Origin of the sequence: Jiella sp. M17.18 (assembly GCF_041027365.1) — a bacterium.
Classification (GTDB): domain Bacteria; phylum Pseudomonadota; class Alphaproteobacteria; order Rhizobiales; family Rhizobiaceae; genus VKMB-3413.
The window spans coordinates 1-55,176 of the sequence record NZ_JBFTEH010000012.1 but is presented as its reverse complement, the minus strand read 5'-3'; the positions used below and the strand labels follow the sequence as shown (position 1 = coordinate 55,176).

Below are 55,176 nucleotides of genomic sequence, written 5' to 3'. Positions count from 1 at the left end.
GCGCAGGGCATGGACCTGCCGACGACGGTCGCGCCCTTCATCCTCAGGGGGGTGTCGCTGCTCGGCATCGATTCGGTCATGGCGCCCAAGGCGCAGCGCCTCGACGCCTGGGCGCGGCTCGCCGAGGATCTTCCCGACGAAACGCTCTCGGCCATCGCCTCCGGAATCGGCTTCGACGCCATCATCGACACGGCGCGCGCCATCGTCGACGGCCGCATTCGCGGACGGGTGGTGGTGGACATGCAGTGAACAATCGAGAGGCGGCCTCATTGTCCATTTGACACAAATGCGGGCATACTGGGGCCGTCCAGTCACGAAACCGTTGCCGAATATTCGTAGTTCTTGGCCGGCCACAGATTGTGGCGATGGAGGGTAGAATGGGTGCACAAGGCGTTGAGCAGGGGCAGCCGACGCGTTTGATGCCTGTCACGCGCGACTTCGGCGGCGTCGTCCTGCGTTTCGTGCCGGCAAAGATGCGCCACATGGCGCGCCGCTTCGATCCGACGCTCCCCGCGCTGGGCCGGCTCGGCCAGATGGAGGTGCGGCTCGCGCGCAACGCCGCCGAGGTGAAGGCCGCGCAGCAGCTGCGCTACCGCGTCTTCTACCAGGAAATGGCCGCGCAGCCTTCCAAGCTGCAGAAGATGACGCGGCGCGACCGCGACGGCTTCGACCGCTGGTGCGACCATCTGCTGGTCATCGATCACGGCCTCGGCGGGCCGCTCGCGCGGCGCATCGTCGGCACCTACCGGCTGATGCGGCAGGAGGCGGCGGCGCTGGCCGGCGGCTTCTATACCCAGCAGGAATTCGACATCGCGCCGATGCTCGCCCGCCACCGCGGCAAGCGCTTCCTGGAACTCGGCCGCTCCTGCGTCCTCAAGGAATATCGCGGCAAGCGCACGGTCGAGCTGCTCTGGCAGGGCATCTGGGCCTATGTCCTGATGCACGACATCGACGTCCTGTTCGGCTGCGCCTCGCTCGCGGGAACGGATCCGGAGGCGCTCGCGGTGCCGCTGTCCTTCCTGAAGACCAATGCGCCGGCTCCGGCGGAATGGCAGGTGCGGGCGCACGACCATCGCGGCACCTTCGTCTCCGACTCCGCCGAGAGCGTCGATGCGCGCCGGGCGCTCGCCGTCATGCCGCCGCTCCTCAAGGGATATCTGCGGCTCGGCGGCTATATCGGCGAGGGGGCCGTCGTCGACCATCAGTTCGGCACGACGGACGTCCTCGTCGTGCTGCCGCGGGTGAACATCAAGACCCGTTACATCGACTATTACGGCGCCGACGCCGGCCGCTTCGCCGCCTGATCGGGTCGCCGCTGGCTGGCGCCGGGGGCGAATTCCCGCCAGACCGACACGTAGAGCCGGGCCGTCTGATCCGACAGCGCTGCCGGATCAGACGCTGCCCAGGCGCTTCTGCAGAAGCTTCATCCAGCTCTTCTCGTGCATGTCGCGGCCGAGCGGCAGCGGCCGTTGCGGCGCGCCGTCCGGGCGCGGCATCGAATCGGGGATCCAGCTGTAGCGGTCGGTGATGCCCCAGGCGATCACCGCCTCCGGCGGCTTCCAGGCGAAGACCGCGTCGAGCAGTTCGGAGACCACCTTTTCGGCCCGCTTGTCCTGCGCGGCTGCCGCCGGCGATCCGTTCCGGTCGATGACGTCGAGTTCCGTCACGAGGATGCCGAGGCCGAGCTTGTCGAGCTCGCGGTGGAAGGCGAGGATCGCATCGCCGTCGATCCGGTGATCGTCGGTATAAAGATGCCCCTGCATGCCGACGGCATCGACCCTGACGTTGTGGTCCTGCAATTGCCGGACGATGGAGAGAATGACGGCGCGCTTGGCATCGAATTCCGGGCCGGCATATTCGAGGTCGTAGTCGTTGATCACCAGCCGCGCGGAAGGATCGGCATTGGCGGTCGCCTTGAAGGCGATCGGGATGTGGCGCGGCCCGAGCTTCTGCATCCAGACGGTGTCGCGCAGAGAACGCCCGTCGTAGATCGGGTCGTTGGCGGCGACCTCGTTGACGACGTCCCAGCTGCGCAGGCGGCCCTTGTAGCGGTCGGTCACCGTCTCGATGTGCTGGACGAGCGCCGCCTCGGCCTCGGCCGGCGTTTCGAGTGCCGCCACCCAGTCCGGCGTCGAGTTCCACCAGACATGGCAGGTGCCGCGGCTCAGCCGGCCGTGGCTCCTGGCGAAGTCGACGAGCTTGTCGGCCGGCTCGAAGTTCCATTCGCCCCGCTGCGGCTGGATCTGCCCGAACTTCAGCTCGTTCATCGGCATGATCAGGTCGCAATAGGTCAGGAAGGCCTGCCGGTAGGCGGGGTCCTTGTCGATATACTCGGCCTGGATCGCGCCGCCGAAGGGCACAGCGTGCCTGGCGCGGGCACCGGTCGCGGCGCCGGCCGCCCGGGGAGAAAGGGCGAGGCCGGCCCCTGCAGCGAGGAACGAACGACGCGTTAAGGTTCTCGCGCTATCTGATGGGTTCACGTGACGCCCGGACGTGCCGGCGAGGCGGTCCGGACGGGCCGGCGGAAACAGGGTGGGACGATTACCGTATTCGGTCGTCATCAGCCGCCTTCTCCTCGGGATCATGGCCATGCCGCAGACCGCATTCTGGATCGAAAGGCTTAAGGGCAACCTAAGCGTGATCCGCGATTACGCATCGCTGCTCGGCGGCTCGGCCGGCCGGCTGGTCCTCTCGCTCGCCTATTTCGTCTGCGTCGCCAACAGCCTGTCGGTCGGCGATTTCGGCCTGTTCGCCACCGCCTCGGCGACCGGCGTCGTCCTGTCGCGCATCGCCGGCTTCGGCTTCGTCTCGCCGCTGTATCGCATCGCCACCGCCCGCCGCCGCCTGGTTGGCGCCTACACGACCGGGTTCCTCCTCGCGCTCGCGGCATCGCTGCCGGTCGTCGCGATCGCGGCCGCCGGCTTCTACTACGCCTTCTTCGCGTCCGACATGCCGGTGCCGGCCTATGTCATGATCGTCGCAGCCGAGGTCCTGTGCTGGCGCACGCTCGAGGTCGTCGTCATCGTCAACAACGGCCTCGGCCGCTTCCTGCAGGGCGCGATCATCGTCATCGCCGGCTCGGCCTTCCGCGCCTGCGCGGCGATCTCCTTCGCCTTCTTCGGCAACGACACGCTGACCCTCTGGGCCTTCGCCTATCTCGTTGCCAACGCGGTCGCGGCGCTGGCCGCGATTCTCGTCTACTATCCGCGCCAGCGGCTGCGCTTCACGCCGCATCTTTACGCCGCACGCTGGCGCGACAGCGCCTCGGTGGCCGGGGCCGAGATCATTTTCTATCTTCAGTCCGAGCTCGACAAGCTGCTGGTCCTGTCGCTCGGCGGTCCCCAGACGGCCGGCATCTACGCCATCCTGATGCGGCTGATCGACCTGACGGCGCTGCCGATCCGGTCCTTCAACACCATGATCGTCCAGAAGCTGATGAGGGCGCCGCAGTGGCTGGCCACCTGGCGCATGCGCTGGGGCTTCGAGCTGGGCGTCGCGCTCGTTTCGACCGCCGGGCTCGCCTTCCTCGGCGGCGTCCTGCACGTCTTCCCGCGCGCGCTCGGCAACAACGTGGCGGATGCCGCGCCGCTGGTGCTGGTGCCGCTGCTCGTGCCGGCCTTCCGCAATCTCGTCGAATACGAGAGCGAACTCCTCTATGCGCGCGGCAAGACGACGCTCCGGGCGCTGATCCTGGCGATCGTCGGGCTGATCAAGGCGGGGCTGATGGTCGTCCTGTTCCGGGCGATCCCCGGCGGCACCAACTGGATCCTCGGCCTCAACGGCCTGTTCCTGACGCTGTGGATCGTCTCGGCGGCATCGACCTATGCCGCGCTCGACTGGTCGCGCGCCAGGACGCGGAGCGCGCCGGAGCCGTTCAGCCCAGTCCCGCAGCCCGGCGAATGAGGGCAGGGTCGGTCGCGGTGAAGGACTGGATGCCGGCCGCCACCTGATGCGGCGCCAGCGTCGCCGCGAAATCTTTGAGCGCGTCGGCGCCCATCGCCGCGCCGAACCAGTACATCTGGCACAGCGACACATCGCTCGGCACATGCCAGTCCGGCCGGTTCTCGACCTCGTCGACGAAGCGGCCATAGATCGTGCATTCCGACAGGCTGCGGGTCCCCGCCAGCACCGACATCCAGCGCCGACCCGCCGTCTGCTCGATGTGACGCACCATGGCGCGGACGGTGTCGCCGCGCCAGGCGATCAGCGTCGCGATGTAGCCGACATCGGTCGTGGCCGGCGCGGTGATGCCGAGGATCTGGCCGGTCTTCTTCGACCAGCGGCGGTGTTCCTCCCGCCGCATCGGGTCGAGCCGCGGGATCGCGCCCGGCGCGCGGTAGAACCTGACGCGGCCGTCTTCGACGAACCAGGAGACGTCGAAGTCCCGGAAGAACACGACGTCCGAATCAATGGAGATCATCACCTCTTCCGGCATCGCCGCGGCGAGCGCGATGCGGCGGAGCTGCTGGACATGCCAGCCCCGTAGCGGCGGGCCCTTAGGGGAGAGCCAGATCCGCCGGCGCCCGCGCGAGAGCGGATCGGGAAAGGGCCTCAGCCAGACGGGCAGGAGTTCGCGCTCGTCGATGATTTCCCGTCGGGGACCCGCCAGGCCGCGAAACAGCGGGACATCGGCGGCTTCGACCAGGATCAGATGCCGCGTGTGGCCCGTGACGCGACGATCGATGCTTTCGCAGAGCAGGCGGCAGCGTTCGAGGTCGCCGCGATAGCTCGCGGTTGCGATAGCCGACTGCACCCTGGTCCGTCTCCCCTTGCCGCTGGCCGTTTGCCATTCCCTTGCTAGAGCCGATGACGCAAAAACGGGAGCGTCATTCTGAGCGCCCGCCGAATTCCCCGACGCCGCACGGTCACGTCGCCGTGAACTAGCTCCCGGTGCAGCGACTGAAGCGCTCGCGCAGGATGCCGAGCAGGAACTTTGGGTTCCCCAGGATGTAGCGCCGCCAGAGCCGGCCGGGCTCCAGCGCCAGCCGCCACACCCATTCGATTCGCAGGGCCCGGATGGGCTTGGGTGCCCGCACCACCTCGCCGGCGAGGAAATCGAGCAGCGCGCCGACGCCGATGAACAGGCGTCCGTGGGCCGAGGTCAGGTGCTCGGCGATGAAGCGCTCCTGCGCGGGGACGCCGAGCGCCACGATGACGATGTCGGTCCCGGCGGCTGCGAGCCGCGCGAGAACCTCGTCCCGCCCGTCCGCGCCGAAATAGCCGTCGGAGACGGCGATGTAGCGGTGTGCAGGGATGTCGCGCGCCAGCCGCCCGGCAGCCCGCTCGGCGACGCCCGGCGCGGCCCCGATGAGCGCGACGCGCAGCGGGCGCCGCTGCAGCGCGGACAGCAGGCGCGGCACGAAATCGGTGCCGTTGAGGTTCTCGCGGAAGGGCGCGCCGTGGAGCAGTTTGCCGGCGATGTCGACGCCGACCCCGTCCGGCAGAAGTAGGAACCGCTTCAGGGCGGCGTGGTAGTCCGGGTCCTTGCGCGCGACATTGACGCAATGGGCGTTGACGAAGGCGAGGCGGGTGACCCGCCCTGCGGCCAGTGCGGCGGAAAGCTCCGCGATGACCGTCCCGCCGTCGGTATCCGCAATCCTGATCCCGGCGATCAGGCGACTGCCGGCAGGCAGGCACGCCCCGGCTGCCGCACTCGTCTCGGGGCCGGCCTCCGCCCGCATCATCCCTGCCTCGCCGGGCGGGCCAGCGTCATCTCTGCGGACGGCGCAGGTCTCGAGCCGCCGGCAGACTGCAGCGCGCGATGATCCGCATAGCGCGCCTCGGCGGCGAAGCGATCGAGCCCCGCCCGGATCGCGGCGTCCAGCGCCTGCCGTTGCGACGCGGCAAAGGCGCTGCCGTCGATGCGGTCGACGCGGCTCTCCCGTTCGGCGGCGACGAGATCGACAAGGGCGGCCGCGAAGGCCTCCGGCTCGTCGGCGACGCGGATGTTTGCGGGAAGCGCCGAAATCCCGCGCATGGCGAGCGTCGTCGCGACGGCGGGCAGCCCCTCTTCGAGCGTCTCGATCGTCTTCAGCTGCACGCCGGTCCCGGCCTTCGTCGCGAGCGCCACGACGCGCGAGGCCCGCACGAATGCCTGCGCGTCGTCAACGCGCCCGAGGAACCGGACGTTGGCGGGCGCCGCGGGGGCCGGGCCGTCGATCCGGCCGGCAATCGCGATGCTCATGTCCGCGGGAAGACGAGGCGCGACAGCCTGGACGAACCAGTCGAGGCCGACGCGGTTCGGCGCCCAGCTCCAGGTCCCGATCAGGCCGACGTCATGGCTCCGAACGCCATCGTCCGGCGACGCGGTCTGCCCGATCGTCAGAGCGAGGGGCAGGCATTTCTCCGCGCCGGAGAGGCCGAGGCCCTGGTTGTCGTCCGGGTTCAGCGTGTGGACGACGAGCGCGTCGCGGCAGACCGCCTCCTCGGCGCGGCGCAGGAGCGCCGACTCGCGCCGGTAGAGCAGGCGGGTGAAGCGGCTTCTTGCGTTCTTGGCGTTTTCGGCCGCGGAGCGATGCTCGACATTGTGCGCGATGAAAATCGTCGGAAAGTCGCGGGCGAGGCCGGGATAGGCGGCCGGCATCTGGATCGAGTTGAGGATCAGCCCGTCGATGGACCCTGCCTCGGCGAGACGCGCCGCGAGGCCGTCTTCGTGGAAGCGCGCGACCTTGGCCGCGGAGACTGGCCGACCGCCGGCCAGGGCTTCCACGAGCCAACGCGCCTTTTGCGCGCGGCTCGCACCGGCGTTCTCGATCGCGAGCTCCCCGAGCGAGATGGCGTCGCGGGGGATGCGGGCGCCGGGCCGACGGAATCCGGCAAAGGTCAGCCGCACGCCCTGCCGCCGATAGGCTTCCACAATCGCGCGGTTGGCGATCTCGTAGCCGGTGGACGGGCTGTCGTCCGGCAGAAGCGAGGACAGGAAGAGAAGATGCATGTTCGGACCGGATACCGACTTGCGCGCCGCTGCATCATGCCGCCAAGCCGTTGACGCGGACCTAACGACAGTGGGGAAATCCGATACGAGCAACAGGACGGACGAAACCAAGGCCTCGAGACCGTCCCGCCGGGTCGGTCTACCCGACGCGAGATTTGCGCGCGGACCGCAGGACAACGGGTGGGGGATCGGCGGCGGATCGCCGCAGATGAGACGATGCCCCGGTAGCGCTTGACCGCGACGGGCAGGGCCGCACCGCTCCAGGACGAGTCCAGGGCTCGATCGACGCGGGCGAGAGAATCTTCACCTTTCTCTGCTTTGGTCCGAACGCGCTCTGCCGCCGCCTGAGGAACGGTCATGACCGACCCCATCACGATTGCCTGCGTGTCGCCCGGCCTCGATGTCCAGCGTTTCGAAGCTGTGGTGACGCTGCCGACCTTCCGGCGGCCGGAGCATCTCCTCTTGACGCTCAGCTCGCTGCGCGACCAGAAGACCGACCGACCGTTCGCAGTGATCGTCATGGAGAACGACGCCGGGGGACGGGCCGGGCTTGCAGCCGCCGCCCCGCTGTTCGAAGGCGGCGCGTTGCAGGGCCTCGTGCTGATCGCGCACGAGCGGGGCAATTGCGCGGCCTATAACGCCGGCTGGACGACGGCGCTGGAGCGATTTCCGGCCATGCGCAACCTCCTCGTCATCGACGACGACGAGGTCGCGCACGAGGAGTGGGTGGAGCGGATGTGCCGCACCGCCACGGAACTCGGCGTCGATCTGGTGGGAGGCCCGCAACTGCCGCGCTTCGAGCCGGATGCGAAGGCAGGCTTCGGTCGGCATCCGGTGTTCACCCCGCATTACCACGCCACCTCCGCCGTCCCGATCCTGTTCTCGTCGGGCAACGTCCTGATCACCCGCAGGGTGCTGGAGACGATGGGCGCGCCGTTCCTCGACACCGCCTTCAACTTCGTCGGCGGCGGCGACAGCGACTTCTATTCCCGCTGCCGGGAGAAGGGGTTCAGCTTCGGCTGGTGCGCCGAGGCGCCGGTCTACGAGACGGTGCCGGCGCGGCGCACCGAATTCTCCTGGCTCAACGCCCGGAGCCTGCGCAACGGCGCGCTCTCGACGATGATCGAGGCGCGCCGCAGAGGCGGGCCGAACGCGCGGGCGCGGAGGCTCGCCAAGAGCGCCGCGCTTCTCGCCGCCTCGCCGCTGCGCTCGCTGGCGCTCGGGGTGAAGACTCGCTCGGCGGTGATCGGGCTCTACCACGTTCAGGTCGCGCTCGGCCGCTTCTTCGGTGAATTCGGACAGGTCAATGAACAGTATCGCCGCCCCGAACAGAACTGACGGCGGCGCATTCACCGGGCCGGACGCCCGGATCGATCTCGTCCGACTGCTGCTGGCGGCGGCGGTGATCGCGGCGCTCGTCATCACCTTCACGCCGTTCACGGTCACCTTCAACGGCAATACCGACAACGGCAACGTCATCAATCAGCTGGGCTATTCCGGCCTGGCGGCGATCGTTCTGGCGGGGCACGTCCTCTTCACCGACCGCTTCGTCCTGATGTCGCTGATGCGCCCGACCTGGATGCTGATGCTGGGATGGCTGACCGCCAGCGCCCTCTGGGCGCCGGATCCCGAGAACGCCTTCCGCTCGGGCCTGTTCACCGTGCTCGCCATGGTCTCGGTGAGCGGGTTTCTCTGCTTTCCGCGCAATCCCAGGCACTTCCGGATCGCCCTGACGATCGGCGTGCTCGCCGCCGTGCTCCTGTGCTATTTCGGCGTCATCGCCCTGCCGGGCCTCGCCATCGACGACGGCTCCGACGAGGGCGGCGCCCATCTCGGCATGTGGCGCGGCATCTACTCGCACAAGAACATCGCCGGCGCGGTCATGGGCGCCTTCTTCTTCTGCGGCGTCTATCTCTGGCGGTGCGGCGACCGCATGATGGGGCTGGCAGTCGCCGCCCTCACAGCCGTCTTCGTCCTCAAGACGGGGTCGAAGACCTCGACGCTGCTGCTGCCGATCGTCGCGATCATGATCGTCTTCCTGCGGCTGATCGCCGGCCGGAGGCTTCTTGCGATCGGCATCGCGGCGATGCTGGTGGTGATGGGCCTCTTGACGGTCGGAACGGTGCTATCTCCGGCCCTCAACGACATCCTGCAGGCGATCGTGCCCGGCACGACCTTCACCGGCCGAATGGACCTGTGGCGCTTCGCGCTGGAAGTGTTCCGCGGCCACGAATGGACCGGTTTCGGTCTCAACAGCTTTTGGCAGACGCCGGTGGTCGGAGGCACGGAGAAGAACTTCGAGCTGTCATGGGATCCCCGCGGCAGCCCGAACGCCCATAACGGCTATCTGGACCTCGCGATTTCGCTGGGCTGGCCGGGTCTCGGCTTCGCCCTTCTGGTGCTCGTCGTCATGCCGCTCCTCGACTATCAGAAGGTCGGCCGGGACGACGAGAGCCGGCGGCTGGGCGACCTCTTCCTGATGATCCTCACCTATCTGCTGCTCGGCTCCTTTCTCGAGACCTTCCTGTTCGAGCGGGCCAATCCGATCTGGATGCTGGTGTGGATGTCGGTCGCGGGGCTGCGGCTGCTGGCCGCCAACAACGTTCGGGGCGCGGCCGCGCCGGCGCCGGACTGAGACCCAGTGGCCCAGCGCTCTCTCGGCCTCTCGACCCGCTCAGGCCGGCGCCTGTTCCCGTCGTCCGCTGGCGCGGGTGCGCCGTTCCGCCAGCCGGCGGCCGAGGTCGATGCCCGGCGCCTCGATGAAGCGATAGGTGAGGGCGCTCATCGCCAGCGTTCCGGCGACGATGATCCCCAATGCAAGCAGCGCCTGTGCGTCGTTCGCGCCGATCAGTCGCTTGCCGTCCGCCGCATGCGAGAAGAACGCATCGCCGAACCGGTTCTGAAGCACCGTCGCGACATTCTCGGCCCGCGAGAGGATGAAGGCGTGGGTCATGTAGATGGAATAGGAGACGGTGCCGAGAAAGGCGATCGGCCGTGACGTCAGCAGCCGGCTGACATGGCCGCCTTCATGCGCGAAGACATAGAGCGCATAGCCGAACACGAAGGGCGCGCCGAGCGCCAGAACGGAGCTGCCGAGTTCGGCGACGAACATGCCGACCATCGCCACCGCCGACAGCTCCGCAGCCGTCCAGGCGAGGCTCGCGCCTGGCAGCTGGCCGTTCATCCGTCCCGTCCACAGGCGGCGGCGGATAAGTGAGCCGAGCGAGAAGCCGACGAGGCAGCGGAGCCAGCCGAGGTGAAACGTCGTGTCGATCGTGCCGTCCATCCGCAGGATCGCGGCCAGGCCGAGCGGGATCACCAGCGCGGCCAGCGGGACGAGCAGCCGCGGCCGGACGACCACGACGAGCCCGAACAGCGCATAGGCGACGAGTTCGGCCGAGATGCTCCAGCTCGGATAGTTCCAGCTGAGCGTATCCAGGAAGCCGAGCGCCTGCGTCATCAGGAGGTTGTGGACGAGTTCCACCGGCGTCGCGCCGGCCTGGAAGGCCGCGCCCGGTCCGCGGGTGACGAGGAGCAGGCACTCGAAGGCCACGAACAGGGCCAGCATGAAGAGATGCAGGGGATAGACCCGGAAGAGCCGCGCCACGAAGAAGCGGCCGAAATCGCGCTCGTTCGCGAGGCGCTTGTAAAAGGCGTGGGTGATGACGAAGCCGGAGAGGACGAAGAAGAAATCGACGAACAGGAAGGCGTGCCGGAAGAACGGGCTCGTATGGACGATCCCGGCGACCGGGGCATGGAAGCAGACGATCAGGAGCGCGCAGACCCCGCGCCAGCCGTCGAGCGCCTGGAACCGGACGGGCAAATGGCGATGCTGGCTTCCGGGGGCCGGGGTGTTGGACATTGATCCTCCAGGAGCCCGAGAGATGAGCGCTTCGATGGACAGGATACGCGGATCCAGCGCCCATTATGCGCAAGGAGCGTAAACCGATCCTTCCGGCATCGGATCGATTTCGAATCGCCGCTGCGCAGCGGGCGCATCACGCGCCGCGCGCTTGCGTTCGCAGCCGCGCCACCTACTTGCGTCGCCTGGACCAACCTTGCCGAGAAAGAGATCCGTTCGAGATGGACCGCCTGCGCCTTCTTGCCGTCGACCCCGACGACCTCGCGATCATCTCGGCGCATTGCCAGGACGCCACCGTCAAGGTGAAGGACCTGATCTTCCGGCAGCGCGAGAAGCAGTTCGTGCTGGAGATGAACCGCTTCGTCTGGGAGGGCGCGGTCCGCAAGTCGCGCTTCCCGCTGTTCCGCCGGCGCGAATTCGAGCGGCGACGGGCGATCCTGCATTTCGACCGTGTCCTTCGCGCGCAGCGGTTCGGCTTCGAGGCGACGGCCGAGGACCAGGTGCTCGTTCTCCTGGCGATCCGGTTCACCGGGACGGAGGCGCCGTCCGGCGTCGTCGAACTTGTCTTTGCCGGCGGCGCCGCGATAAGGCTCGACGTCGAGGTGGTCGAGGCGCAGCTTGCCGATGTCGGCGGCGCCTGGAGCACGACGGCGCTGCCGGATCACGAGCGGCCGGATCGCTGAGGCATCGCCTCCGGTCATCGTGCGAGGCAGGCGACGGCTCGACGGACCTGACCAGGGAGAGGATTCGGCATCGTGCCAAGGCGGCTGACGACGGCGGACGACGCGTTCGAGACGGAATTCCAGGCGCTGCTCGGCGCCAAGCGCGAAGCGGCGGCGGATGTCGACGCGGCGGTTCGCGCGATCGTCGCGCGGGTGCGCGAGGAGGGGGACGCGGCCGTCATCGAGCTGACGGCGAGGTTCGACCGGCTGGAGCTGACGCCGGCGACGATGCGGGTGTCGCAGGGCGAGATCGACGCCGCCTACGACGCGACGCCGCCGGAGACGCTCGACGCGCTGAGGCTCGCGCATGACCGCATCCATGCGCACCACGCTCGCCAGAAGCCGCAGGACGACCGCTATGTCGACACCGCCGGCGTCGAGCTCGGCAGCCGCTGGACGGCGGTCGAATCCGTCGGCCTCTATGTTCCCGGCGGCACGGCGAGCTATCCGTCCTCGGTGCTGATGAACGCCGTTCCCGCCAAGGTGGCCGGGGTCGAGCGGATCGCCATGGCCGTGCCGGCGATGCGCGGTGAGTTGAACCCGCTGGTGCTGGCCGCCGCCAAGCTGTGCGGCGTCTCCGAGATCTACCGCATCGGCGGCGCACAGGCGGTGGCGGCCTTCGCCTACGGCACGCAGACCATCGCTCCGGTCGCCAAGATCACCGGCCCCGGCAACGCCTATGTCGCGGCCGCCAAGCGTCAGGTCTTCGGCACGGTCGGCATCGACATGATCGCCGGCCCGTCGGAGATCCTCGTCATCGCCGACGGCGACAACGATCCGGACTGGATCGCGGCCGACCTCCTCAGCCAGGCCGAGCACGACGAAGCGGCCCAGTCGATCCTGATCACCGACGATGCCGCCTTCGCCGACCGGGCGGCGGACGCCGTCGAGCGGCAGCTGGCGCAGCTGTCCCGCGCCGAGACGGCCGCGGCGAGCTGGCGCGACCACGGCGCGATCATCCGCGTCGCCTCTCTGGAAGAGGCGCCGGCGCTGTCCGACCGGATCGCGCCGGAGCATCTGGAACTCGCCGTCGAGGAGCCCGAGCCTCTGCTCGCCAGGCTGCGCAACGCCGGCGCCGTCTTCCTCGGCCGCTATACGCCGGAGGTGATCGGCGACTATGTCGGCGGCTCGAACCACGTCCTGCCGACGGCGCGCTCGGCGCGCTTTTCCTCCGGTCTCTCGGTTCTCGATTTCGTCAAGCGCACCTCGATCCTGAAGCTCGGGCCCGAGCAGCTGCGCGCGCTGGGCCCGGCGGCGATCGAGCTGGCGCGGGTCGAGGGGCTCGACGCGCATGGCCGGTCGGTGGCGATCCGGCTCAATCTCTGAAAGGCGAGGGGGATGGCCGAAGAGAGCGGACAGGCCGGCGGCCGCCTCGTCGACGTCGAGCTCGACGAGACGATCGGCCGCGCGACGCCGGACATCGAGCACGAGCGCGCCGTCGCGATCTTCGACCTCATCGAGGAGAATGTCTTCGATCCCGTCGGCGCCCCGCCGGGCGGCCGGTTCAAGCTCAAGCTGTCGCTCGCCGACAAGCGGCTGGTCTTCGACATCTCGTCCGAAGACGGCACGCCCCTCGTCCGGCACATCCTGTCGCTGACGCCGTTCCGGCGGGTGATCAAGGACTATTTCATGATCTGCGACAGCTATTACGAGGCGATCCGGTCCGCCACGCCGCAGAAGATCGAGGCGATCGACATGGGCCGCCGCGGCATCCACAATGACGGGTCGCGGACGCTGATGGAGCGCCTGGAGGGCAAGATCGCGGTCGATCTCGACACCGCCCGCCGCCTCTTCACGCTGATCTGCGTCCTCCACTGGCGGAGCTGAGCGGGCGATGGCGCGGGCACCGGCCGGAACTGTCGCCGCTGCGGAGGGCCGTGTCGCCGTCCCTCGGGTGGCGCGGCCGGCGAGGCGCGTGAAATGAACGCTGCGGACGCTTCAGGCCCGGTACCCCGACTTGGCTCCGTCCTGTTCCTGTGCGGGATGAACGCGATCCGCTCGCCGATGGCCGAGGCGATCGCGCGCGCGATGCTGCCCGCGTCGATCTACATCGCCTCCGCCGGCGTGCGCACCGGCCAGCGCGATCCGTTCGTGGACACCGTCCTTCGGGAGCACGGGCTCGATCTCGGCGAGCGCCGGCCGCAGCGCTACGAGGACCTCGCCGACGGCTATTTCGACCTGATCGTCACCATGGCGCCGGAAGCCCATCATGCGGCGCTGGATGCGACCGGCACCAGTTCGGTGGAGGTCGAGTTCTGGCCGATGCCGGATCCCTCCGCCACGGAGGGCACGCGCGAGCAGATCCTCGATGCCTATCGCGACGTCTATGCCCGGATCGAGCGGCAGATCCGTGAGAGGCTGCTGCCGTCAGCCCGCTGACGCCTCTCCTCAGGCGCAGAGGCCGAGGATCTCCGCCTTCAGCTCGTCCAGCCCGACGCCCTTTTCGGACGACGTCGCGATCAGGCTCGGAAAGGCGGCCGGCCGCCGCCTGATCGCCTCCAGCGTCGCCTCGGCGAGCTTCGGCACGGCCGGCGCCTTAATCTTGTCGGTCTTGGTGAGGACGATCTGGTAGGACATCGCCGCCTTGTCGAGGAGATCCATCACCTCGGCGTCGTTCGCCTTGATCCCGTGCCGCGCGTCGATGAGCACGAACACCCGCTTCAGGCTGGTGCGGCCGCGCAGATAGTCGAAGACCAGCCGCGTCCAGGCGTCCACCTGCTCCTTCGGCGCCTGTGCATAGCCGTAGCCGGGCATGTCGACGAGGGCGATCGGCGGCAGGCCGGCGGCGGGATCGCCGTAGCCGTCGGGAACGAAGAAGTTCAGCTCCTGCGTCCGGCCCGGCGTGTTGGAGGTGCGCGCGAGCCCCTTCTGGCGCAGCAGCGCGTTGATCAGCGAGGACTTGCCGACGTTCGAGCGACCGGCGAAGGCGACCTCCGGCGGCCCTTCCGGCGGCAGGAATTTCAGCGCCGGCACGCCGCGCACGAACACCCACGGCTTTTCGAAGAAGCGGCGGTCGGCCACGCCGGGGGCCGCAACTGCGGATGTCGCGGAAGAATTCGTGTCGGTCATGCCGTCTCCATGGGTCGCGCGGGCAGCGGGAGGCCTCTCCATATCAAAAGAGCCCGGCAGGTCCCGCCGGGCTCTTGGACTGTCATCCCTCCGACGGCTTTTCTCGTCGTCGGAACATGCCGCGCATGTTGTCGAACAGCTCGATCTTCGCGCCGTTGCGCTTCATGATCACCGACTGCTGGATGATCGACAGCGTGTTGTTGCAAGTCCAGTAGATGACGAGGCCGGCCGGGAAGGACGACAGCATGTAGGTGAACACCACCGGCATCCAGGTGAAGATCAGCTGCTGCGTCGGGTCCGGCGGCGTCGGGTTCAGCCGCATCTGGATGAACATGGTGATGCCCATCAGGATCGGCCACACGCCGATCATCAGCACATGCGGCGGCGTGAACGGGATCAGGCCGAACAGGTTGAAGATCGAGGTCGGATCGGGCGCCGCCAGATCCTGGATCCAGCCGAAGAACGGCGCATGCCGCATCTCGATGGTGATGTAGAGGTTCTTGTAGAGCGCGAAGAAGACCGGGATCTGGATGAGCATCGGCCAGCAGCCGGCGGCCGGATTGACCTTCTCCTCCTTGTAGATCCGCATCATCTCCTGCTGCTGCTTCTGCTTGTCGTCCTTGAAACGCTCGCGCAGCTCGGTGAGCTTGGGCTGCAGCGTCTTCATCTTCGCCATGGATTTGTAGGAGCGGGCGGCGAGCGGGAAGAAGCAGATCTTCAGGATGACGACCATCGAGATGATGGCGAGGCCGAAATTCCCGAACAGGCGGTAGAGGAAATCCAGGCCGTGGAACATCGGCCGGGTGATGAAATAGAACCAGCCCCAGTCGATCAGCTGGCCGAACTGCCGGATGTTGAGGTTCTTCTCGTAGGCGTCGATGACGTCGACCACCTTGGCGCCGGCAAAGGTGTGGGCGGAGACCGTCGCCGAGGCGCCGGGGGCGATCGTCATCGGATCGTCGACATATTCCGTCTGGTAGTGCGGCCGCGCGGCATCGGCGAGGTAGAGGAAGCGCGACTGGAAGGCCGACTTGCCTTCCGGAATCAGCGTCGTCGCCCAGTACTTGTCGGTGATGCCGAGCCAGCCGCTCGTCGCCTTGGGCGGAGAGACCGTCTTGTCGCTCTCGACCGAGGAGTATTTCTCCTCGGTCAGGCCGGCGTCGCCGAAGACGCCGAGCAGGCCCTCGAACAGCACGTAGCTCGACCGGTCCTCCGGCTTGGAGTAGCGCGCGACGCGCCCATAGGAGGACAGGGTCACGGGCGCCGAGCCGGTGTTCCTGATCGTGTCCTCGACCGTGAACATGAACTGGTCGTCGACGGAGATCTTGCGCTGGAAGGTCACGCCCGCCCCGTTGGTCGTCGTCAGCGTCACGGGGGACTGCGGCGTCAGCGTCGAATTGCCCTCGACGCTCCACCGCGTGTTCGGTCCGGGCAGCTGGCCGGCATTCTTGCCGAGATAGCCGAACTCGGCGAAGTAGCCGTTCGGGGTCGCCTCGGGCGAGAGCAGCACGATGCTCGGCGAGTTCTTGTCGACCGTCTCGTGGTAGTTCTTGAGGCGCAGGTCGTCGAGGCGGGCGCCGGTGAGGTTGATCGAGCCGGAGAGCGCCGGCGTCTCGATCTTCACGCGCTGGCTGGCGGCAAGCGCCGTGGCGCGATTCTCCGCCGGCTTCGGCTGGCCGGCATCCTGCGGAACCACGCTCTCGCGGCCCGACGGGGCGGCGACGTCGGTCTGCGGCGTGCCGGCGGGCGTCTGCGGGGTCTGCAGCGAGCCCGGGTTCTGCGTCACCGCCTGATTGTGCGTCGCAGCCTTCTGGGCCGCTTCCTGCTGCCGCTGCGCCTCGGTCCGGGGATTGACCACCAGGAACTGCCAGCCGACCAGGACCGCGACGGACAGCACCATAGCGATCAGGAAGTTGCGGTTGTTTTCCATTAGTCAGACCCCGATCGACGCTCTTTCGGGCGTCGCTTCATGCCGGCCAAGTCAGGCTCCGGCTTCCGTGTGCGCAAGATCCGCCGCGAGATCTCGTCGGAGAGGACGTCGAACGGCACGTCGTAGACCTCTCGCCGCGCGACGACCACATAGTCGAGGCCGCGCTCCATGCCGGCGGCTCCGAACAGCCGAATCGCCTCCCGCAGGCGTCGCCTGATCCGGTTGCGCACGACGGCATTGCCGACCTTGCGCGTGACCGTCAGGCCCACACGTGGTGGCCCGTCATCGCCCCGGTCAAGCGCCTCGATAAAGAAAAACGGGCCGTTCAAGCGACGGCCCTTCCGCGCGGCCAGGAATTCCGCGCGCTTCTTGAGCTTTCCCGCGGCCATAGGCGGCGGCGCGTCGCGCTCCGGCCGGCTTAAGCCGACAGCCGCTTGCGGCCGCGTGCCCGGCGGGCTGCGATGACCTTCTGGCCGCCCTTGGTGGCCATGCGCGCGCGAAAGCCATGACGACGTTTGCGGACGAGCCGCGACGGCTGGTAGGTACGCTTCATCGTGATCTTCCCGCGCCTTCCGGGCGGGCCCTTCCATCATGCTGTCTAAACCGGAAAACGGGCGTGGACGCACGGGCGCAGAACGCCGTCGCGCGGAACGCCGCCCGCTCGTAGGGCGGCTTATAGGAAGAGGACAGCGCAAAAGTCAATGCGCCGCGACCCTGGCGCTGTCCTGCCGCCGCGCCTCCGCCCACGGGCGAGCCGCTTGGCGAGTCGCCGTTCGGGACGAGCGCGCCCGCCTCACGTAACGCCGGCGGTTGCCGATGCGAATGAGCGACAGATGCCGCAGCATACCGAGGGGCGCCGATTTTGACGCAAGGCTCAATAAGGCGTGAGACGCTTGACGGGTGGCGGGTTCCGCTGTCCTCTCCGGCCAGCGTCGGCCTGCGCAAGGAAGCGTGCGCGCCGACGCGTGAACTGCGGCAGACGAGAGGAGAGATGATGGAATCGCCTCGAGAGATGCCGCTCTGGCGCCGTCTCCTGCCGCTCGCCCTGCTCGCCGCGTTTCTGGCGCTCGGCTACGCATTCGGGCTGCAGCGGCTCGTTTCGCTCGACAGTTTCCTCGACAGCCGCGCGATGCTCCGCGAAACCGTGGAGAATCATACGGCGCTCGCCGCAGCGGGATTTGTCGCCCTCTATGCAACGCTCGTCGCGGTCTCCTTTCCCGCCGCCTCGCTGGTCACGGTCGCGGGCGGCTTCCTCTTCGGCTGGCTCCTCGGGGGCGTGCTCACCGTCGTCGGTGCGACGATCGGGGCGACGGCGCTGTTTCTCGCCGCCCGCTACGCCGTGGGCGATTTCCTGCGGCGACGCACGGGCGGGGCGCTGAAGCGATTTGCCGAGGGCTTCCGGGACGACGCCTTCGCCTATCTCCTGGTCCTGCGCCTGACGCCGGCGCTGCCGTTCTTCGCGGTGAACATCGCGCCGGCCTTCTTCGACATTTCGCTCACGACCTATGTCGCGGCGACCTTCCTCGGCATCATTCCGGGCTCGCTGGTCTACGCGTTCCTCGGCAGCGGTCTCGACGAATCGCTGATGCGGGCGGCCGATCACGGCGTCGGCCTGTCGTCCCTGGTGACGCCGGAGGTGACGATCGCGCTTTTCGGGCTCGCGGCGCTCGGCCTCGCCGGTCTCGTCCTGAAGAAGACCGTGCTGCGCCGCCGGCCGGGCCAGACGGTCGTCAAAGCCGAAGGGCTCTAGCCGATGGCATCCATCCTCTCGCCGGACATCTGCGTCATCGGCGCCGGCTCCGGCGGTCTCAGCACCGCCGCGGCCGCAGCGGCCTTCGGCGCCTCCGTCGTCCTCGTCGAGCGCGGGGCGATGGGCGGCGACTGCCTCAACTATGGCTGCGTGCCCTCCAAGGCGCTGATCGCGGCAGGCCGGCACGCAGCCGCAATCCGCGAGGCGCCGGCGTTCGGCATATCTGCCGGTGAGCCGCGGGTCGATTTTTCCGCGGTGAAGGATCATGTCGCGCGCGTCATCGCCGCCATCGCGCCGAACGATTCGGTCGAGCGCTTCGAGAGCCTCGGCGTGACGGTGATCAAGGCGGATGCCGCCTTCGTCGATCCGCGCACTGTCTCGGCAGGCGGACAGCTGATCCGGGCTCGGCGCTTCGTCGTCGCGGCCGGATCCTCGCCGCTGGTTCCGCCGATCGAGGGTCTGTCGGGTATGCCCTATCTCACCAACGAGTCGGTCTTCGGCCTGCGCGAGCGGCCGGAGCACCTCGTGATCGTCGGCGGCGGACCGATCGGCATCGAACTCGCGCAGGCGCATCGCCGGCTCGGCTCGGCCGTCACCGTCATCGAAGGCGAGCGCGCGCTCGGCCGCGACGATCCGGAGCTGTCCGCCGTCGTCCTGCGGCGGCTGCGCGAGGAAGGCGTCACCATCACCGAGCGGGCGAGCGTCGTCGGCGTGTCCGGCGGGGCGGGCGCCGTCGCGGTGGAGATGCAGCGGCCGGACGGGACCCGCGAGACGGTCCGCGGTAGCCACATCCTCGTGGCGGTCGGGCGCAAGCCGAACGTCGAGGGGCTGGGGCTGGAGGTCGGGGGGATCGCCTTCGACCGCAAGGGCATTTCGGTCGGGCGCGACCTGCGCAGCAGCAACCGGCGCGTCTATGCGATCGGAGACATCGCGGGCGGGCCGCAGTTCACCCATGTCGCGAACTATCACGCCGGCCTCGTCATCCGCGCCATCCTGTTCCGGCTGCCGGTGAAGGAGCGACGCGACCAACTGCCGCATGTCACCTTCACCGAGCCCGAACTCGGCCAGGTCGGGCCGACCGAGGCCGAAGCGGAGGTGCGCGGCATGGCGGTCGAGGTGCTGCGCTGGCCCCTTGCCGAGAACGACCGGGCGCAGGCGGAGCGGCGGACCGAGGGGCTGGTCAAGTTGTTGGTCGGAAAGGGCGGACGGCTGATCGGGGCCGGCGTCGTCGGCGCAGAGGCCGGCGAGATGACCAATCTCTTCTCGCTGGCGATCTCGCGCGGCCTGAAGCTCTCCGCCCTGGCCGATTTCGTTTCGCCCTATCCAACCTTTGCCGAAATTGGCAAACGCGCCGCCGTTTCCTACTATCAGCCCTATGCGCGGCGTCCCTTGGTGCGCCGCGCGGTCGCGCTTCTGAGCCGGCTGGGCTGAGCCCTTCCGGCGAGGGACGGACAGAAGCGTCGCAACGCCGATCGGGGAAGCGCAATCAGTTTGCAGGACGATGCGGACAGGCCGCAGGGGCGGGGCATCCGGCACCCGGCAGAGGCGCAGCACCGGCCCGTCGTGCGGCGGCGCCTGTCGACGCGGCTTCTGGTCATCACCATGCTGGCGGTGATGATCGCCGAGGTGCTGATCTTCGTCCCCTCGATCGCCAAGTTCCGCAACGACTGGCTCGTCGCCAAGCTCGACGCCGCCGCGGTGGCGGGCGCGGCGTCGGAGCAGATCGACGGCGAGGGCGACACGGTCCTCGACCCGCATCAGCAGGCGGGCCTCCTGAAGACGCTCGACGCCCAGCTGGTCGCCATCCACGAGGGCGACGCCTCGCGCCTACTCGCGCGGGCCGAGACGGTCGAGGTGCCGCAGGTCCAGGTCGACCTCGCCACGGTCGGGGCCGGCGCGCTGATCGCCGGCGCCTTCGACACGCTGCTGTTCGGCGGCGAGCGGACGATGCGGATCCTCGGGCCGGTGGGCGACGGGACGGTCGGCGCCGAGGTGGTGATGTCGGAGCGCCCGCTCCGGCGCGCCATGCTGATCTATTCCCGCAACATCCTGATCCTGTCGCTGTCGGTCGCGCTGTTCGCCGCGCTGCTCGTCTTCGGCGCGATCAGCCGCTACCTGATCCGCCCGATCCGGGCGATGACGCAGTCCATGGTGCGCTTCGGCGAGAACCCGGCGGACGGCGAGCGGATCATCCGGCCGAGCCCGCGGGCCGACGAGATCGGCGTCGCCGAGGCGGAACTCGCGGCGATGCAGACGCGCCTCGCCGAGACGCTGCGCGAGCAGCGCCATCTCGCCGACCTCGGCCTCGCGGTGTCGAAGATCAACCACGACCTTCGAAACATCCTCGCCTCGGCGCAGATGATCTCCGACCGGCTGGCGACGCTGCCCGACCCGCATGTCCAGCGCTTCGCGCCGCTGCTCCTGAAGAGCCTCGACCGGGCGCTGCACTACACCCAGTCGGTGCTCGCCTACGGCAAGGCGGTCGAGCGCACGCCGGTGCGCCGCAAGGTGCGGCTCGCCCGGCTCGTCGACGACGTCTTCGCCATGCTGGCGGTGCCCGAGGAGGCGGGCGTCGAGCTTGTCAACCGCGTGCCGGCCGAGACCGAGATCGCGGTCGATCCCGAGCAGTTCCACCGCGTCCTCGTCAATCTCTGCCGCAACGCGGCGGAGGCGCTGCAGGGCGAGGGGTCGGATCAGGCGGGGGTGGTGAAGCGGATCACCGTCGCCGCGGAGGAGGCCGCCTCCGGCGAGACCGTCATCTCCGTCGAGGACACCGGACCCGGCCTGCCGGAGCGGGCGCGGGAGAACCTCTTTCGCGCCTTCCGCGGCTCGGCGCGCACCGGCGGCACCGGCCTCGGCCTCGCCATCGCGGCGGAGATCGTCGAGGCGCATGGCGGGACGATCGCGCTGGCGGAGCGGGGGGCGCCCGGCGCCCGCTTCGAGATCCGCCTGCCGGCGCGGGCGCCGGCGCCGCTGCCGACCCGCGAACCCGCCGCCGCCGACTGATCATCGCTCGGCTGGGTGGCGCGGGGACTTGTTTCTGCCTGCGGACGGCGGGTGTTCAGCCGAGCAGGCCGCGGCGCCTCAGCCGAGCCGCTCGCAGAAGCCGTCGACATCGGCCTCGCTGGTCGACCAGCTGGTGACTAGGCGCACCAGCGTCTCGTCCTCGCCGACGAGGTCGGGCATGCCGTGCGGCACGTTCCAGTCGTAGAACACGGCGCCGGCAGCCTTGAGCTTCTCGGCGACCTCGGTCTTCAGGATGGCGAAGATCTCGTTCGACTGGGTCGGCCAGCCCTCGCGGGCGTTGCGGCTGGCGGCGAGGCCGGCGCGCAGCCGGTCGGCCATGGCGTTCGAATGCGCCGCCATCTCCAGCCACAGCCCGTCCTCGAAATAGGCCATGAGCTGGGCGGCGACGAAGCGGGTCTTGGAGAAGAGCTGGGCGCCGCGCTTGCGGATATAGGGGAACTGCGTCGCCTTCGCCGGGTCGAACACGACGATCGCCTCGGCGCACCAGCAGCCGTTCTTGGTGGCGCCGAAGGACAAAATGTCGACGCCGCGCTTCCAGGTCATCTCGGCGGGCGAGAGGCCGGAGGCGACGAGGCCGTTGGCAAAGCGCGCCCCGTCCATGTGCAGCGTCAGGCCGCGGCCATGGGCGATGTCGGCGATCGCCTGGATCTGATCCGGCGTATAGAGCGTGCCGGCCTCGCCGGGCTGGCTGATCGAGACCGCCATCGGCTGTCCCGCATGCACGTGGTCCGGCTTGAACCGCGCCATCTCGCGCTTCAAATTCGCCGGGTCGATCAGCCCGTTCGGCCCGTCGATCGGCGCCATGCGCGCGCCGTGGGTGAAGAATTCCGGCGCCCCGCACTCGTCCTCGACGATATGCGCCTCGCGGTGGCAGAGGACGACGCCGCCCGGCCGGTTGACCGAGGCGAGCGCCAGCGAGTTCGCCGCCGTGCCGGTGCCGACGAAGAAGACGGCGACCTCGCGCTCGAAGATCTCGTCGAAGCGGCGCTCGACTTTCCTGTCGAGGTCGCTCGCGCCATAGGCGGTGGCCATGCCGGCGCTGTGGGCGCTGAGCGCGGCGTTGATCGCCGGGTGCGCCCCGGACCAGTTATCGGAAGCGAAGATCATGGCGAAGGCCTATACCGCGCTGCGGCGAAGGGCAAGCGATCGCGGGCGCGCTCGTCCGGCCTCGGGCGGCCGCCGCGGCGGCGTTCCATCCGCCGCAGAGTCGCGGCGGGGCGTTCTCGGCCGGCTGCGGGCCCGACGACACCCGGACGCGCGCCGGCGGCCCCGCCGGCATTCGCGCCGCGAAGGGATGGGAGCCGTTCGGTCCTCCCGCCCGAGCATCGAACGGGCGGACGGGATGCCGGAGGCCGACCCTCCGAATGGGTATGCTACGGTCCGCCTCCGGCATCCCGCACGGTGTCTTGTCGATTCCGAATGCATCGCTGCGCCCCTTCGTCTGTTGCGGCGCTGCCGCGCCGCGAAAAGGTGCGCCCCGATGGCGGCCGGCTCTTCCCGGGTGCCCCCGGTCAAGCGGACCGATCCGCAGACTCCTTGTGATGGGAGACGGTCCGGCGGCGCTTCGAAACCGTCCGAGCCGGGAACCCTCCGGAAGAGCCCCCGCCGCGGACACCGCCCGCCAGCCCGCGAACGATCCCGGTGATCGGTCGTGCCCGTCCCGGGCCGGCGGTGAGGGGAGTATGGGGGCGGGGCGAGGGGATGGGGATAAGGTGGGTCGGCCTGTGGCTACTCCGCAACGCGACGCGGCAGCGTATGTCGCCATGTCCGGCAAGTCGGGCACCATTTCATCTCGGGACGCTTCTTAAAACGTTGACATCGGTTTTGTTCATGTTATGTGCCTATTCCGCAGTCCTAAAGCTGTGGTAGACAGGGGCGTCAACGCGGAGTCGTAAAATGCCCTCATCGCAGAAATTTTTCGAAGAGCGCACCGATCAGTCCGAGGTCAAAGCGCGCATCATCCAAAAGTACTTTTTTGCTTGGGCCAACATCATAAAAGGGACAGCAAAGCAATTAGACAACAAGATAGCCTATATCGATTTGTATGCAGGTCCCGGACGGTATAAAGATGGAGCGGCGTCTACGCCTCTTCTTGTATTGGAGCACGCGATCGCTGATGCGGATCTGGCGAATATGCTCGTTGCGCTCTTGAATGATAAAGATCCCGCGAATGCATCTACGCTAGAGGACGAAATAAACAAATTAGTTGGAATTGAGAAGCTTCGTTATAGGCCGCAGATTTCAAATGGAGAGGTTGATGATGATGCGGCGAAATACTTTTCATCAACAAGGCTGATTCCCTCGTTTTCTTTCGTAGACCCTTTCGGATATAAGGGTCTCTCACTTGAGATAATTAAGGGTGTAATCAAAGATTGGGGGTGCGACTGCGTATTTTTCTTTAACTACGGCAGAATAAATGCCGGTATCAGCAATCCAATGGTCAGATCTCACATGAACAAGCTCTTCGGAGAAGAAAGAGCCGAGGACCTTCGATTGCAGGTTGAGGGAAAAGATCCCGCATTACGCGAGGCAATGATTCTCGAAGCGTTGTCCGGAGAGATAAAAAGTCTTGGCGGAAAATACGTCTTACCATTCACTTTTAAGAATTCCACAGGAAATAGAACGTCCCACAAGCTGATTGTTGTATCAAAGCATTTTAAGGGCTACGATGTCATGAAGGATATTATGGCTAAGGAAAGCTCGGTGCATGATCAAGGTGTACCGTCGTTAACGTATTCGCCTGCTGACGCTTCAACTCCGCTGCTGTTCTCATTGCAACGTCCCATCGAGGAGTTGGAGCAGGATCTTATCGAAACCTTTGCAGGACGCGAGCTAAACTTCGATGAGATCTATGAAGAGCACAGCATTGACACGCCGTATATTCGCCAAAACTACCGCGAGATTCTAAAGAAAATGGAATCAGACGGATCCGTTACAGCAGCTTCTGCTACAAAAGCCCGAAGGGGAATGACCTATCCGCCGCACGTCAAGATTAAATTCAGAGTGAAGTGATGGCAGGTATATCAACTATCGAATGGACTGATGCCACATGGAATCCGGTCACGGGCTGCTCAATGGCGTCGCCCGGCTGTACCAACTGCTACGCGATGCGAATGGCTGCACGTTTGGAGGCTATGGGCCAGCACAGCTATGAAGGCCTGACGCGCAAGAGTGCTGGCCGCTCGGTCTGGACCGGACGGGTCCGCCTTGTGGAGGATGCACTTGGCGTCCCGCTGAAATGGCGCACGCCGCGTCTGGTGTTCGTCAATTCGATGTCCGACCTCTTCCAGGAAGATGTTCCTGTCGAATTCATTGCACGGGTTTGGGAGGTGATGGAGGCGACGCCCCGTCACCGTTATCAGATCCTCACGAAGCGTCCTGAAAGAATGGCCGCAGTAGCAAATTCTCCCGGTTTCAAAAGGCTGCCGAATGTGTGGCTCGGTACGTCGGTAGAGGGCGGCGCTTACAACGAACGGATCGACCACCTGCGCTCGGTCCGCGCTGCGATTCGCTTCATCTCGTTCGAACCATTGATAGGCCGAATTGGCCAAGTCAATCTGACCGGGATCGATTGGGCAATCGTGGGCGGCGAGTCCGGTCCCGGGGCGCGTCCAATGCTTGTCGACTGGGTCGATGAGATCAAAGCGGCATGCGACGACGCAGGGACTGCTTTCTTCTTCAAGCAATGGGGCGGCGTGAATAAGAAGAAGGCCGGTCGACAGTACCGCGGACAGACATGGGACGCGCTGCCGAAGCAATATGTCTTAGCGGGGTGATCGGCTTCTTCCGCACCGAAGCGAACGCGTCCTGTTTTTTGGTTTTCATCCGAAAAACGGCGGCCATCACCGAAGCGATGATGGGGGCGAAGCGGTGAAGGGGCCGGCGGATTTCGAGAAGGCGATGCACCAGATCTACGTGCGGGCCAGGCAGGAGGCGGGCTACAACGCGACGATCTATCTCAGGATGCTGCACGAGCGGCATGGCCTCGGGACGGCCAAGGCGCTGATCAATGCGCCGAAGGTGTCGGAAGGATACACGCATCTTTTCGAGCGGGGCCGGCTCGACCTGACGGTGGAAGCGCTCGTCGTCGGAAATCCGCAATGGCATCAGCTTTTCACGACGGAAGAGATCGAGCGGGCGCGAAAGCGGCTGCGGGAATACGAGTATAGCGGGCCGCTGTAACTGCAGTCCCATCCTGCGCGGGAGCGGCAGTGGCGCGGTTTCGGCATGGATCCCGGCGCAGGGCCGGGATGACGAAGCGGCGAGGGCGGTGCCGAGGCACCCCCCTCTGCCCTGCCGGGCATCTCCCCCACAAGGGAGGAGATCGGCAGCTCCGGCGGAGCGGCTGACTGTTTCAAGCCATCGCGTGGTCCGGGCGTCGGAGAATGGGCGCGGGGGTAGCGCAGGGTCGATCTCCCCCCATGCGGGGGAGATGGGCGGCAGCCCGGAGGGGGGCGCGAAGAGCGCCGGCGTCTGTCTGCAGGCGGCGTTTCGACGATGCCAGATTGGCAGGCGGCGTGAGCGTCCACGGACGGTCACGGTCCGCGCGAGGAAACCTCTTCCACGGGACCGTTCCAGGGATCGATCACCGCTGCGCCGAGGCTTTCGAAGTCGCGTCTGTTGCGGGTGAGGACCGTCAGGCCGTGCGCCAGCGCCGTGGCGGCGATCATCGAATCCTGCGTGATCGTCTTCTGCGGCGTCGGCAGGGCTCCACAGATCTCTGCCTCGATCCGGCCAAAGGCGAGGATGCGGCCGTCGAACGCGTCCTTCAGATCTGCCACCCATTCCGACAGGACGGCGGCGAACCCCGGATCCCTTGCCTGCTGCTGCGTGATGCCGGCGTAAATTTCCGCGATCGTGACGGACGAGAGGAAGGCGTCGTCGAGGCTGATCGACCGGGCGAAGTCCTGGAAGTCCGCGCCGTGACGTTCCGGCCGCCGCAGCGCCGAGACGGTCACGGTATCGAGGAGGTAGCCTACCACGCGATGTCGCGCTCGGCGAAGACGGTCGTGGCCGGCTCGAAGGGGCGATCGGCTTCGGGCCGCGGGTCCCGGAGGTCGAGGAGGGTCCGCGCCGGCCGGGCGAGGTTCGCCTCGTAGTCCGCGAAGCTCATCAGGACATGGCTGCTCTTGCCGCGCTCGGTGATGACGACGCGGCCCTCGCGGGTCTTCGTCTTCACTTTGCTCGGATTGCGGTTGAACTCGGCCGCCGTGACGAAAAAGGTCTTCATCGGGCATCTCGGAAGGTAGGATGTTCGCCCTCCTCCAAGGTACTACCGGGCTGCCGATTTGCAAGGCCGCAGGACTGCCGGCCCTCACACCGCCTCGACGAACCCCTCCAGCACGCGCTTCTGGCCGGCCTTGTCGAAGTCGACGGTGAGCTTGTTGCCTTCGACGGAGGCGACGGTGCCGTTGCCGAACTTCAGGTGAAAGACGCGGTCGCCGGCGGCAAAGCGGCTGTCTTCGGTGGAGACGGACTTGGCGACGAGCTCGCCCTCGATCTCGCGCGGGCCGCCCTTTTTGGCGGAGGAATAGAGGCCGAGGCCCTTCTTCGGGGGCTGGTTGTGGCCTCTGCCGGGCCGGGCGGCGGAGCCGGAGTCCATGCGGCCGGCGAAGCCGGCGCTGGCGCCCCGGCCGCCGCCGGAGACGCCGGCGTCGTCATAGCTGATCTCGCGCACGCGCCCGCCGTTCCAGCCGTCGCCGCCGCTGCGGGCGCGGCCTTCGCCGGTGCCGGCGGTGAAGCCCGCATTGGCGGCCTGGGCCCTGCGCCAGCCGGGCGTCGTATAGGCGGATTCCTTGAAGGCCGAGGCGCCGTCCCAGCGCGAGGCGCCGTAGCTGCCGAAGCCGCCGGCGCCGCCATGAGCGCCGTAGCCGCCATAGGAGCTGTTCGCCTCGACGACCTCGACATGGGCCTCCGGCAGCTCGTCGAGGAAGCGGGAGGGGATGGTCGACTGCCACAGGCCGTGGATGCGGCGGTTGGAGACGAACCAGATCTTCACCCGGCGCTTGCCGCGCGTCAGCCCGACATAGGCGAGGCGGCGCTCTTCCTCCAGGCCGCTGCGGCCGCCCTCGTCGAGGGCCCGCTGGTGCGGGAACAGGCCTTCCTCCCAGCCGGGCAGGAACACCGTGCCGAACTCCAGCCCCTTGGCCGAGTGCAGCGTCATGATCGAGACGGCGTCCATCTCGGCGTTCTGCTCGGCGTCCATGACGAGGGCGACATGCTCGAGGAAGGTTGGGAGCGACTCGTACTGCTCCATCGAGCGCACCAGCTCCTTCAGGTTCTCCAGCCGCCCCGGCGCCTCGGCCGAGCGGTCGTTCTGCCACATCTCGGTGTAGCCGGACTCCTCCAGGATCTGCTCGGCGAGCTCGGTGTGCTTGGTGGTGGGCAGAAGCTCGGACCAGCGGCGGAAGTTCGCGACGACCGAGCGCAGCGTGTTGCGGGGCTTGGGCTTCAGCTCCTCGGTCTCGACCATTTCGGCGGCCGCGGCGATCAGCGGGATGCCTTTCGCGCGGGCATAGTCGTGGAGGAGGCGGATGGTGGCGTCGCCGAGGCCGCGCTTCGGCGTATTGACGATGCGCTCGAAGGCGAGGTCGTCGGCCGGCTGGCAGACGCAGCGGAAATAGGCGAGCGCGTCGCGCACCTCCAGGCGCTCGTAGAAGCGCGGGCCGCCGATGACGCGGTAGTTGAGGCCCATGGTGACGAAGCGGTCCTCGAACTCGCGCATCTGGAAGGAGGCGCGCACCAGGATCGCCATGTCGTTGAGGTCGTGGTCCTCGCGCCGCTGCAGGTCCTCGATCGCCTCGCCGACGGCCCGGGCCTCCTCCTCGGAATCCCAGGCGGCGTTGACCTCGACCTTGGGGTCCTCGGGGTCGGCGGCGTCGGTGAAGAGGGTCTTGCCGAGCCGGTCCTCGTTATGGGCGATGAGGTGCGACGCCGCGCCGAGGATGTGGGCGGTGGAGCGGTAGTTGCGCTCGAGCCGGATGACGGTCGCGCCGGGAAAGTCCTTCTCGAAGCGCAGGATGTTGTCCACCTCGGCGCCGCGCCAGCCGTAGATCGACTGGTCGTCGTCGCCGACGCAGCAGATGTTGACGGGGGAAGGGGAGACGGCATCGGCTCTTGCGCCTGTTCGGCGGAAGGCGTGTCCCTCCCCCTCATCCCCTGCCGGGACTTCTCCCCCGGGGGGAGAAGAAAGAGGCGTCTGCGCCGAGCCCGCTTCTTTGATGTCGAGCGCGGTGGGGGCCGGCTGGGCGCCCTTCTTCTCCCCCGTGGGGAGAAGGTGCCCCGAAGGGGCGGATGAGGGGGAAGGGCTCGACACTGCCGATGATGCGCCAGTCGGCGCTGCATCATGGCGCGGCGCCTTCGGACGCTGGGCGAGGAGGCGCAGCCAGAGGTACTGGGCGGTGTTGGTGTCCTGGTACTCGTCGACGAGGATGTAGCGGAAGCGGCGGTGGTATTCGGCGAGCACGTCCGGATGCGACTTGAAGATCGCGATCGGGTGGTTGAGCAGGTCGCCGAAGTCGCAGGCGTTGAGCGAGAGGAGCCGCGCCTGGTAGGCGGAAAACAGCTCGCGGCCCTTGCCGTTGGCAAACGCCCGCGCGTCGCCCTCGGGGATGTCCTTCGGCCCCCAGCCCTTGTTCTTCCAGGAGTCCAGCATGTTGGCGAAGGTGCGGGCGGGCCAGCGCTTGTCGTCGAGCCCTTCCGCCTGGATCAGCTGCTTGATCAGCCGGATCTGGTCGTCGGTGTCGAGGATGGTGAAGTTGGACTTGAGGCCCGCGAGCTCGGCGTGGCGGCGCAGCAGCTTGACGCCGATGGCGTGGAAGGTGCCGAGCCAGGGCATGCCCTCGACCTGGCCGCCGACCAGCATGCCGATGCGCTGCTTCATCTCGCGCGCCGCCTTGTTGGTGAAGGTAACGGCGAGGATCTGGCTCGGATAGGCGCGGCCGGTGGCGAGGATGTGGGCGATGCGCGTCGTCAGCACCCGCGTCTTGCCGGTGCCGGCGCCGGCGAGCACCAGCACGGGACCCTCGGTCGTCTCCACCGCGGCGCGCTGCTCGGCGTTGAGGCCGGCGAGATAGTCGGGCGCGGCGTCCTTCGCAGGAGCGCCGCGGGCGGCCATGGCACGGGCGGCGATGCCGCCGGCGCGCGGAGCGGGCGCGCGCATTGATTCGTCGAAATCGGTCATCCCCGGCAATGTAAGCGATTGGCCGGGCGACACCAATGCCGGGACGGCGGGGCGCGGCGCGCCGGTCGCCGCGGCCGGCTCAGCGGTAGATCAGCGTCGGCAGCCACATGGTGATGGCCGGGACGAAGGTGACGAGCGCCAGCACCACGAACAGCGGCACCAGGAAGGGCGCGGTCGCCGAGACGCACTTCTCGAACGGCACCTTGGAGACGCGCGACAGGACGTAGAGCACCATGCCGACCGGCGGGGTGAGGAGGCCGATCATCAGGTTGAGCACCAGGATCACGCCGAAGTGCACGGGGTCGATGCCGACATGCTGGGCGACCGGCAGGAGGACGGGCACGAGGATGGTGATCGCCGCCACCGTCTCCATGAAGCAGCCGACGACGAGGAGGATGAGGTTGATGAGGATGAGGACGACGATCCAGTTGTCCGAGACCGACAGGATCAGCCCGGCGAAATGCTCCGGCACGCGGTTGGAGGTGAGGATCCAGGCGAAGATCGCCGCTGCGCCGACGATGAAGAGGACGACGGCGGTGGTCTCGATCGTGTCCATCGAGACGCGCAGGAGCCGGCGCCAGGTGAGCGTGCGGTAGACGGCAATGCCGAGGATCATCGCCCAGGCGCAGGCGGCAATCGCCGCCTCGGTGGGCGTGAAGGCGCCGGAGAGGATGCCGCCGACGATGATGACCGGGGTCAAGAGCGCCAGGAAGGCGCGCAGGAAGGACCGGCCGAGGGCCGAGAAGCGGAAGGCCTGGTCGCGCGGATAGCCGCGGCGGCGGGCATAGAACGCGACCATGATCATCAGCGCCACCGCCATCAGAAGGCCCGGCACGAAGCCGGCTGCGAAGAGCTGGCCGATCGAGGCGCCGGCGACGACGCCGTAGATCACCATCGGCAGCGAGGGCGGGATGATCGGGCCGATGGTCGAGGAGGCCGCGGTGATGCCGACCGAAAAGCCGGCGTCGTAATTGGCGTCGCGCATCGCCTTGATCTCGATCGCGCCGAGACCGCCGGCATCGGCGACGGCCGCGCCCGACATGCCGGCGAAGATCACCGAGGCGCCGATGTTCACATGGCCGAGCCCGCCGCGCATCCAGCCGACCAGGGACTTGGCGAAGTCGAAGATCCGCTCGGTGATGCCGGCGGTGTTCATCAGGTTGCCGGCGAGGATGAAGAAGGGGACGGCGAGCAAGGGGAACGAGTCGACGCCGTTGATCATGCGGTGCGCGACGACGACCGTCGGCACATGGCCGTCGACGAGCAGGAAGACGAGCGAGGAGCCGGCGAGCGCGATCGCGACGGGCACGCCGAGGATGATCAGCCCGAACAGGACGCCGAAGAGGAGTGCGAGGAGCATGGAGGCGTCCGTGTCAGAGGCTCGGACCGAGGGAGGTCACGGATTCCGGATCGATGAGGCGGCTGGTGCGGGTGCGCAGGTGCTTCACGAAGACGAGCAGCTGGTAGAGCGCCATGCCGGCGAAGCAGGCCGTGACGATCCAGTAGACGACCGACTTCGGCACGTTGATCGAGGTCATCTTCTGGAAGGTATGCTGGGCGAGATACACGCACTGCCAGGTGAGGGCCGCGTAGAAGGCGAACGCGACGACGTCGACGAAATACTGCAGCGCCACGCGGGCGCCGCGCGGCAGGCGGGTGTAGAGCAGCTCGACGGCGATGTGGCTCTCGCGGCGCACCGCCGAGACCGCGCCGATGAAGGTGACGCCGATCAGGAGGTAGCGGGCGATCTCCTCGGTCCAGCCGAGCGAGTTGTTGAGGACGTAGCGCGTGAAGAACTGCAGGAAGACGACGACCGCCAGCGCCCAGAATACGGCGATGACCGGCATGTCGAGCCACTTGATGTCGGAGATGTCCTCGTCGGGAGAGAGGGTCGGCGGAGGCGTCGGCTCCACCCCGCGGGCGGACGGACGATCGGTCGGCATGGCGAACGGCCTTCGAGGAGGGCAGGCGGGCGGGCGACGGCCGGAACCGCCGCCCGCAGCGGCTCAGTCGCGGATCACTTGATCGCCTGCAGGCGGTCGTAGGTCGCCTTGTCCCAGGTGGCGTCCGGCCCGTTGTGCAGCTTCACCGTGGCGTCGCGGAAGGGCTTGCGGTCGACCTCGTTGACCTGGACGCCCTGGTCCTTGAACCACTGGACGAGGTCCTTCTCGTTCTTGATCACCTGGTTCGTCGCGCAGTCGGCGGTGTCGTCGAGGACGGTCTCGAAGGCCTGCTTGTCGGCGTCGGACAGCTGGTTCCAGACCGAGCCGGAGACGATCGTCAGAAGCGCGTCGGTGATGTGGCCGGTCAGGTTGATGTCCTTCTGGACCTCGTAGAACTTCTTCGCCTGGATGGTCGGCAGCGGGTTCTCCTGGGCGTCGACCGTGCCTTGCTGCAGTGCAAGGTATACCTCGGAGAAGGCGATCGGCGTCGGGTTCGCGCCCACCGCCTTCGGGAACATCTCGTAGAGCGGGGCATTCGGCACGCGGATCTTCAGCCCCTTCATGTCCTCCGGCTTCAGGATCGGCTTGTTCGAGGTGACGTGCCGCTCGCCGTAATAGGTCAGCGAGGTGATGTGGTTGCCGGTCGCGTCGTCGTAGCCCTTCGACAGTTCCTTGAAGAGGTCGGAGTCGCGGTACTTCTTCCAGTGGTCGAAGTTGCGGAACATGTAGGGCGCGCCGCCGATGGCGATCGGCCCGTAGGCGCGGCCGGCGAACAGCTGGCCGGTATAGATGATGTCGACCGTGCCGAGGCTGAGGCCCTCGTTGATGTCGGTCTCCTTGCCGAGCGAGGAGGCCGGGTAGACCTGGATCGAATAGCGCCCGTCCGTCGCCTTCTTCAGCTTGTCCGAGGCCGCGACCGCGCAGGTGTTGTAGGGCTCGCTGGCCTCGTAGACGTTCGCCCACTTCAGCACGGTCTCCGCCCTTGCCGCGCCGGCGGACAGCATGATCCCGGCAGCTGCGAGAACCGCGATTCGACGATTGAATTCCATGTTTTTCCTCCCCAATGTATACGCTGTTTTTCGGGCCATCTTATTGGCTCTCGCCGGAAGCGCAATGCCGGAAGGGAATGATGCTGGGGAAAGCGCGGAATTTCGCCGCGATCCGGTTTCATGCGATGGATGCGCCGTGACACATCAGGCTTTGCGCCGGCCGGCGCGGGCTTCGACCTTGGAAAGATGCTGAAATGTCCACCAATACCGTCCGCCTCGACCCGTCCGACAACGTGGTGACGGCGCTGAAGACGCTGGAGACCGGGGCGGAGGCGGAAGCGGTCCGGACGCTCTCGCTGATCCCGCGCGGCCACAAGATCGCGACGCGGGCGATCGCCAAGGGCGAGAAGGTGGTCAAATACGCCCAGGTGATCGGCTACGCCGCCGAGGACATCGAGCCCGGCAGCCATGTCCATACGCAGAACGTCGAGTTCCGCGGGACGGCGCACGAATACGAGTTCTCGACCGACCTGCGCCCGGCGACGATGGTGCCCGAGGCGGCGCGCGACACCTTCATGGGCTTTCGCCGCAAGAACGGGAAGGTCGGCACGCGCAACACCATCGCCGTCCTGACCTCGGTGAACTGCTCGGCGACGGCGGCCCGCAAGATCGCCGAGGCCTTCGGGCCGGAGGAACTTGCCGCCTATCCGAATGTCGACAACGTCACCGCCTATGTCCACGGCACCGGCTGCGGCATGGGCGGTGACGGCGAGGGCTTCGAGGCGCTGCAGCGGGTGATGTGGGGCTATGCGCGCCACCCGAACGTCGGCGCGGTGCTGATGGTGGGCCTCGGCTGCGAGGTGAACCAGATCGACTGGCTGCTCGAGGCCTACGGCATCGAGAAGGGGCCGCTGTTCCAGACGATGAACATCCAGGACGTCGCGGGCCTGCGCAAGACCGTCGAGATGGGCGTCGCCAAGATCCGCGAGATGCTGCCGCTGGTGAACGAGGCGAAGCGCGAGCCGTGCCCGGTGTCGGAACTGACGCTGGCGCTGCAGTGCGGGGGCTCGGACGCCTGGTCGGGCATCACCGCCAATCCGGCGCTCGGCTATGCCTGCGATCTGCTGGTTGCGCAGGGCGGCACCGGCGTCCTCTCGGAGACGCCGGAAATCTACGGGGCCGAGCACCTTCTGACCCGGCGCGCCAAGGACGAGAAGACCGGCAAGAAGCTGGTCGGCCTGATCGAGTGGTGGGAGGACTACACCGCCCGCAACAAGGGTTCGATGGACAACAACCCGTCGCCCGGCAACAAGAAGGGCGGGCTGACGACGATCCTGGAGAAGTCGCTCGGCGCCGCGGCCAAGGGCGGCACGACGCCGCTGAACGGCGTCTACAAATATGGCGAGCCGATCACAGAGCGCGGCTTCGTCTTCATGGACTCGCCGGGCTACGACCCGGCCTCGGTGACCGGCCAGATCGCGTCGGGCTGCAACATCGTCGCCTTCACCACGGGCCGCGGCTCGGCCGCCGGCTTCAAGCCGTCGCCCTCGATCAAGATCGCGACCAATACCGAGATGTACCGGAAGATGACCGAGGACATGGACGTCGACGCCGGCCGGATCGTCTCGGAAGGCCTGTCGATCGAACAGCTCGGGCGCGAGATCTACGAGACGCTGATCAGGGTGGCTTCGGGCGAGATGTCGAAGTCCGAGGCGCAGGGGCTCGGCGACTACGAGTTCGTGCCCTGGCAGATCGGCGCGACGATGTGAGGCGTTCCGGCCGGCGGCGCGACGCGTAGCCGGCGAAGGGTTCCCGCCGGAACCGGCGGCAGGGCGCATGGTTGGTCGGGCGACGGGGCCGCAAGTGGCCCCGAAGCTCATTCCTGAAGGAGACGACCATGGCCTTCCTGCTGACCAGCCCCGACTTCAAGGACGGCGAGACGATCCCGTCCCGCCACCTGAAGACCGGCGACAACCTGTCGCCGCAGCTCGAATGGACGGATCCGCCGGAGGGAACCCGCAGCTATGTCCTCCTGATGGAGGACGTCACCGCCGCCGGCCACGGCCATCGCCACTGGGCGATCTACGACATCCCGCACGACCGCCGGCATCTGGCGCCGGGCCGCAGCTCCGCCGCCCACACCGAGGACCTGCCGCACGCCGTCAACGACTTCGGCGAGGCGCGCTATGACGGGCCGAAGCCGCATGCCGGCGAGCCGGAGCACAGCTACCGCTTCCGCCTCGCGGCCCTCGACATCGACGAACTCCCCATCCTCGACGACACGCCCGATGCGGCGACGGTCTGGGATCAGGCGCGCGATCATATCATCGCCGAAGCCGGCATCATGGGCACCGCCAAGGCCTGAGCCGACCGGCGCAGCCTCCAGACACGGACCCGATCGACAGCAGCGGCCCGGGCACCTCCTGCCCGGGCCGCTTCGCGCGCCCCGGCGGAAGCCGCGCGGCAGGGCGCTTGCGATTGTCGCGTCCGGCGAAGACGATGCGTCGCGCTTGTTCCACGGCGGCGGGATCGCGCCTATCTCGCTTGACGGCGCCCGCGTCGGAGCGGACCCTCACGCCAACGGAAGGGACGGAAAGCACCATGAGCAACGGCATCCACCATGTCACGGTAATCGGCGGGCCGGCCGTCCGCAACCACGACTTCTACACGCGCGTGCTCGGCATGCGGCTGGTGAAGACGACGGTCAATTTCGACGATCCCGGCACCTACCACCTCTATTACGGCGACGAGGCCGGACGTCCCGGCTCGATCCTGACCTTCTTTCCCTGGGAGCATGTGGCGCCCGGGCGCCTCGGCGTCGGCGAGACGCAGGAGACGGTGTTCCGCGTGCCCGAGGCGGCAATGGGCTTCTGGACGCACCGCTTCATCGAGAAGGGCGTCGAGCACCAGGCGCCGGAGAAGCGCTTCGGCGAGTCCGTCTGCTCCTTCAAGGACCCGGACGGCACGCGCCTCGCGCTGGTCGCGGTGCGCGGGGCCGAGGCCGAGCCCGGCTGGAGCGGCGGCGGCGTTCCTGCGGAGCACGCGCTGCGCGGCCTGCAGGGCGTCAGCCTGCTTCTCGAACAGCGCGAACCGACGGCGGCGGTCCTCACCGACGTCTTCGGCTTCCGCGAAGCCGGCACCGAGGGCTCGACCACGCGATACGTCGCCGACGGCCATGCGGTCGGCGGCGTCGTCGACATCCGCGCCGTCGGCGGCTTCCTGAAGCCGCGGCCGGGCGGCGGCTCGGTCCACCACATCGCCTTCCGGGCGAAAGACGACGCCGAGCAGGCGGCGATGGTGAAGCGGCTGAAGGAGAATCACGGCCTGGAGACGACCGAGCAGAAGGACCGCAACTACTTCCGCTCGGTCTATTTCCGCGAGCCGGGGCACGTGCTGTTCGAGATCGCGACGGACGAGCCGGGCTTCGCGGTGGACGAGCCGGCCGACGCGCTGGGCACGTCGCTGAAACTGCCGGCGCAGTACGAGCCGATGCGCGAGCGCATCGAGCGCCAGCTTCCGCCGCTCGCGCCCGCGCAGCCGGCGGACTGACCCGCCGCGTCCGGCGGCCGGAAGCGGCAGCTTGAGCGAAAACGTAAGGGGCGGTCCATCCGGGCCGCCCCTTTTCTCGTTCGGTGCCGCTATTTCGGCTGCGGCTGGTCCGGAACGGCGTTCGGCGGAATGACCGGCGTCGTGTTCGGCTCGGGATCCGGCGCCGGCGCCTGGATGCCGGGATCGCTGGTCGATGGCGGGGAGAGGACGCCGGAGCAGTCCGACAGCTTGTTCGAGAGGGTCTGGCCGGAGCCGCCGCCGCCCGGCTCAGCCTTGCAGGGATCGCCCATCGGGTTCTGACTGCCGGCCGGCGGCGCGCTCGACCGCGGCCCGGGCGCGGGAACCTCCGGGATCTGCGTCAGCGGCGTGTCGGGGGCGGGCGTGCCGGATGTCGCCGGCTGCTGTGCGCTGGCGGCGCCAAGGCCGGCTGCGAGCGCGAAGGCGGCAAGGCCGGCCGTCGGAAGATACAAGCGCATGAGATCGTTCCTGAATCGGAGAAGGTCCCTTGCACCTGGAACGCGCCGCAGGGCCGATGGCTCCCGCCGGCCGCGGAACCCGCGTCCGCCGCTGCCGGTTACCGACCGCACCAACAGGAGAGGAGCTCAAGGATGAGCATCGAGGCGGGACATCGGGCGGAACGGGATCTGGAGCTGCGCTGCGAGAACTGCTCCAACCACATCCACGTCTCCGAAGGCGACGTGATCCCGAAATGCCCGAGCTGCGGCAGCGAGCGCTATTACCAGCCGAAGAGCGGGCCGGGCGACGCGCGCTGAACGCCCGGTGACCGGAGCCCGGCGGGTCAGTCGCCGCCCGGCTCCTGCTTGCCCGCCTTCGGTTCAGGCGACGGCGCGGCCTTGCCCTGGCCGGTCTTGACCGCCTGCAGAGCCGCCTGGATGTCGCCGTTCACCGGCTGCGGCGCCGCCTGGTTCAGCTGCGGATCGTAGCAGAGCGTCGTCAGCGTCGGCTGGTGATCCGAGCCGAAAGGCGGCAGGACCTGGAAATCCGTCAGAGCGAACGCAGGCCCGAACAGCACCTCGTCCAGCGGCCAGCGCATGATCGTCGCGTTGGCCTTCCAGGTCGGATACCAGCCGCGGCCGAGGCGGGGGTCGAGGAGGTGGCCGATCCTCGCCGAACGCCGGACGATCGAGGACCAGGGCGTGGCGTTCATGTCGCCGATGAGGATCGAGGGCTGCTTGTCGTCCGCGATCGCCAGCGCCGCAGCCGAGACCACCGCATCGCGCTCGGCCGAGGACTGGCCGAAGGTCGGCGGCCGCGGATGGATGCCGTAGAAGCGGATGGTCTGGCCGGACGGCAGGGTGACGCCGGAGAAGACCGCGGGGTCGTGCGAATTGGCGAGGAAGCGGATGTCGGGCGAGACCAGCGGATATTTCGAGAGCAGCGTGATCCCGTAATAGTTCTGCGTGACGTAGTGCTTGAAGTGGGGATAGCGGTCGTGCATCTGGCGGAACTGTTCGTCCCACCACTTGTCGACCTCCTCGAAGAGCAGGACGTCGGCATCCGCCGATTTCACCTCGTCGAAGAGCCGGTTGTCGTGCTCGTTTGTCATCTGGACATTGGCCTCGAGAACGCGCAGCCGGTTGCCCGCCGGACAGCTCGCGGCACTCGCCGCCGCGACCGGCGCGATGGCGGAATAGGGCACCACGATCCAGCTCTGGACGCCGAGGGCGGCCGCCGCGACGAGGCTGGTGATAAGGCCGTACCAGCGCAGGCGCCCGGGCAGCCCGAGCGAGATCACCAGCACGATGACGGCGGCCCACAGGAACTCGACGCGCGGGAAGTCGAGGAAGCGCACCCACCAGCTGTTGGTGCCGAGGAAGGGCAGGAAGGTCACGACGATGAGGGCGAGGGCGAGCAGCGCCAGGAGCGCCCGCACGATGATCCATCCGATACCGATGCCGCCCCGTCGCTGCGCCATGCCGTGTCTCTCCTTCGCCGTCGCTGCAGTTCGGCGCGCCGTGGCGGGCCGGTCTGGCAGGGGAATGCACCGGGTCTGCCGAGGTTCGGCGCGAAATCGTTGCGGGGGAAAACGATCAGCGCCTGCCGCGGCGCGATCGGCGGTTCCTTCGTCCGCCGTCACATGGTCGGGCGCGCCTGCGACGGGGGCTCGTCTGAACCGCGCCTGGCGAGCACCGATTTTCCGGCTGTAGGGCGAGCCCCTACAACGGTTGCGTCCGCCGCCTAACTTTCCGCTTCGGCAACAGGGGCAACGGCATGGCAAACCCGCATCTGACGATCGATCCCGCAGCGTTCGACCCCGAGGGGATCGATCCCGAGCTCGCTCGGCTCAACCAGACGATCATCGCCGGCCACAAGGTTCGGCCGGATCCCTGGTCGATGCCGATCGCCGAGGTGCGCCGGTCGCGCAAGGAGGGGCGGGGCACCTTTCCCGCCGCGCCGAAGGACCGCGCGGCCGAGACAATCACCCATTACGGACCGGCCGGCCGGTCGATCCCGATCCGGGTGCTGCGGCCGTCGAACGGCGACACCCGCGGCACCTTCCTGCACATCCACGGCGGCGGCTGGGTGTGGGGCGGCGCCGAGGAGGGCGATCCGCGGCTGCGGCGCCTCGCCGACAATACCGGGCTCACCGTCGCCTCGGTGGAATATCGCCTGGCGCCGGAGCATCCCTTTCCCGCGGCGCCCGACGACTGCGTCGCCGTCGCGCTGGCGCTCGCGAACGGCAACCTGTCGCTGCCGCGCGGCGTCCTCGCGATCGGCGGCGAATCGGCGGGCGCGCACCTCTCCGTCCTGACGCTGATCCGGCTGCGCGACGACTACAGGCTGACGCCGTTCCGGGCCGCGAACCTCGTTGCCGGCTGCTACGACCTCTCGCTGACGCCGAGCGTGCGCGCCTTCGGCAAGGATCGGCTGGTGCTGAACACCGACGACGTGAAGGAGTTCGTCCTGCGCTTCGTTCCGGACCGCTACTCGCTGAAGGACCCGGCGGTGTCGCCGCTCTACGCCGACCTCAAGGGCCTGCCGCCGGCGCTGTTCTCCTGCGGGACGGCTGACCTCCTCGTCGACGACACGCTGTTCATGGCGGCGCGCTGGGCGAGCGCCGGCAATGCGGCGGAATTGTCCCTGACGAACGGCGGCGCGCACGTCTTCCAGAGCTTCCCCTCGGCCGCCGGCCGTAAGACGCTGGACGAGCAGGAGGCGTTTCTGAGGACGCGTCTCGGGCTGGAGTGAGGGCGGCAGAAGCGCACCGCCGGTCGGACGGAAACTCGCAGGACCGTCAGCGGCCGGGCGAGGTGGACGTCCGCGAGCCGGAGACGACGGGTGGCAGGGTCCGCCCTGTGTGGACGCCGCGTCGCGGCGTCAGCGCCGCTGGCTCGGCCTCGGCGCGCCATAGCGCAGACCGTCCATGATCAGCGCGACGAGCCGGCGCGAGCGTTCGTGCCAGTCCGGCCCGTCGGTCGCCGAATAGATGCTGGAGAGGGCGTGCAGGACGTCGGCGCTGTCGGCGTCGGGACGGATCGTGCCGGACTGGACGGCCTGCTCCATCAGGCGGCGAAAGGTGCGCGGCACGAGGCCGTGGGTCTCGGCGAAGAGCGGCGAATTCGATTCCAGGAGCAGCTTGAGGCTGTCGCGCATGCCGCGCTTGGTGGCGATGTAGTCGACATAGCGCTGCATCCATTCGGCGAGCGCCGCGTCCGGCGTCTCCTGGCGCAGGAGGTCGTCGGCGGCCGCGACGAGGCCCTCCACCTCGCGGCGATACACCGCCTCGATCAGCGCCTCGCGCGTCGGAAAGTGGCGGTAGAGCGTGCCGGTGCCGACGCCGGCCTCGCGGGCGATCGCCTCCAGCGAGGCGTCGACGCCGGACCGCGCGAAGGCCTTTGCCGCCGCGGCGGTCAGCTTGTCGCGGTTGCGCCGGGCGTCGGCGCGCAGCGGCCGCGGCGAAGCGCCGGCCTCGTCTGCCTCGTCTGCGGCCTCTGGCTTCTGAATGGACACGGTGGAAAGGCCTACTCGTCGAGAAATTTCCGGCGCCGGCCTTGAACCCGGACGGGCAGGGCATACTTCGGCAATAACCGGAGGCCCCTCCGGTTAATCCGGAGCAACCCGATCACCTTATCGCATCCCGGCGGCGGCCTGTCATCGCCCGCCCGTCATGGGATGCCGGATCGCCGCTTCGGACAGGCTTCCACAAGGGCCGGGACCCGCGTCAGCGACGGAGCCCGGCTTTCGGCAGGACCGATGGCAGAAAGGCCGGGCGCGAGCTGGTGCAGCGCATGGCCCAACTGACGGACGGTCCGTCCTTTGCCGCTCGAAGGAGACAGCTCATGGCGAGCCTCAGATCGATGGAACTGAATATCAACGGCGCGCTGCACGCCGTGACGCTGGAGCCGCGGGTGACGCTGCTCGACGCGCTGCGCGAGCATCTCGGCCTCACCGGCACCAAGAAGGGCTGCGACCAGGGCCAGTGCGGCGCCTGCACCGTCCATGTCGACGGCGAGCGGGTGCTCGCCTGCCTGACCCTCGCCGTACAGGCGGAGGGCAAGGCGGTGACGACGATCGAGGGTCTCGCCGGAAAAGACGGCGCGCCGCATCCCGTGCAGCAGGCCTTCCTCGAGGAGGACGCCTTCCAGTGCGGCTACTGCACGCCCGGCCAGATCATGTCCGCCGTCGCCTGCATCGAAGAGGGCCATGCCGGCTCCGATGACGAGATCCGCGAATTCATGGCCGGCAATCTCTGCCGCTGCGGCGCCTATAACGGCATCGTCGCGGCGGTGAAGAAGGCGGCGCAGCAGAGCGAAGAGGCCCGCGCATGATCGACTTCGACTATTCCCGCGCGACGAGCCTCGACGAGGCGGCGGCGCAGTCGCGCCATCCCGGCGCGATGCTGATCGCCGGCGGCACGACGCTGATCGACCTCGCCAAATGCGGCGTCGCCGAGCCGCGGACCGTCGTCGACATCACGCGGCTGCCGGACCTTTCCGCCGTCACGGTCGACGAGGCCGGCGCGACGATCGGCGCGCTGGCGACGATGAGCCGGGTCGCGGCCGATGCCGGCATCGAGGCGCGCTTTCCGGCGGTGTCGGAGGCGCTGCTCCTCGCGGCATCGGCGCAGCTGCGCAACATGGCGACGATCGGCGGCAATCTCCTGCAGCGCACCCGCTGCTCCTATTTCCGCGATCCCGCCGGCTATGCCGCCTGCAACAAGCGGGAGCCCGGCTCCGGCTGCGCGGCGCTGGAGAACGTCACGCGCGACCATGCGATCCTCGGCACCAGCGACCAGTGCATCGCCCTCTATCCCGGCGACCTCGCCGTGGCGCTGACGGCGCTCGGCGCGACGATTCGCACGACGAAGCGCGAGATCGCCATCACCGACTTCTTTCTGGAGCCCGGCGAAACGCCTGATCGCGAGACGGTGCTGGAGCCCGGCGAAGTGGTGACGGCGGTTCACGTCCCGGCGTCGAAGGCGGCGACGAATTCGACCTATCTGAAGGTCCGCGACCGCGCCTCCTACGAGTTCGCCGCGGCGAGCGCCGCGGTGGGGCTGGAGCTGGAGGCCGACGGGCGCACCATCCGCGACATCCGCGTCGCGCTCGGCGGCGTCGGCACCACGCCCTGGCGCGCGGAGGCGGTCGAAGCCGCGCTGACGGGCAGGGCACTCGACGAGGCGAGAGTGCGCGAGGCTGCCCGCTTCGCCGTCGAGGGCGCCAAGTCCTGGGCCGGCAACGCCTACAAGATCGAACTCGCGCCGCGCGTCGTCGCGCGGGCGATCCTCAAGGTCGGAGGGATCCAATGAGCCTCACGGACACGCCCGCCAAATACGGCAGTGCCGCCGACACCGAAGCCACCGGCCCGCTCGGCAGGGTCGCGATCCGCGGCGATGGCGGCCTGAAGGTCCGCGGCGGCGCGACCTATGCGCTGGAGCAGTCGGTGGAGAACCTTCTCCACTGCGTCCTCGTGCAGGCGACAATCGGCGCCGGCCGCGTCGTCTCGATCGACAAGGCGGCGGCGGAGGCCGCGCCGGGCGTGCGCCTGGTGCTCGATGCGGAGAATTCGCTGGCGCTGAAGCCGATGCCGGACTTCTTCGGCAACACCCCGCCGGGCGACACCTATGTGCCCTTCGCCCGCGACATCCGCTTCAACGGCGAACTCGTCGCGGCCGTCGTTGCCGATACGCTGGAACAGGCGCGCGCGGCCGCGGCCCTCATCGAGATCTCCTATGAGGAAGCGCCGGCGGTGCCGACCTTCGCCGACGAACGGGCCGGCGAGGGCCGGGCGGTCGATGCGCTGGCGAAGGAATGGGGCGAGCCGGATGGGCCCCATGCCGAGGCCGGGATGCGCTTTGCGGCCACCTACGAGACGCCGCGCGAGTACAACGTGCCGATCGAGCCGCACGGGCTGATCGCGCATTGGGAGGCGGACGACCGGCTGACGATCTACGAGCCGACGCAGTGGATCGACGGCACCGCCCGCAACTATGCCGGCTGGTTCGACCTGCCCTTCGACAATGTCCGCGTCCTCTCGCCCTTCATCGGCGGCGGCTTCGGCTCGAAGGCGCAAGGGCTGCCGCATTCGGCGGCGGCGGCGATCGCCGCGAAGATGCTGGGCCGGCCGGTCAAGCTCGCGGCGACGCGGCCGCAGACCTTCACCGCCTATGGCGGGCGGCCGGCGACGCGCCAGACGCTGACGCTCTCGGCGACGAAGGATGGCCGGCTCGTCTCGCTCGAGCACGACGCCTTCAGCGAGACCTCGGTCTACGGCACCTTCGCCGAGACGCTCGGCGTCGTCACCAAGATGATGTACGCGGTGCCGAACTTCCGGTCGCGCCAGCGCATCGTGCCGGTGAACACCGTGCTGCCCGGGCCATTCCGGGCGCCGGGCAAGAACCCCAGCGCCTTCGCGCTCGAATGCGCGATGGACGAGCTGGCGATCGAGCTGGGCCTCGATCCGGTGGAACTGCGCCGCCGCAACGAGCCGGACCACGACTTCGAGACCGGCAAGCCCTGGTCCTCGCGCCGGCTCCTGCAATGCTACGACGTCGCGGGCGAGGCGTTCGGCTGGGCAAAGCGCAATCCCGCGCCGCGCTCGATGCGCGAGGGCCGCGAGCTGATCGGCTGGGGCATGGCCGTCGGCACCCATCCCGTCTACGCCGCGCCCGGCGAGGCGACGGTGCGCGTCCTCTCGGACGGCTCGGTCGAGGTCTTGTCGAGCGCCATCGACATGGGAACGGGCACCTACACGATTCTCGCCCAGACCGCCGCCGAGGTGCTCGGCGTGCCGGTCGAGAAAGTGTCGGTGAAGCTCGGCGATTCCCGGCTCGGGCGCGCGCCGGTCGCCGGCGGCTCGCAGCTCGCCAACCTGATGACTGCGGCGGTTCACAAGACCGCGCAGGCCGCGCGCGACGAGCTGATCACGCTCGGCCTGACGGACCCGAACTCGCCCCTGCGGGGGGAGGCGAACACGCTCCTCGTGGAAGGCGGGACGATCGGCGCCTCGCGCGGCGGGGCGATCGGCATCGGCGAACTGCTCGCCGCCACCGGGCGCGACCATCTGGAGGTGACGCGGGACACCCTGCCGCCGGCGGAGCGCTCGGCCGAGGAGCGCCAGCGCATGTTCTCGACGCTCGCCGGCCGCGGATCGCTGCCCGAGGCGACGGTCTCGAAGCATTCCTTCTGCGCCCACTTCATTGAGGTGCGGGTGGACGAGGACTTCGGCACCGTCCGCGTCGCGCGCGTGGTCACCGCGCTCGATGCCGGCCGGCTCTACAATCCGAAGCTGGCGGAGAGCCAGTTCAAGGGCGGCATCGTCATGGGCATCGGCATGGCGCTGCTGGAAGAGGGCGTCACCGACCCGCGCAACGGCCGCATCCTGTCGTCGAACCTCGCGGACTACCGGATCGCGACCAATGCCGACGTGCCGGAGATCACCGCGATCTCGGTCGGCGAGCCGGACTATGACGCGACGCCGCTCGGCGGCAAGGCGGTGGGCGAGCTCGCCATCGTCGGGGTTGCCCCGGCGATCGCCAACGCCGTCTACCACGCGACGGGAAAACGCATCCGCCGCCTGCCGATCACGCTCGAAAGCCTGCTGTAGCGGGTCGATCTTCCCGATCCGATCGACGGCGTCGCGCCCGACAGCGCGGCGCCGTCGCTTTGACGGGAGCCCGGCGGTCAGGCGCCGAGATAGGCCTCGCGCACCGCCGGGTCGTTCTGCAGCTCGGCGATCGGTCCCTGGCCCACGATCTTGCCGGTTTCCATGACATAGCCGCGGTCGGCGACGGAGAAGGCGGCGAAGACGTCCTGCTCGACGAGGAGGACGGTGACGCCCTGGCTGCGGATGTCGGTGAGGACCTCCAGCAGCTGGTCGACGACGACCGGCGCGAGGCCGAGGCTCATCTCGTCGATCAGGAGCAGCTTCGGCGCCGCCATCAGGGCCCGGCCCATGGCGCACATCTGCTGCTCGCCGCCGGACATGTTGCCGGCGAGCTGGCGGCGCCGCTCCTTCAGCCGCGGGAACAGCTCGTAGACGCGCTCGAAGCTCTGGTCGAGGTTCGCCTTGTCCTTGCGCCGGAAGGCGCCCATCCTGAGATTCTCCTCGACCGTCATCTTGCCGAAGAGCTGCCGGCCCTCGGGCACCTGGACGAGACCGCGGGTGAAGGCGGCCTCCGGCGCCAACGGCAGCAGGTCGGTGCCGTCGAACTCCAGCGTGCCCTCGGCCTTGATGACGCGGGAGACGGCGCGCAGGAGGGTGGTCTTGCCCGCGCCGTTGGAGCCGACGAGGGCGACGATCTCGCCGCGCCCGACGGTCAGCGACACGTCGAACAGCACCGGCACGGCGCCGTAGCCGGCGGTAAGGTTCGCGATGTTCAGCAGCGTCTCGCTCATCACTGCCGCCTCCGTCCGAGATAGGCTTCCACGACGCGCGGATCCTCCAGCACCACGGCCGGGTCGCCCTCGGCGATCTTCTCGCCGTGGTTGAGGACGAGGACGCGGTCCGACAGGCTGCGGATCGCCTTGATGACGTGCTCGATCACGAGGATCGTCACGCCGCGCTCGCGCATCTTCTTGATCAGCTCGATCACCTCCTCGACCTCGACGGCGTTGAGGCCGGCCATCACCTCGTCGAGGAGCAGGAGCTTCGGCCCCATCGCCAGGGCCTTGGCGAATTCGAGCCGCTTGCGATCCGGGCCGCCGAGTGAATCGGCCTTGGCCTCGATGCGGTGGGAGAGGCCGGTGAACTCGATCCATTCGCGCGCCGATTCGCGCGCCTTGCCCGTCGCCTTCTCGCCGCCGTTCCGCCCGAACAGCGCACCGACGGTGACGTTCTCCAGGACCGACATGCCGGGGAAGGGCTTCATCACCTGGAAGGTCCGGCAGATGCCGAGATGGGCCCGCTGGTAGGGTGCCAGCGCGTCGATCGGCTGGCCCTCGAAGCGCAATTCGCCCTCGTTCGGCTTCAGCGTGCCGGAGATCATGTTGACGAGGGTCGTCTTGCCGGCGCCGTTCGGCCCGATCAGCCCGAGGATCTCGTTCTCGACCATCTCGAACGAGACCTGGTTGACCGAGACGAGGCCGGCGAAGCGCTTGGTGATGCCCTCCGCCTGCAGGATCGTCCGCCCTGCCGGCGCCTTGGCCGTGGTGTCTGCCAGCGCGCTCAAAGCCGGTTCTCCCGGATGTTCTGGAGGAAGTAGCGCGGCCCCTTGCCGCGCACGCCGCCGATCATGTTGGCGAGACCGCGCGGCATGAAGATCACCGCGAGCACGATGACGATGCCGAAGAGCAGCGCCGCCGCCGTCGAGATCGAGCTCGCCAGATATTCGTAGACCGCCGACAGGATGAAGGAGCCGACCAGCGGTCCGAAGACCGTGCCCGGGCCGCCGAACACCGCCATGATCACCATGCGCACGTTCAGCGTCGGATCGAAGGCGCTGGCCGGATCGATGAAGCTGATCCAGTAGGCGTGGATGCCGCCGGCGACGGCCGTGAACAGCGCCGAGAGGACCAGGGCGGTGATCTTGAAGGCGGTGGTGTTGATGCCCATCGTGCCGGCCGCGTCCTCGTCCTCGCGGATCGCGACGAGGCCCATGCCGAAGCGGCTCTTCGAGATCCAGAGGACGGTGAGCGTGCAGGCGACGAGGAGCGCCAGCGAGAGCTCGTAGAACATGGTGTCGGCGCGGATCAGCGGCAGGACGAGGCCGATGTTGGAGCCGGCGATCGGGATGTTGGAGACGATCGCGCCCATCGCCGCCGAGAGCCCCAGCGTCGCGATCGCGAAATAGGGGCCGCGGAGCCTGAGGATCGGCAGGCCGATTACCAGGGCGCAGAGGACGGCGAGCACGATGCCGAGGACGATGCCGACCCCGAAGGGCAACTGCATGTACTTGTTCGTCATGGCGATCGCAGTGCCGTAGGTGCCGAGACCGTAGAACACCGAATTGCCGAAGGAGACGTAGCCGGTGAAGCCGCCGAGGATGTTCCAGGCTTGGGCGAGGACGGCGAGGAGCAGCGCGTCGATGGCGAACTGCATCATCACGTCGCTCGCCACCCACGGCACGAAGACGAGGAGCACGACCACCACGAGGGCGAGGATAATGGAGACCGATTGCTTCATCAGGCGGCCCTCAGCGCGCGTGCGGGCCGGATCACGAGGACGACGACGAGAAGGCCGAAGCTGATGACGTCGCTGTAGGTCGGGCCGGCATAGAGTGCGGTCAGCGATTCCGCCACGCCGACGAAGATGCCGCCGAGGATGACGCCGAACGGATTGGCGAGGCCGCCGATGATGGCGATGACGAAGGACTTCGCCGTCAGGCTGGCGCCGATATAGGGGGTGAGGTGGGCGATCGTGCCGTAGAGGCCGCCCGCAGCCCCCGCGAGCGCGGCGCCGATGCCGAAGGTGACGGCGTAGAGCTGGCGCGGGTCGACGCCGTAGAGGCGCGCGGCGACGAGGTTCTGCGCCGTGGCGCGGATCGCCCGGCCGAGCGGCAGCTTGTTCAGCAGCAGCCAGACCGCACCGGCGAGCACCAACGCGATGACGAAGGCGCCGAGATTGACCAGCGGCACGGTGATGCCGAGCACCTGGACGTTCGAGCCGGCATAGCTCGGATTGATGGTGCGGAAGTCGGCGCTGAAGACCAGCTGGGCGAGATAGGTGATGACGACGTTCAGCCCGAAGGTGATCAGGAGCGTGTTCAGCATCGCCGAGCGCACGATCAGGTTCAGGACGAAGCGCTGCAGCAGGTAGCCGAAGACGAACATGCCGACGATGGCGATCGGCAGCGCCAGGAACGGGTCGATGCCGGCGCCGGTGAAGAGGTAGTAGACGGCGTAGCCGCCCAGCATGATCATCGCGCCATGGGCGAGATTGACGATGTTGAGGACGCCCCAGACGAGCGCCATGCCGAGGGCCATCAGGCCGTAGAGCCCGCCCAGGAGCACGCCGTTCACGAGGATCTGTGCCAGAAGCACGAAGCTGCCTCCCTGTTCCGCCGGCCGCATGGGCGGCCGATGCCTTGCCGGTCAACGATGATGAAGAAAACGGGACCGCGGCGAAAGGGCCGCGATCCCGTAAAGCTTGGAATCCGAACGGTTGGCCGGCCGGTCAGCCGCGCTTGCCCCAGGCCGGGATCGGATATTCCGGCTTGTTGAGGATCTTGTCGGTGTAGACCGGGACGAGCTTGCCCTTCTGGATCTGCACGACGATCTGCGGCAGCTCGATCTGGCCGTTCTCGCCATACTTGATGTGGGCGTAGAGGCTGTCGAAGTCCGACTTCGCGATCGCGTCGCGCACCTTCTTCGGGTCGAGCGAGCCGGCCTTCTCGATGGCGTAGACGAAGGTCTCGACGTCGGCCGCGCCCGAGGCGGCGTGGTAGTCCGGCTGGTAGCCGTACTTGGCCTGGTAGGCCTTGGCGAACTGCGCCGCGTCGCCGTACCACTTGTCCTTCAGCGAGGCGTCGGGCAGCCAGGAGGTCATGCCGAAGGCGTAGTTCGCATCCGAGCCGAGCGCCTTGCGGAAGTCGGCCGTCGGAACGCCGACGGTGAAGGAGTAGAAGTCCTTCGGATCGACGTTGAGGCTCTTCATCTGGCGGATGAAGTTGAGCGCGTCGGTCTCGTGGCCGCTCCACAGGATGGCGTCGACATTGGCCGACTTGATCTCGGAGAGGATCGAGGCGAACTCGCCGGCGCCGTCGCGGAACGACTGGTCGACGGCGATCCTCATGCCGGCGTCCTTGAGATGCTTGCGCGTGCCCTTGGCGACGGAGACGTCGAAGCTGTCGTCGGCGGCGACCAGCGCGACCGTCTTCGGCGCCGGATCGAGCTTCTGCAGCATGTCGATCGTCGAGGCGTAGTAGTCGTCGGCCGGCGGCAGCGTGCCGAAGATGTACTTGTAGCCGCGGGTGTAGATCTCGGTCGAGGCGCCGCCGCCCTGGACCATCGGCACCTGGTACTTCTCGGCGACCGAGGAATCGTTCAGCGCGAAGTTCGAGGCGAAGGGACCGAGCAGGAAGTTCACCTTGTCGGACGAGATCAGCTGCACGTACTGGCGCACGCTGAGGTTCACGTCGGACTGGTTGTCGAGGATGTCGAGCTCGAGCTTGTAGGTCTTGTCGCCGACCTTGACGCCGCCCGCGGCGTTGATCTTGTCGACCATCATCTTGTAGGCGTCGCGGTAGTAGCGGCCGGTGTTGGCCGAGGGGCCGGTCAGCTGCACCGAAGCGCCAAGCTTGATCACGTCCGCGGCCGAGGCGAGCGAGGTCGAGGCGGCCAGGAGCGCCACGGCTCCCAGCACTGTCATTGAATGCCGCATGGACATCCTCCCTGTTGTGTCCGCTTCGAACGGGCCAGGGCGCACATCGCCGGGCATCGTCCCTGCGATACTCCCGCACCCTGACGGAAGCCGGCTCTAGCTAACACGAAGAATCGCCGCCCTCCAGTCGAAACCGCGGGCGGCGCGGCGCAACCGGGAAGGGCGGCGTCTCGTCAGGTGAGGTGGCGCGCGGGAGCGCCTGCGGGGCCGCTATTGCGCCAGCGCGCTCTGGCGCATGCCGGTGCGCTTCAGGCTCATGCCGATGACCGGGACGTATTCCGAGGCGACGCGAACCGAGACGGTGATCGCGATCGTGTCGGCATCGTCGAGATGGGCGATTATCGCGCCCTTCAGCTGCTTGCGGTCGAGGCCGACGATCATCTTGTCGCCGTCGACATTGCCGGAGACGATGTCGAGGCCGCGGCCCTTCGCGCCGTCCTGGAAGGCGCCGCGATAGGTCTTGCCGCTGCGCACGACCTCGGCCCGCATCGGCTGCGAGAACAGCCCGACCCGGCAGGAGCCGTCGAGCGCCACGCCGACGCTCTTCGACGGCCGCTCGCCATCGAAGGTGCAGACGAACTTGGTGCCCTTGTACTTGCCGGCGACGACTTCGCCGGGCCCGGACCAGGTGCCCTGGACCTTCTGGAAGAAGGCTTCGTCGGAATCGGCGAAGGCGGGAGTCGCCAGAGCCGAGCCGGCGATGGCAAGGGCGAGACCGGCGGCGGCGAGACGCGGCATGGGGAAACCTTCCTGATTGGCAAATCAATCGTTTACCATGCCATCATCGCTGGGAAGGGTTAATCAAGCCTTGCCGAGGCCGCGCTTTCGCATCGCCCGTGCCGCGACCGAATCCGCCGCCCCGCCGACCGGCGAGAGCTCGGCGAGCATGTCCGAGAGCGTCGGCCGGCGCAGGCGCAGGAAGGGCAGCGGCCGGCAGAGGTCCATGGCGGCGAGGCCGACGCGGGCGGTCAGGAGGCCGTTGACGACGCCTTCGCCGAGCCGGGAGGACAGGCGCGAGGCGACACCGTGCCCCAGCAGCTGCTGCACGACGCCGTCGCCGACGGCGATCGAGCCGGTGACGGCGAGATGGGCGACGACGTTGCGGGTGAGCCGGATGAGGCCGAGCGTGCCGGGCCGCGCCCCGTAGAGCTCGGACACCCGGCGGATCAGCTTCACCGTCTCGAACAGCACGTAGGAGACGTCGACCAGCGCCTTGGGGCTGACGGCGGTCACCACCGAGACGCGCTTCGCCGAGGCGAGCACCAGCGCCCGCGCCTCGACGTCCAGCGGCCCGAGCAGTTCGCGCTCGGCGAGCGCCACGAGATCGGCGGGGTCGATGACGTCGTCGACTGTCTCGGCGAGCCGCGCGCGCCCCTCAGCCGTCTGCGGCCGGCCGGCGATCAGCGCGGTCAGCGCCGTGACGGCGGCGCGCGCCTCCGCCAGACGGTCCGACTGGTAGGCGGCCAGGCCCCGCTGGCGCTCGCGGTCGACGGCCGAGAGCCGCATCAGCCCGATCGCCTCGCGCGCCGCGACGCCGACAGCCCCTATCACGAACAGCGCCGCGGCGGCGAGCGCCGCCCAGCCGAGCCATTCGTTGCGGGCGAAGAGGGAGCGCACGATGTCGTCGATCGCGAGCCCGACGGCGAAGGAGAGGAGGATGCCGAAGGCGGTGACGAAGAGCTTGCCGAAGGAGAAGCCGCGCCGGACGGGTGACGCAGGCTCGTCCAGCGTGTCGAGGACGTCGTCGTCGATGGCCTCGTCCGGCTCGATCTCCAGCCGCGCGAGATCGTCGAAGGCCTTGGGGGCGCGGGACGGCTGTGCCGGCGGCTCGGCGAACGCCGTCCTTTGCCGAGCCTGATCGCGTGCGGCCGGCTGCGGCCGCACGGTCTCCGGCTCCGGCTCGGAGCCCGGCAGGCGATAGGCGCCCGGCTGGCGCCGGGACCGCGGCGTCTCGTCGCTCATGCCAGCCGATCTCCCAGGAGGAATTCCAGCGCGCGGTCGAGCCGGATATGCGGCAGCGAGAGGGTGATCCCCTCCGGGCTCTTCTCCAGCCGTGGCGGCTTGAAGCGGACGAACTGCACGGCGCCGTGCTGCAACTCGCCGTCGGCGCGGAAGAGCTCCCCCGGATCAGCCGGCAGGTCGCCCGGAAAGATGCCGGTCTCGCTCGTCCCGTCGAAGGTCTCGGCGCCGATCCGCTCGCCCGCCGCCGGCGTGCCGACGATCAGCGGCAGCGTCTCGCCGTTTTCCTCGATGCTCGCCTCGCGCGTCGCGCGCACGGCGGCGAGCGCCAGCACCTCGGTCTTCGCGCCGGAGAACTTTGCGCGCGCGATGGCGTCGTCGACGAGCCGCTTCACGATCGCCTCCAGCCGCCGGTGGCTCTCGCGGTGGAGATGGTCGGCCTTGGTCGCGGCGACGAGGATCTTGTCGATCCTGCGGGTGAGGAAGGAGCCGAGCCAGGAGGTGCGGCCGGGGCGGAAGCAGGCGAGGATGTCGGTCAGCGCGGTTTCGAGGTCGGCGACCGCCTCCGGCCCGGCATTGATCGCCTGCAGGACGTCGACCAGCAGGATCTGCCGGTCGAGCCGCGCGAAATGCTCGCGGAAGAACGGCTTCACCACCACCGACTTGTAGGCCTCGTAGCGGCGGGCCAGGAGATGGGCGAGAGAGCCCTTCCTGTAGGTCTTGCCGGGCTCGACCGGGAGCGGGGCAAAGGACAGCGCGGGCGAGCCGTCGAGGTCGCCCGGCATCAGGAAGCGGCCGGGCGGCAGGGTCGACAGCGCCGTGGCATCCGCGCGGCAGGCCTGGAGATAGTCCGCGAAGGCGGTCTTCAGCGCCTGCACGGTCGGCTCGTCGGCCTTGGCATCGAGGTCGATGCCGTCGATGAGGGCGAGATACGGCGCCGCCTGGTCGTGACGGGACGGCAGGCGCGCGCGTTCGATCGCTTCCTGAGAAAACGTCGCGAAGTCCTTGTCGATCAAGGGAAGATCGAGCAGCCATTCGCCGGGATAATCGACGATGTCGATCGACAGCCGCCCGCCCGGCAGCATGCGCCGCCAGCCGGAGGCCGATTCGAAGTCGACGGTGAGCCTCACCTCGGAGATCGCCCGCGTCGACTGCGGCCAGCCACGATCCTCCAGGATCGTGCGGATGTGCTCCTCGTACTGGAAGCGCGGCACCGCGTCGTCCGGCTGTTCCTCCAGATAGGTGCCGAGGATGCGCCCGTCGGCCTGCGCCCGGAACATCGGGAGCCGCCCGCCATGCAGGAGATTGTGGACGAGGGCGGTGATGAACACCGTCTTGCCGGCGCGCGACAGGCCGGTGACGCCGAGCCGCAGCGACGGATTGAGGAGGTGGGTCGTGCGGTCGGTGAAATTGTCGAAGACGAGCCGGGCCTCGTCGGCAAGGGAGGTCATCGGGGCGAGCGGCCGTCCTGGGAGGTGAGAGGTCGTTCCCGCCGATATAGGAGCCGGGGCGGCGGACCGGTAGGGCAAGGCGGGCCTCAGGCGCCGCGCCTCCCAACGGGAAGTCGGTCAGTGTCGCCCGCGCGGCACGATCACTTGCTCCAGGAAGCCGTCGCCGGGGCGGATCCCTTGAAGGGAGCCGTCGAAGCCGATCCGGGCGAGCGCGCAGGTGGGGAAGCCCTCGGCGATGGCGGCGCTCGCATCCGCCTCGCCGTCCGGGGCGAGTGCGCGCGCGACCGCCTCGACCATCGGGTTGTGGCCGATCAGAAGCAGTGCCCGGCGATCGCCGTGCCGGTGCGCGGCGGCGAGATAGGCCTCGGCGCCGAGCGCATAGAGATCGTCCGAGACTTCGACGGGAAGGTCCGAAGCCAGCGCCGGTCGGATGCCGTCGAGCGTCTCGGTCGCCCGCGTGGCGCTGGAGCAGACGATGGCGTCGAAGGCGATGCCGCTCCGCCGGATCGCCTCGCACAGGCGGCTCGCGTCCTTGCGGCCGCGCTCGTCGAGCGGGCGCTGATGGTCGCGCTGCCCCGGGCTCGCCCAGGACGAGTGCGCATGGCGCAGCAGGAAGAGGTGGCTTCGTCGCGGCATCCCCATTCGACTAGGCCGAATCGGGGCCGCGGGCAATGCGCCGCGACGGCGCGGGGTGCGTCACCGGCGGGCCCCGCGCCCGGTCAGGCGGTCTTCGTCAGATGCCGGTGTGCGGCATAGAGCGCGATCGCCGCCGCGTTCGAGACGTTCAGCGAGCGGATCGCGCCGGGCATGTCGAGCCGGGCGAGGCGGTCGACGGTGCCGCGCGTCTTCTGGCGCAGGCCCTTGCCCTCGGCGCCGAGGACGATGGCGAGCTTCTCGCCCGTCAGCGCGGTCTCGAAGTCGGCGTCGGCGTCGGAATCGAGGCCGATGGTCAGGAAGCCCTCGCGCGCGAGCTCTTCCAGCCCCTCGGCGAGATTGCCGACCAGCATCTGCGGCACGTGCTCGAGCGCCCCGGAGGCCGCCTTGGCGAGGACGCCGCTCTCCTGGGGCGAGTGGCGCGCTGTCGTCACCACCGCATCGGCGGCGAACGCCGTCGCCGAACGCAGAATCGCCCCGACATTGTGCGGGTCGGTGATCTGGTCGAGCACCAGCACCAGCCGCGCATCGGAAAGGTCCGAGAAGCGGTGCGGCGCCAGCGGATCGGCCTCCAGCGCGACGCCCTGGTGCACCGCCTCGGTGCCGAGTTCGCTGTCCAGCCGCTTCGGCTCGACGATCTCGACGGGGCAGGGGATCGCGGCCTCGTCGATCTCCAGCCGCGCCAGCGCATTGCGGGTGGCGAGCAGCCGGTGGAGCCGCCGCTTCGGGTTCTGCAGGGCTGCCGCGACCGTATGCAGGCCGTAGAGCCAGACATGGCCCGCGGGCGGCGGCTTGCCGGGAACAGGCGGCCGCTTCGGCCGCGGCGTGCCGGGCTGGCCCGGCGGGCGGTTGCGGTCGCGATGGGCGCGCCGGAGCTTGGCGTAGTGGCTGTCCTTGGGACTGCCGGAGGCGGTGTCGTCGGTCATGCCCGCTGCTTACGCCAGAGAAAGCGCGCGCTCAACGGCGGCGGTTGCCGGTATGGCCGGGTGCCGGCGGACCGAAGCGTCTGGGTGCAGAATCGCGGGCCGACCGTCCTTCGCCCGCCGAACGTCGTCCGCGCCGTCCGAAGCTGCTCGTCCGGCCGCAAGCTCCGGCCGCCCCGGTGGTTCGCCCGTCATCGAAACGACAACTCGAAAATCCGACCGTTGACAGACGGGCTTCAGCCTTTCATAAGGCCGCTCGGACGCGAGGCCGGTCGCAGGATCGGTCGACGCTCCTTGTTGCCCGAAGCGCTGAGGCGCGTCGCGGCAGCGGGATCGGAGGGGTGTCCGAGTGGTTAAAGGAGACGGACTGTAAATCCGTTCGCTTAGCGTACGCTGGTTCGAATCCAGCCCCCTCCACCACCGCTTCCCAGAGCCGGGCATTTCGCATAAGCTCTGTGGCGTTGCGGGTATAGCTCAATGGTAGAGCAGCAGCCTTCCAAGCTGAATACGCGGGTTCGATTCCCGCTACCCGCTCCAGGTTCGCTGGCTCGATAGTCCCTGTCGCCTCCGTCATCGGGACCGCGCGCCATCGCAACGCCGGTGCCGCATATTCCAGGGCGATGGTCCGCTCCCGGGCGCTTGTCGAAGACGACGAAAATCAGTCGCCAGGCGTCACGGTTTCGGCCGGGCTTTGCCGTTCGGCGATTCGGCGTCTGGGGCAGGCGGACTTGAAACCCCCTTCGAACGTCATTATTGCGGGCTCGTCTTCGGCGGGGCGAAGATCCGGTAACGGTCCCGCTGTCAATTTCGGGAAGCGGAACAGGCGATGGCCAAGGGTAAATTCGAGCGCAACAAGCCGCATGTGAACATCGGGACGATCGGTCACGTCGACCACGGGAAGACGTCTCTGACGGCGGCGATCACGAAGTATTTCGGCGAGTACCGGGCCTACGACCAGATCGACGCGGCGCCGGAGGAGAAGGCGCGCGGCATCACGATCTCGACGGCGCATGTGGAGTACGAGACGGAGAGCCGTCGCTATGCCCATGTCGACTGCCCGGGGCATGCCGACTACGTGAAGAACATGATCACCGGCGCGGCGCAGATGGACGGCGCGATCCTGGTGGTGTCGGCGGCGGACGGCCCGATGCCGCAGACGCGCGAGCACATCCTGCTCGCCCGCCAGGTCGGCGTTCCGGCGATCGTGGTGTTCCTGAACAAGGTCGACCAGGTCGACGACGCGGAGCTTCTGGAGCTCGTCGAGCTCGAGGTGCGCGAGCTTCTGTCGTCCTACGAGTTCCCCGGCGACGACATTCCGATCATCAAGGGTTCGGCGCTTGCGGCTCTCGAGGATTCGAACAAGGAGATCGGCGAGGACGCGGTGCGGGCGCTGATGAAGGAAGTCGACGCCTACATCCCGACGCCGGAGCGTCCGATCGACCAGCCGTTCCT

Annotated in this window: 53 protein-coding genes and 2 tRNA genes (1 of these 55 only partly in view); 26 read left to right on the top strand and 29 right to left on the bottom strand. The window is 68.3% G+C overall.

Annotation, left to right across the window (positions count from 1 at the left end; all coding sequences use genetic code 11):
* Together AB5S17_RS19400 and AB5S17_RS19395 are read left to right on the top strand one after the other, a co-directional pair.
* Window positions 1-249, top strand: the 3' end of a protein-coding gene (locus AB5S17_RS19400; protein ID WP_369242472.1) for an MDR family oxidoreductase. The gene continues 744 nt to the left of window position 1, outside the view; 249 of the gene's 993 nt are visible here — the last part of the coding sequence; its start codon lies off the left edge, out of view; it ends in the stop codon at window positions 247-249.
* 170 nt (window positions 250-419) lie between these two features.
* Window positions 420-1,304, top strand: coding sequence for a GNAT family N-acetyltransferase (locus tag AB5S17_RS19395; RefSeq protein ID WP_369242470.1), 885 nt, complete (start codon window positions 420-422; stop codon window positions 1,302-1,304).
* 87 nt (window positions 1,305-1,391) lie between these two features.
* Here the strand turns inward: AB5S17_RS19395 and AB5S17_RS19390 are convergent, their stop codons facing one another.
* Complete coding sequence (locus tag AB5S17_RS19390; RefSeq protein WP_369242468.1) at window positions 1,392-2,360, bottom strand: endo-1,4-beta-xylanase; 969 nt, start codon at window positions 2,358-2,360, stop codon at window positions 1,392-1,394.
* Between the two features lie 229 nt (window positions 2,361-2,589).
* Here AB5S17_RS19390 and AB5S17_RS19385 point away from each other — a divergent pair, with 229 nt between their 5' ends.
* Window positions 2,590-3,903, top strand: a complete 1,314-nt coding sequence (locus tag AB5S17_RS19385) for a lipopolysaccharide biosynthesis protein (RefSeq protein ID WP_369242466.1) — start codon at window positions 2,590-2,592, stop codon at window positions 3,901-3,903.
* Here the strand turns inward: AB5S17_RS19385 and AB5S17_RS19380 are convergent.
* The 3 genes from AB5S17_RS19380 to AB5S17_RS19370 form a co-directional block, all read right to left on the bottom strand.
* Window positions 3,875-4,753, bottom strand: a complete 879-nt coding sequence (locus tag AB5S17_RS19380; protein ID WP_369242464.1) for a DUF6492 family protein — start codon at window positions 4,751-4,753, stop codon at window positions 3,875-3,877. The two genes, AB5S17_RS19385 and AB5S17_RS19380, sit on opposite strands and share 29 nt — an antisense overlap.
* A 127-nt stretch (window positions 4,754-4,880) precedes the next feature.
* Complete coding sequence (locus AB5S17_RS19375) at window positions 4,881-5,684, bottom strand: WecB/TagA/CpsF family glycosyltransferase (RefSeq protein ID WP_369242462.1); 804 nt, start codon at window positions 5,682-5,684, stop codon at window positions 4,881-4,883.
* Complete coding sequence (locus tag AB5S17_RS19370; protein WP_369242460.1) at window positions 5,681-6,934, bottom strand: glycosyltransferase family 4 protein; 1,254 nt, start codon at window positions 6,932-6,934, stop codon at window positions 5,681-5,683. The genes AB5S17_RS19375 and AB5S17_RS19370 overlap by 4 nt, the downstream gene beginning before the upstream one ends.
* Window positions 6,935-7,291: 357 nt before the next feature.
* Between AB5S17_RS19370 and AB5S17_RS19365 the strand changes: the two genes are divergently transcribed.
* Both AB5S17_RS19365 and AB5S17_RS19360 read left to right on the top strand, forming a co-directional pair.
* A complete protein-coding gene (locus AB5S17_RS19365) occupies window positions 7,292-8,272 on the top strand; it encodes a glycosyltransferase family 2 protein (protein ID WP_369242458.1) in 981 nt (326 codons plus the stop codon).
* Entirely contained in the window at window positions 8,241-9,569 is a 1,329-nt protein-coding gene (locus AB5S17_RS19360) for an O-antigen ligase family protein (RefSeq protein ID WP_369242456.1), read from the top strand. Before AB5S17_RS19365 ends, AB5S17_RS19360 begins: the two co-directional genes overlap by 32 nt.
* Window positions 9,570-9,608: 39 nt before the next feature.
* Here AB5S17_RS19360 and AB5S17_RS19355 read toward each other — a convergent pair whose 3' ends face one another.
* The gene (locus AB5S17_RS19355; protein WP_369242454.1) at window positions 9,609-10,796 is read right to left on the bottom strand and encodes an acyltransferase family protein; all 1,188 of its coding nucleotides are present in this window, start codon (window positions 10,794-10,796) and stop codon (window positions 9,609-9,611) included.
* Window positions 10,797-11,017: 221 nt separating this feature from the next.
* On the opposite strand from AB5S17_RS19355, the gene AB5S17_RS19350 reads away from it, so the two are divergent.
* From AB5S17_RS19350 to AB5S17_RS19335, 4 genes are all read left to right on the top strand, one after another.
* The gene (locus tag AB5S17_RS19350) at window positions 11,018-11,479 is read left to right on the top strand and encodes a DUF2948 family protein (protein ID WP_369242452.1); all 462 of its coding nucleotides are present in this window, start codon (window positions 11,018-11,020) and stop codon (window positions 11,477-11,479) included.
* 84 nt (window positions 11,480-11,563) lie between these two features.
* A complete protein-coding gene (hisD, locus tag AB5S17_RS19345; protein WP_369242678.1) occupies window positions 11,564-12,844 on the top strand; it encodes a histidinol dehydrogenase in 1,281 nt (426 codons plus the stop codon).
* Window positions 12,845-12,856: 12 nt separating this feature from the next.
* Window positions 12,857-13,345, top strand: a complete 489-nt coding sequence (locus AB5S17_RS19340; protein ID WP_369242450.1) for a UPF0262 family protein — start codon at window positions 12,857-12,859, stop codon at window positions 13,343-13,345.
* A gap of 93 nt (window positions 13,346-13,438) precedes the next feature.
* Window positions 13,439-13,897 carry a low molecular weight phosphatase family protein gene (locus tag AB5S17_RS19335; protein WP_369242448.1) on the top strand — a complete coding sequence of 153 codons (459 nt, stop codon included), beginning with the start codon at window positions 13,439-13,441 and terminating at the stop codon, window positions 13,895-13,897.
* 9 nt (window positions 13,898-13,906) lie between these two features.
* Here AB5S17_RS19335 and yihA read toward each other — a convergent pair whose 3' ends face one another.
* The 4 genes from yihA to rpmH all read right to left on the bottom strand — a co-directional run bounded on the left by yihA (window position 13,907) and on the right by rpmH (window position 17,070).
* Window positions 13,907-14,587 carry a ribosome biogenesis GTP-binding protein YihA/YsxC gene (yihA, locus tag AB5S17_RS19330; RefSeq protein ID WP_369242446.1) on the bottom strand — a complete coding sequence of 227 codons (681 nt, stop codon included), beginning with the start codon at window positions 14,585-14,587 and terminating at the stop codon, window positions 13,907-13,909.
* 82 nt (window positions 14,588-14,669) lie between these two features.
* Complete coding sequence (gene yidC, locus AB5S17_RS19325) at window positions 14,670-16,517, bottom strand: membrane protein insertase YidC (protein WP_369242444.1); 1,848 nt, start codon at window positions 16,515-16,517, stop codon at window positions 14,670-14,672.
* The gene (gene rnpA, locus AB5S17_RS19320) at window positions 16,517-16,906 is read right to left on the bottom strand and encodes a ribonuclease P protein component (RefSeq protein ID WP_369242442.1); all 390 of its coding nucleotides are present in this window, start codon (window positions 16,904-16,906) and stop codon (window positions 16,517-16,519) included. The genes yidC and rnpA overlap by 1 nt, the downstream gene beginning before the upstream one ends.
* A gap of 29 nt (window positions 16,907-16,935) precedes the next feature.
* Window positions 16,936-17,070, bottom strand: a complete 135-nt coding sequence (rpmH, locus tag AB5S17_RS19315) for a 50S ribosomal protein L34 (protein ID WP_207256357.1) — start codon at window positions 17,068-17,070, stop codon at window positions 16,936-16,938.
* Between the two features lie 441 nt (window positions 17,071-17,511).
* Between rpmH and AB5S17_RS19310 the strand changes: the two genes are divergently transcribed.
* From AB5S17_RS19310 to AB5S17_RS19300, 3 genes are read left to right on the top strand one after another with little or no spacing between them, the layout of a single operon-like run.
* Window positions 17,512-18,267: a TVP38/TMEM64 family protein gene (locus tag AB5S17_RS19310; RefSeq protein ID WP_369242440.1), complete on the top strand. Its 756-nt coding sequence runs from the start codon at window positions 17,512-17,514 to the stop codon at window positions 18,265-18,267.
* 3 nt (window positions 18,268-18,270) lie between these two features.
* Window positions 18,271-19,698, top strand: a complete 1,428-nt coding sequence (locus AB5S17_RS19305; RefSeq protein ID WP_369242438.1) for an NAD(P)/FAD-dependent oxidoreductase — start codon at window positions 18,271-18,273, stop codon at window positions 19,696-19,698.
* Between the two features lie 60 nt (window positions 19,699-19,758).
* Window positions 19,759-21,273 carry an ATP-binding protein gene (locus tag AB5S17_RS19300; RefSeq protein ID WP_369242436.1) on the top strand — a complete coding sequence of 505 codons (1,515 nt, stop codon included), beginning with the start codon at window positions 19,759-19,761 and terminating at the stop codon, window positions 21,271-21,273.
* 78 nt (window positions 21,274-21,351) lie between these two features.
* Here AB5S17_RS19300 and AB5S17_RS19295 read toward each other — a convergent pair whose 3' ends face one another.
* Window positions 21,352-22,401 carry a low specificity L-threonine aldolase gene (locus tag AB5S17_RS19295; RefSeq protein ID WP_369242434.1) on the bottom strand — a complete coding sequence of 350 codons (1,050 nt, stop codon included), beginning with the start codon at window positions 22,399-22,401 and terminating at the stop codon, window positions 21,352-21,354.
* Between the two features lie 789 nt (window positions 22,402-23,190).
* Here AB5S17_RS19295 and AB5S17_RS19290 point away from each other — a divergent pair.
* The 3 genes from AB5S17_RS19290 (at window position 23,191) to AB5S17_RS19280 (ending at window position 25,476) form a co-directional block, all read left to right on the top strand.
* A complete protein-coding gene (locus AB5S17_RS19290; RefSeq protein ID WP_369242432.1) occupies window positions 23,191-24,306 on the top strand; it encodes a three-Cys-motif partner protein TcmP in 1,116 nt (371 codons plus the stop codon).
* Complete coding sequence (locus AB5S17_RS19285) at window positions 24,306-25,070, top strand: DUF5131 family protein (RefSeq protein ID WP_369242430.1); 765 nt, start codon at window positions 24,306-24,308, stop codon at window positions 25,068-25,070. The genes AB5S17_RS19290 and AB5S17_RS19285 overlap by 1 nt, the downstream gene beginning before the upstream one ends.
* A 124-nt stretch (window positions 25,071-25,194) precedes the next feature.
* On the top strand, window positions 25,195-25,476 hold the full coding sequence (locus tag AB5S17_RS19280; RefSeq protein ID WP_369242428.1) for a hypothetical protein: 282 nt from the start codon (window positions 25,195-25,197) through the stop codon (window positions 25,474-25,476).
* A 353-nt stretch (window positions 25,477-25,829) separates the two neighbouring features.
* On the opposite strand, the gene AB5S17_RS19275 is transcribed toward AB5S17_RS19280, so the two are convergent.
* The 6 genes from AB5S17_RS19275 to AB5S17_RS19250 form a co-directional block, all read right to left on the bottom strand.
* Window positions 25,830-26,276, bottom strand: a complete 447-nt coding sequence (locus AB5S17_RS19275; RefSeq protein ID WP_369242426.1) for a type II toxin-antitoxin system VapC family toxin — start codon at window positions 26,274-26,276, stop codon at window positions 25,830-25,832.
* A complete protein-coding gene (locus tag AB5S17_RS19270) occupies window positions 26,270-26,524 on the bottom strand; it encodes a type II toxin-antitoxin system Phd/YefM family antitoxin (RefSeq protein WP_369242424.1) in 255 nt (84 codons plus the stop codon). Before AB5S17_RS19270 ends, AB5S17_RS19275 begins: the two co-directional genes overlap by 7 nt.
* A gap of 84 nt (window positions 26,525-26,608) precedes the next feature.
* The gene (locus AB5S17_RS19265) at window positions 26,609-29,455 is read right to left on the bottom strand and encodes an ATP-dependent helicase (RefSeq protein ID WP_369242422.1); all 2,847 of its coding nucleotides are present in this window, start codon (window positions 29,453-29,455) and stop codon (window positions 26,609-26,611) included.
* A 100-nt stretch (window positions 29,456-29,555) separates the two neighbouring features.
* Window positions 29,556-30,836 carry a TRAP transporter large permease gene (locus AB5S17_RS19260; RefSeq protein WP_369242420.1) on the bottom strand — a complete coding sequence of 427 codons (1,281 nt, stop codon included), beginning with the start codon at window positions 30,834-30,836 and terminating at the stop codon, window positions 29,556-29,558.
* 13 nt (window positions 30,837-30,849) lie between these two features.
* Window positions 30,850-31,419, bottom strand: a complete 570-nt coding sequence (locus tag AB5S17_RS19255) for a TRAP transporter small permease (RefSeq protein WP_369242418.1) — start codon at window positions 31,417-31,419, stop codon at window positions 30,850-30,852.
* 74 nt (window positions 31,420-31,493) lie between these two features.
* Window positions 31,494-32,468 carry a sialic acid TRAP transporter substrate-binding protein SiaP gene (locus AB5S17_RS19250; RefSeq protein ID WP_369242415.1) on the bottom strand — a complete coding sequence of 325 codons (975 nt, stop codon included), beginning with the start codon at window positions 32,466-32,468 and terminating at the stop codon, window positions 31,494-31,496.
* A 194-nt stretch (window positions 32,469-32,662) separates the two neighbouring features.
* Between AB5S17_RS19250 and AB5S17_RS19245 the strand changes: the two genes are divergently transcribed.
* The 3 genes from AB5S17_RS19245 (at window position 32,663) to AB5S17_RS19235 (ending at window position 35,957) form a co-directional block, all read left to right on the top strand.
* Window positions 32,663-34,177, top strand: coding sequence for a UxaA family hydrolase (locus AB5S17_RS19245; protein ID WP_369242413.1), 1,515 nt, complete (start codon window positions 32,663-32,665; stop codon window positions 34,175-34,177).
* Window positions 34,178-34,305: 128 nt separating this feature from the next.
* Window positions 34,306-34,773 (top strand): YbhB/YbcL family Raf kinase inhibitor-like protein, encoded by a 468-nt coding sequence (locus AB5S17_RS19240; protein WP_369242411.1) that lies wholly within the window; start codon window positions 34,306-34,308, stop codon window positions 34,771-34,773.
* 236 nt (window positions 34,774-35,009) lie between these two features.
* The gene (locus AB5S17_RS19235; RefSeq protein ID WP_369242409.1) at window positions 35,010-35,957 is read left to right on the top strand and encodes a ring-cleaving dioxygenase; all 948 of its coding nucleotides are present in this window, start codon (window positions 35,010-35,012) and stop codon (window positions 35,955-35,957) included.
* Between the two features lie 89 nt (window positions 35,958-36,046).
* On the opposite strand, the gene AB5S17_RS19230 is transcribed toward AB5S17_RS19235, so the two are convergent.
* The gene (locus AB5S17_RS19230; protein ID WP_369242407.1) at window positions 36,047-36,433 is read right to left on the bottom strand and encodes a hypothetical protein; all 387 of its coding nucleotides are present in this window, start codon (window positions 36,431-36,433) and stop codon (window positions 36,047-36,049) included.
* A gap of 132 nt (window positions 36,434-36,565) precedes the next feature.
* On the opposite strand from AB5S17_RS19230, the gene AB5S17_RS19225 reads away from it, so the two are divergent.
* Entirely contained in the window at window positions 36,566-36,730 is a 165-nt protein-coding gene (locus AB5S17_RS19225) for a hypothetical protein (RefSeq protein WP_369242405.1), read from the top strand.
* 26 nt (window positions 36,731-36,756) lie between these two features.
* On the opposite strand, the gene AB5S17_RS19220 is transcribed toward AB5S17_RS19225, so the two are convergent.
* Window positions 36,757-37,893 (bottom strand): endonuclease/exonuclease/phosphatase family protein, encoded by a 1,137-nt coding sequence (locus AB5S17_RS19220; protein ID WP_369242403.1) that lies wholly within the window; start codon window positions 37,891-37,893, stop codon window positions 36,757-36,759.
* 296 nt (window positions 37,894-38,189) lie between these two features.
* On the opposite strand from AB5S17_RS19220, the gene AB5S17_RS19215 reads away from it, so the two are divergent.
* On the top strand, window positions 38,190-39,167 hold the full coding sequence (locus tag AB5S17_RS19215) for an alpha/beta hydrolase (RefSeq protein WP_369242401.1): 978 nt from the start codon (window positions 38,190-38,192) through the stop codon (window positions 39,165-39,167).
* Between the two features lie 129 nt (window positions 39,168-39,296).
* Here AB5S17_RS19215 and AB5S17_RS19210 read toward each other — a convergent pair whose 3' ends face one another.
* Entirely contained in the window at window positions 39,297-39,923 is a 627-nt protein-coding gene (locus AB5S17_RS19210) for a TetR/AcrR family transcriptional regulator (RefSeq protein WP_369242676.1), read from the bottom strand.
* Window positions 39,924-40,258: 335 nt separating this feature from the next.
* Here AB5S17_RS19210 and AB5S17_RS19205 point away from each other — a divergent pair, with 335 nt between their 5' ends.
* The 3 genes from AB5S17_RS19205 to AB5S17_RS19195 are packed head-to-tail and all read left to right on the top strand — an operon-like array spanning window position 40,259 to window position 44,024.
* Window positions 40,259-40,747, top strand: a complete 489-nt coding sequence (locus tag AB5S17_RS19205; RefSeq protein WP_369242399.1) for a (2Fe-2S)-binding protein — start codon at window positions 40,259-40,261, stop codon at window positions 40,745-40,747.
* Window positions 40,744-41,727, top strand: a complete 984-nt coding sequence (locus tag AB5S17_RS19200) for a xanthine dehydrogenase family protein subunit M (RefSeq protein WP_369242397.1) — start codon at window positions 40,744-40,746, stop codon at window positions 41,725-41,727. The genes AB5S17_RS19205 and AB5S17_RS19200 overlap by 4 nt, the downstream gene beginning before the upstream one ends.
* Window positions 41,724-44,024 (top strand): xanthine dehydrogenase family protein molybdopterin-binding subunit, encoded by a 2,301-nt coding sequence (locus tag AB5S17_RS19195; RefSeq protein ID WP_369242395.1) that lies wholly within the window; start codon window positions 41,724-41,726, stop codon window positions 44,022-44,024. Before AB5S17_RS19200 ends, AB5S17_RS19195 begins: the two co-directional genes overlap by 4 nt.
* A 77-nt stretch (window positions 44,025-44,101) precedes the next feature.
* Here AB5S17_RS19195 and AB5S17_RS19190 read toward each other — a convergent pair whose 3' ends face one another.
* The 10 genes from AB5S17_RS19190 to rlmB form a co-directional block, all read right to left on the bottom strand.
* On the bottom strand, window positions 44,102-44,815 hold the full coding sequence (locus tag AB5S17_RS19190; RefSeq protein ID WP_369242393.1) for an ABC transporter ATP-binding protein: 714 nt from the start codon (window positions 44,813-44,815) through the stop codon (window positions 44,102-44,104).
* A complete protein-coding gene (locus AB5S17_RS19185) occupies window positions 44,815-45,540 on the bottom strand; it encodes an ABC transporter ATP-binding protein (protein WP_369242674.1) in 726 nt (241 codons plus the stop codon). The genes AB5S17_RS19190 and AB5S17_RS19185 overlap by 1 nt, the downstream gene beginning before the upstream one ends.
* A 44-nt stretch (window positions 45,541-45,584) precedes the next feature.
* A complete protein-coding gene (locus AB5S17_RS19180) occupies window positions 45,585-46,541 on the bottom strand; it encodes a branched-chain amino acid ABC transporter permease (RefSeq protein WP_369242391.1) in 957 nt (318 codons plus the stop codon).
* A complete protein-coding gene (locus tag AB5S17_RS19175) occupies window positions 46,541-47,341 on the bottom strand; it encodes a branched-chain amino acid ABC transporter permease (RefSeq protein WP_369242672.1) in 801 nt (266 codons plus the stop codon). Before AB5S17_RS19175 ends, AB5S17_RS19180 begins: the two co-directional genes overlap by 1 nt.
* Window positions 47,342-47,531: 190 nt before the next feature.
* A complete protein-coding gene (locus AB5S17_RS19170) occupies window positions 47,532-48,737 on the bottom strand; it encodes an amino acid ABC transporter substrate-binding protein (protein ID WP_369242389.1) in 1,206 nt (401 codons plus the stop codon).
* A gap of 210 nt (window positions 48,738-48,947) precedes the next feature.
* A complete protein-coding gene (locus AB5S17_RS19165) occupies window positions 48,948-49,475 on the bottom strand; it encodes a hypothetical protein (protein ID WP_369242387.1) in 528 nt (175 codons plus the stop codon).
* Between the two features lie 63 nt (window positions 49,476-49,538).
* Window positions 49,539-50,699 carry a YcjF family protein gene (locus tag AB5S17_RS19160; RefSeq protein ID WP_369242385.1) on the bottom strand — a complete coding sequence of 387 codons (1,161 nt, stop codon included), beginning with the start codon at window positions 50,697-50,699 and terminating at the stop codon, window positions 49,539-49,541.
* On the bottom strand, window positions 50,696-52,147 hold the full coding sequence (locus AB5S17_RS19155; protein ID WP_369242383.1) for a YcjX family protein: 1,452 nt from the start codon (window positions 52,145-52,147) through the stop codon (window positions 50,696-50,698). Before AB5S17_RS19155 ends, AB5S17_RS19160 begins: the two co-directional genes overlap by 4 nt.
* A 117-nt stretch (window positions 52,148-52,264) precedes the next feature.
* A complete protein-coding gene (locus AB5S17_RS19150) occupies window positions 52,265-52,783 on the bottom strand; it encodes a histidine phosphatase family protein (protein ID WP_369242381.1) in 519 nt (172 codons plus the stop codon).
* A gap of 83 nt (window positions 52,784-52,866) precedes the next feature.
* The gene (gene rlmB / locus AB5S17_RS19145) at window positions 52,867-53,727 is read right to left on the bottom strand and encodes a 23S rRNA (guanosine(2251)-2'-O)-methyltransferase RlmB (RefSeq protein ID WP_369242379.1); all 861 of its coding nucleotides are present in this window, start codon (window positions 53,725-53,727) and stop codon (window positions 52,867-52,869) included.
* 332 nt (window positions 53,728-54,059) lie between these two features.
* Between rlmB and AB5S17_RS19140 the strand changes: the two genes are divergently transcribed.
* The 3 genes from AB5S17_RS19140 to AB5S17_RS19130 form a co-directional block, all read left to right on the top strand.
* Window positions 54,060-54,144: transfer RNA gene (locus tag AB5S17_RS19140), tRNA-Tyr, on the top strand.
* A gap of 43 nt (window positions 54,145-54,187) precedes the next feature.
* Window positions 54,188-54,261 (top strand) — tRNA-Gly (locus AB5S17_RS19135).
* A 289-nt stretch (window positions 54,262-54,550) separates the two neighbouring features.
* Window positions 54,551-55,176 (top strand): GTP-binding protein (locus AB5S17_RS19130; RefSeq protein ID WP_369242377.1); only part of this gene is annotated, 626 nt, incomplete at its 3' end.

Bases quoted from the DNA above. Each gene is read 5' to 3' on its own strand.
- AB5S17_RS19230 (WP_369242407.1), bottom strand. From the start codon at position 36,433: ATGCGCTTGTATCTTCCGACGGCCGGCCTTGCCGCCTTCGCGCTCGCA.
- AB5S17_RS19190 (WP_369242393.1), bottom strand. From the start codon at position 44,815: ATGAGCGAGACGCTGCTGAACATCGCGAACCTTACCGCCGGCTACGGC.
- AB5S17_RS19225 (WP_369242405.1), top strand. From the start codon at position 36,566: ATGAGCATCGAGGCGGGACATCGGGCGGAACGGGATCTGGAGCTGCGC.
- AB5S17_RS19280 (WP_369242428.1), top strand. From the start codon at position 25,195: ATGCACCAGATCTACGTGCGGGCCAGGCAGGAGGCGGGCTACAACGCG.
- AB5S17_RS19350 (WP_369242452.1), top strand. From the start codon at position 11,018: ATGGACCGCCTGCGCCTTCTTGCCGTCGACCCCGACGACCTCGCGATC.
- AB5S17_RS19335 (WP_369242448.1), top strand. From the start codon at position 13,439: ATGAACGCTGCGGACGCTTCAGGCCCGGTACCCCGACTTGGCTCCGTC.
- AB5S17_RS19310 (WP_369242440.1), top strand. From the start codon at position 17,512: ATGGAATCGCCTCGAGAGATGCCGCTCTGGCGCCGTCTCCTGCCGCTC.
- AB5S17_RS19200 (WP_369242397.1), top strand. From the start codon at position 40,744: ATGATCGACTTCGACTATTCCCGCGCGACGAGCCTCGACGAGGCGGCG.
- AB5S17_RS19385 (WP_369242466.1), top strand. From the start codon at position 2,590: ATGCCGCAGACCGCATTCTGGATCGAAAGGCTTAAGGGCAACCTAAGC.
- AB5S17_RS19270 (WP_369242424.1), bottom strand. From the start codon at position 26,524: ATGAAGACCTTTTTCGTCACGGCGGCCGAGTTCAACCGCAATCCGAGC.
- AB5S17_RS19195 (WP_369242395.1), top strand. From the start codon at position 41,724: ATGAGCCTCACGGACACGCCCGCCAAATACGGCAGTGCCGCCGACACC.
- AB5S17_RS19175 (WP_369242672.1), bottom strand. From the start codon at position 47,341: ATGGCCCTCGGCATGGCGCTCGTCTGGGGCGTCCTCAACATCGTCAAT.
- AB5S17_RS19150 (WP_369242381.1), bottom strand. From the start codon at position 52,783: ATGCCGCGACGAAGCCACCTCTTCCTGCTGCGCCATGCGCACTCGTCC.
- AB5S17_RS19290 (WP_369242432.1), top strand. From the start codon at position 23,191: ATGCCCTCATCGCAGAAATTTTTCGAAGAGCGCACCGATCAGTCCGAG.
- AB5S17_RS19255 (WP_369242418.1), bottom strand. From the start codon at position 31,419: ATGCCGACCGATCGTCCGTCCGCCCGCGGGGTGGAGCCGACGCCTCCG.
- AB5S17_RS19295 (WP_369242434.1), bottom strand. From the start codon at position 22,401: ATGATCTTCGCTTCCGATAACTGGTCCGGGGCGCACCCGGCGATCAAC.
- AB5S17_RS19245 (WP_369242413.1), top strand. From the start codon at position 32,663: ATGTCCACCAATACCGTCCGCCTCGACCCGTCCGACAACGTGGTGACG.
- AB5S17_RS19355 (WP_369242454.1), bottom strand. From the start codon at position 10,796: ATGTCCAACACCCCGGCCCCCGGAAGCCAGCATCGCCATTTGCCCGTC.
- AB5S17_RS19260 (WP_369242420.1), bottom strand. From the start codon at position 30,836: ATGCTCCTCGCACTCCTCTTCGGCGTCCTGTTCGGGCTGATCATCCTC.
- AB5S17_RS19220 (WP_369242403.1), bottom strand. From the start codon at position 37,893: ATGGCGCAGCGACGGGGCGGCATCGGTATCGGATGGATCATCGTGCGG.
- AB5S17_RS19240 (WP_369242411.1), top strand. From the start codon at position 34,306: ATGGCCTTCCTGCTGACCAGCCCCGACTTCAAGGACGGCGAGACGATC.
- AB5S17_RS19305 (WP_369242438.1), top strand. From the start codon at position 18,271: ATGGCATCCATCCTCTCGCCGGACATCTGCGTCATCGGCGCCGGCTCC.
- AB5S17_RS19180 (WP_369242391.1), bottom strand. From the start codon at position 46,541: ATGAAGCAATCGGTCTCCATTATCCTCGCCCTCGTGGTGGTCGTGCTC.
- AB5S17_RS19365 (WP_369242458.1), top strand. From the start codon at position 7,292: ATGACCGACCCCATCACGATTGCCTGCGTGTCGCCCGGCCTCGATGTC.
- rpmH (WP_207256357.1), bottom strand. From the start codon at position 17,070: ATGAAGCGTACCTACCAGCCGTCGCGGCTCGTCCGCAAACGTCGTCAT.
- yihA (WP_369242446.1), bottom strand. From the start codon at position 14,587: ATGACCGACACGAATTCTTCCGCGACATCCGCAGTTGCGGCCCCCGGC.
- AB5S17_RS19285 (WP_369242430.1), top strand. From the start codon at position 24,306: ATGGCAGGTATATCAACTATCGAATGGACTGATGCCACATGGAATCCG.
- AB5S17_RS19155 (WP_369242383.1), bottom strand. From the start codon at position 52,147: ATGACCTCCCTTGCCGACGAGGCCCGGCTCGTCTTCGACAATTTCACC.
- AB5S17_RS19165 (WP_369242387.1), bottom strand. From the start codon at position 49,475: ATGCCGCGTCTCGCCGCCGCCGGTCTCGCCCTTGCCATCGCCGGCTCG.
- rlmB (WP_369242379.1), bottom strand. From the start codon at position 53,727: ATGACCGACGACACCGCCTCCGGCAGTCCCAAGGACAGCCACTACGCC.
- AB5S17_RS19370 (WP_369242460.1), bottom strand. From the start codon at position 6,934: ATGCATCTTCTCTTCCTGTCCTCGCTTCTGCCGGACGACAGCCCGTCC.
- AB5S17_RS19375 (WP_369242462.1), bottom strand. From the start codon at position 5,684: ATGATGCGGGCGGAGGCCGGCCCCGAGACGAGTGCGGCAGCCGGGGCG.
- AB5S17_RS19170 (WP_369242389.1), bottom strand. From the start codon at position 48,737: ATGCGGCATTCAATGACAGTGCTGGGAGCCGTGGCGCTCCTGGCCGCC.
- AB5S17_RS19215 (WP_369242401.1), top strand. From the start codon at position 38,190: ATGGCAAACCCGCATCTGACGATCGATCCCGCAGCGTTCGACCCCGAG.
- AB5S17_RS19250 (WP_369242415.1), bottom strand. From the start codon at position 32,468: ATGGAATTCAATCGTCGAATCGCGGTTCTCGCAGCTGCCGGGATCATG.
- AB5S17_RS19265 (WP_369242422.1), bottom strand. From the start codon at position 29,455: ATGCGCGCGCCCGCTCCGCGCGCCGGCGGCATCGCCGCCCGTGCCATG.
- AB5S17_RS19340 (WP_369242450.1), top strand. From the start codon at position 12,857: ATGGCCGAAGAGAGCGGACAGGCCGGCGGCCGCCTCGTCGACGTCGAG.
- AB5S17_RS19160 (WP_369242385.1), bottom strand. From the start codon at position 50,699: ATGAGCGACGAGACGCCGCGGTCCCGGCGCCAGCCGGGCGCCTATCGC.
- AB5S17_RS19235 (WP_369242409.1), top strand. From the start codon at position 35,010: ATGAGCAACGGCATCCACCATGTCACGGTAATCGGCGGGCCGGCCGTC.
- AB5S17_RS19205 (WP_369242399.1), top strand. From the start codon at position 40,259: ATGGCGAGCCTCAGATCGATGGAACTGAATATCAACGGCGCGCTGCAC.
- AB5S17_RS19360 (WP_369242456.1), top strand. From the start codon at position 8,241: ATGAACAGTATCGCCGCCCCGAACAGAACTGACGGCGGCGCATTCACC.
- yidC (WP_369242444.1), bottom strand. From the start codon at position 16,517: ATGGAAAACAACCGCAACTTCCTGATCGCTATGGTGCTGTCCGTCGCG.
- AB5S17_RS19395 (WP_369242470.1), top strand. From the start codon at position 420: ATGCCTGTCACGCGCGACTTCGGCGGCGTCGTCCTGCGTTTCGTGCCG.
- rnpA (WP_369242442.1), bottom strand. From the start codon at position 16,906: ATGGCCGCGGGAAAGCTCAAGAAGCGCGCGGAATTCCTGGCCGCGCGG.